Origin of the sequence: Bradyrhizobium sp. SZCCHNS30572 (genome assembly GCF_032484415.1) — a bacterium.
Taxonomy (GTDB): Bacteria; Pseudomonadota; Alphaproteobacteria; order Rhizobiales; family Xanthobacteraceae; genus Bradyrhizobium.
On sequence record NZ_JAUESY010000013.1, the window covers coordinates 114,836 to 171,936 of the forward strand.

Genomic DNA, 57,101 nt, shown 5'->3' on the forward strand with positions numbered 1-57,101 from the left:
CGCGGTGCCGTTCGTGGTGATCCAGTTGATCATGGTGATGCTGGTGATCCTGTTCCCCTCGATGGTCATGCACTACAAGGGCTCGCTCTCCACCGTTGATCCGAACTCGATCAAGATCGAGATCCCGCAGATCGACGCGCCGCCGCTCGATTTCGGCCCGCCTCAGATCGATGTCGGACCGCCGAAGCAGTGATGGCCGCGACGCGCAATCGCTCCGCCCACGAAAAACCCCGGCGCAACGCGCCGGGGTTTTGTTTTGTCGCTGGCTCCTGACGCGATACGGCGCCGGTCTCAGCTCAGCGGATTGCGCGCCATGAAGGCGTCGTAGCCGATCTCGGCGACCTGGAACCAGGAGTAGCCATTGCCGGCGAAGGCCGACAGCGACTCATAGGTCTTCTTGAAGTCGGGGTTGGTGGCCGCGACCTCGTTGTGCAGCTCGCGGGCAGCCTTCAGGCAGGCCTGCATGATCTCCGGCGAGAACGCATGCAGCTTGGCACCGGCGGCGAGCAGCCGGCGCAGCGCCGCCGGATTGCTCTGGTCGTACTTCGCCATCATCCAGTTGTTGGCATAATGGCCGGCATGCTCGAGGATCTTCTGATAGTTCTTGGGCAGCGCATTCCAACGATCCTGGTTGACGAAGGAAAGCAGTATCGGTCCGCCCTCCCACCAACCCGGATAGTAGTAGTGGGGCGCGACCTTGACGAAGCCGAGCTTCTCGTCGTCGTACGGTCCGACCCACTCGGCCGCATCGATCGTGCCCTTCTCCAGCGCCGGATAGATGTCGCCGCCGGCGATCTGCTGCGGCACCGCGCCGAGCTTCTGCAGCACGCGGCCGGCAAAGCCACCGACGCGGAATTTCAGCCCCTTGAGATCGTTGACGCCGGTGAGCTCCTTGCGGAACCAGCCGCCCATCTGGCAACCGGTGTTGCCGGCAAGCAGCGAGACGACATTGTACTTCGCGTAGAACTCGTTGAGGATCTCACGTCCTCCGCCGAGCATGTACCAGGCCTGGTTGATGCGCATGTTCGGCCCGAACGGGACCGACGAGCCGAAGGTGAACGTCGGGTCCTTGCCGAAATAGTAGTACGACGCAGTGTGGCCGATTTCGACGGTGCCGTTCTGCACGGCGTCGAGGACCTGCAGGCCGGGCACGATTTCGCCGGCGGCGAAGGGCTGGATCTGGAATTTGTTGTCGGTGGCCTCACCGACCACCTTGGCCATGATCTCGGCGCCGCCATACAAGGTGTCGAGCGATTTCGGCCAGCTCGTCGGCATGCGCCATTTCAGCTCCGGCATCGATTGTGCGATGGCCGGCGCTGCGATCGCGGCCGCGCCAGCGGCGCCAAGCCCGGTCACCTTGATGAAGTCTCTCCGCTTCATAGTTCTTCCCTCCCTGGGGGTCATTGTGTTCGTTTCCTGAGCAGCCTTCTTTGTGAGGCTTCAGTTCCAGTGTGGATCAAAGTGCGTCGGAGTGCCATTGCGAAACGTTGTCGCAACGCAAAAGCCCGGCCTCTCGCGAGGCCGGGCTGACGTCGATCCGCCGATCTGAAGTTTGCGATCAGCCGCGGGTACGCGAGCGGATCATGAAGCTGTCGTAGGTATACTCGGCAACCTGCCACCACAGATATTCATCCGAGCGGTAGGCCTGCATCGCGTCGATGACCTTCTTGAAGTCGGCGTTCTTGGCCGAGATCTCGCCCCACAGCTCGTTGGTCGCCTTGAGGCAGGCCTCGAGCACCTCGTTGGTGAACGGCCGCAGCTGCGTGCCGCCGGCGACCAGGCGCTTCAGCGCCGCCGGGTTCACCTGGTCGTAGCGCGCGGCCATCCAGGTGTTGGCATTGACCGTCGCGTTGGCGAGGATCGACTGATAGTGCTTCGGCAGCTCGTTCCACTTGTCGAGATTGGCGAAGGCGTGGACGGTCGGACCGCCCTCCCAGAAGCCCGGGTAGTAGTAGTACTTCGCCACCTTCTGGAAGCCGAGCTTCTCGTCGTCATACGGACCGACCCACTCGGCGGCGTCGATGGTGCCCTTCTCGAGCGACGGGTAGATGTCGCCGCCCGCGAGCTGCTGCGGCACAACGCCGAGCTTCTGCAGCACCTGGCCGGCGATGCCGCCGATGCGGAACTTCAAGCCCGAAAGGTCGGCGACGGTCTTGATCTCCTTGCGGAACCAGCCGCCCATCTGGGTGCCGGTGTTGCCGCAGGGGAAGCCGATGACATTGGCGGCCTTCTTGAAGAACTCGTTGGCGAGCTCGTTGCCGCCGCCCTGATATAGCCAGGAGTTCTGCTGCCGGGCGTTCAGGCCGAACGGCACCGAGGCGAAGATCGCGAAGGTCGGGTCCTTGCCGACGTAATAATACGACACCGTATGGGACATCTCGACGGTGTTCTTGGAGGTCGCGTCGAGCGCCTGCAGGCCCGGCACCAGCTCACCAGCCTGGAAGACCTGGATCTGGAACTTGTTGTCCGTCATCTCGGCAACCTGCTTCGCCATATATTCGGCGCCGCCATAGATCGTGTCGAGCGACTTCGGGAAGCTGGAGGTCAACCGCCATTTGATCTCGGGCATCGACTGCGCGATCGCAGGCGAGGCCACCGCTGCCGACGCGGCGGCACCGGCGGCCGAGACCTTCAGAAAATCACGACGCTTCATATTAAGGCATCTCCTTGTTGGGGGCGTTTTCCCGTTGAAAAAGCATTTATCCGCCGATGCGATTGGCCGCACACGGTCGAAGGCGATCCGGGCCGGGCTTTAGCACGGAACCGGTTAAGCGAAAACGCGACGTTGGAATGACAAACGGTCCAATAGTCGCACACGCTTCGCTGCAGTGCATCAAGCAGCGGCGATCGCATCCTTGAGCTGATCCCGCACCGACGCGGCGATGGCCCGGTAGATCGCGGCATGTGGACCCTTCGGCTCGCTCTCGACCACCGGGTTGCCGGCGTCCGACGTCGAGCGGATGTCCATGTGCAGCGGGATTTCGCCGAGGAACGGCACGCCGAGCCGCTCGGCCTCGTGGCGCGCGCCGCCATGACCGAAGATGTCGGAGCGGGTGCCGCATTGCGGGCACTGGAAGTAGCTCATGTTCTCGATGATGCCGAGCACGGGCACGTTGACCTTGCGGAACATCGCAAGCCCGCGGCGGGCGTCGATCAGCGACAGGTCCTGCGGCGTCGACACGATCACGGCGCCCTTCAGCGGCACGTTCTGCGCCAAGGTCAGCTGGGCGTCGCCGGTGCCCGGCGGCATGTCGACGACGAGCACGTCGAGCGTGCCCCACGCGACGTCGCGCAGCATCTGGTTGATCGCCGACATCACCATCGGGCCGCGCCAGATCATCGGGCTGTCCTCGTCGACGAGAAAGCCGATGGACATGATCGATAGGCCGAACCGCGACAGCGGAATCATCTTCTTGTCGTCGGTGAGCTTGGGCTTTTCCTGCAGCCCGGTCAGCCGCGGCACCGACGGGCCGTAGATGTCGGCGTCGAGCAGCCCGACCTTGAGGCCGAGATCGCGCAAGCCCAGCGCGAGATTGATCGCGGTGGTCGACTTGCCGACACCGCCCTTGCCCGAGGCCACCGCGATGACGGCCGCGATACCCGGGATCGCGGCCTGCCGGGACATCGGCGAGTCCGCCGGATGCTGGTGCTGATGCGGACGATGCGCCGCGACCGGCTGCACGCCGCCCTGTCGCGGCGGCGGGGCGGCAGCGCCCGCCTTGCGCTCCGCGGTCAGCGCGATCATCGCCATGGTCACGCCGGGTATGGCGCGCACGGCGGCTTCGGCTTTCGCGCGGGTGTCTTCCCAGGCGCGGGCCTCGCTGGCCTCGACATTGATCGAGAAGAACACCTTGCCGTCATTGGCCGTGATCGGCGACAGCACGCCGGCGTCCGGCAGCGCCACGCCACGTGGCGAGCGGACCCGCTTGAGTGCCTCGATAACCTGCTGCTGCGTCACGCTCACGGCGCGTCTCCTGAAGAAGTTCAGAACGCGCCACATCGTCGCGCCCTATCCCGTTGGCCGGACATGATCTTCCGTCGTCTGCGACGGCACCGCTCCGGCCCTGCGTTGCGCTGCTTCATAAGGCCGACCGGCTCAAAACGCCACCATGGTTCCGATGTCGGAGGCGGTCTCGACCGGCGCATCCTCGGCCCGCTCCTTCGCTGCCTCGTAATTGAGCTCGATCATCACGCCGTTGGGGTCGCGCACGAAGATCTGCCACAGCTCCCCGCCCGGCACCTGCCGCGCCTCGAACGGCATGCCCTTGGCGGCGAGCCGCGCCTTCATGCCGGCGAAGCCGCGGCTGACGAAGGCGACGTGGTGGACGACGCCGGAGTCCGGCTTCTGTGCCTCTGAGGTCGGCGAGATGTCGACGAGGTGCACCACCGGGCGCCCCTCGCTGTACATCCAGGCGCCAGGAAAGGCGAAGTTCGGCCGGGCGCCGTTCTCCAGCCCGAGCACGTCTTCATAGAAGCGGACCGTCTCGGCGAGGTTGCGGGTCCGGATGTTGAAATGATCGAGCACGCCGACGCTGACGCCCATGCGAGACACTCCCCTGGCTGGTTCGTTGGTTGACTGGATTTCGTTGCGCAATGACGGCTTTGCAAGCCGTCATGATGATGCCTCTTTAGCACGCGGCGCCGCTTTCGCATCCGTCACGAAGCCGTTGCCCCCGCCTCTCAAGCCGTTATGGTGCGGCGTCCAGCACCGCCGCGACCCGCGCCGGATGCTGATGTGTTCCTTTCAAGAACAGCCCGGCCCTCTCAAGGCTGTCGGCAGAACCCCAAGGTCAAGGTAGCTCATATGGCTAAAGTCGCTTTCATCGGTCTCGGCGTCATGGGTTTCCCCATGGCAGGACATCTCGTGAAGAAGGGCGGTCACGAGGTCACGGTCTACAACCGTACCGCGGCCAAGGCGAAGGAATGGGCCGACAAGTTCGGCGGCAAGGCAGCCCCCACGCCGAAGCAGGCCGCGGAAGGCCAGGACTTCGTGATGTGCTGCGTCGGCAACGACAACGACCTGCGCGCGGTCACGATCGGCCCGGACGGCGCATTTGCCGGCATGGCGAAGGGCGCGACCTTCGTCGACCACACCACCGCCTCGGCTGAAGTGGCACGTGAGCTCGACGCCGCAGCCACCAAGGCCGGCTTCAAATTCATCGACGCGCCAGTGTCCGGCGGCCAGGCCGGCGCCGAGAACGGCGTGCTGACGGTGATGTGCGGCGGCACCGCCGACGCCTATGCCGGCGCCGAGCCGGTGATCGCGGCCTATGCCCGGATGTGCAAGCTGCTGGGACCGGCCGGCAGCGGCCAGCTGACCAAGATGGTCAACCAGATCTGCATCGCCGGCCTCGTGCAGGGCCTGTCCGAGGGTATCCATTTCGCGAAGAAGTCCGGCCTCGACGTTCCCGCTGTCATCGAGACCATCTCCAAGGGCGCCGCCCAGTCCTGGCAGATGGAGAACCGCTACAAGACCATGAACGACGGCAAATACGACTTTGGTTTTGCGGTGGAATGGATGCGCAAGGACCTGTCGATCTGCCTCAGCGAAGCGCGCCGCAACGGCGCCCATCTGCCGGTGACCGCGCTGGTCGACCAGTTCTATTCCGAGGTCGAGAAGCTCGGCGGCAAGCGCTGGGACACGTCGAGCCTGCTGGCCCGGCTGGAGAAGTGATTCCGCCGCTCTCCGACTGATCGATCTGCCGCTGCGCGTGTGCTGCGGCGGCAGATTTCCGATCCGGGACCTTGGCAGGCCCCGGCTCATCTGCCTTCCCCCATGTATTGCCGCAGACACGCGGCGGGATACGTCCGCCGCGGACGGGCGCCATTGCGCCATCTGCGACTCGCTGATACCCCTTGCAATCGCTAATCGTTCGCATGTGTTGCCCGATCGTCGAGACACCCACTCAGAGAAAAATGGATATGTAATGTTATAACATTACATATCCGTTGGGCTGAGCTAACTCTCGTCGTGGTGATCATGAACGTTGGCTGGGGGCGCAGATGGCCGGAAAGCCGGCTGCTGCGATGGGGAGCGGAATGAGCGTGCGCGACGTCTGGGGTTCGATATCGCTTGCGGGGCTGCTGGTGGCAGGCTGGTCGGCGGTGCCGGCGGCTTATGCCCAACAGACCTCCCCTCCGGACGGGAGGCAGGCCGCCGCAGACACCCTGCTGCCGGACGTGACGGTCGATGCGCCGCGGCAGCGCCCGGCGGCCGGCCGCGCGCCCTCCTCGACCCAAGCCGCCCGTCGGACCACACCTCCGGCGTCCCGGCGCATGGCCGCGCCCACGCCCGCAGCAGCGCCGACGCGGCCTTCGTCCAACACGGCGGCCACCACGCCGCTCAACGGCAATGCGACGCCCGCGAGCGGCAGCCGGCTCGGCCTCACCGTACGCGAGCTGCCGGCCTCGATCGAGGTGGTCGGCGCCGAGACGCTGCGTGAGCAGGGCTACCACACGACCGTCGACGCGGTGAAAGGCGCCGCCGGCGTCAGCGCGGGTGATGCCCCGAACGATGTCGGCTTCGCGATGCGCGGCTTCCAGGGCAATCAGGTCAACGTGCTCTACAACGGCATCAACATCGGCCCGACCGGCTTCACCGCGCTGACGATGGAGACGTTCAACCTCGACCGGGTCGAGTTTCTCAAGGGCCCCTCCTCGCTGATCTCGGGCCAGGGCGCGGTCGGCGGCACCGTCAATTTCGTGACCAAGACCCCGCACACCGGCCCGATCGAGAGCGAAGCCTTCGTCGGCTTCGACCAGCGCGGCACGTTCCGCAGCGGCTTCGGCTCGGGCGGCAGCACGACCGTCAAGGGCCTGGACTATCGCTTCGACATCAGCCGGACCAGGGAGGTCGGCTTCATCGACGACACCGAGTTCAAGAATATCCATGTCTCAGGCCAGCTCGACTACCGGCTGTCCGACAGCTTCAAGACCTTCTTTGCCGCCGAGTTCAAGGACTACAAGGCCAAGCCCTATGAGGGCACGCCGCTGGTGCCGGTCACCTTCAGCGGCGCCAACGCGACCAGCGGCATCGTCTCAGGCACCAAGGTGTCGGCCTACAACGGCACCGATCTCGGCGCCGTCACGATCGACGGCCGCACGCTGTCGACCAACTACAACGTGGTCGACGGCCACAAGACGATCAAGGAATCGTGGGTCCGCAGCGGGTTCGAATGGGACCTGAGCAACGACGTCAGGCTGCGGAGCCAAGTCTACAACTACAACGCCAGCCGCGACTGGTACAACAACGAGGTCTCGGCGTTCAACGCGACCACCAACACCGTCGATCGCGAGCGGTTCTTCGTCCACCACAACCACAACATGGTCGGCAACACCACCGACCTCACCTGGAACGCCAACCTGTTCGGTCTGGCCAACCGGCTCGTGACAGCGGTGGAAAGCTCGCATACCGACTTCACGCGGCCTGGCGCGGCGATCTTCCCGGGTGACAGCATTCCGCTGACCGGCTTCGACCGAGGCGTCTACGGCCCGCTCGGAACGCAGTTGCAGACCGCCACCATCGACAGCGTGGCACTCAATCTCGAAGACCGGCTGAAGCTCACCAACAATTTCGCGCTGGTCGGCGGCCTGCGCTACAACCCGTTCTCGCTCGACCGCAACTCGATCGACAAGAACGGCGTCGTGAAGAGCAGCTTCCCCTACTCGAAGAGCTGGCAGCCGGTCACGGGCCGCATCGGCTACACCTGGGAAGTGTTCCCGGGCACCACCTTCTACAGCCAATATGCGACCGCCACCGACATCTCCGCCGACAGCATCTTCCTGCTGAGTCCGACCCAGAACCTCACGCTCTCGGACTCCCGCAGCTATGAGACCGGCGTCAAGCAGCTCGCGTGGAACGGCCGTGCGGAGTGGACCTTCTCCGCCTTCGACATCGAACGCAAAAACGTCTACAGCGCCCAGGCCGGCCAGCAGCTCAACCTGGCCGGCAAGGTGAAATCTCAGGGCATCGAGGTCGCAGCCGCCGTGCGGCCGACACCCGAGAGCAGGCTCTGGGGCAACGTCGCCTATGTCCGCGCCCGCTATGCCGATTATGATCTCGCCGGCGGCGGCTCGTTCTCGGGCAACACGCCGCCCAACATTCCCGCCGTCATCGTCAATGGCGGCGGCTCCTACCGCTTCCTCAATCCCGGCTGGTGGCCGGTCGAGCTTGGTTTCTCCGTGCGCCACGTGGGCGATCGCTGGAGCACCGATGCCAACACGGTGAAACTGCTCGCCTACACCACCGCCGATCTGTTCGCGTTCGTCGACCTGCCGAGGGTGCCGCTGTTCGCCACCGCGACCAGCACGCGGCTCGCCTTCCGCGTCCGCAACGTTGCCGACAAACGTTATGCGGCTTGGAGCGATCCGTTCTATCCCGACCAGATCTTCCTCGGCGCGCCCCGCACCTACGAGGTCGAAGCCTCGTTCAAGTTCTGATGGCCGCATGATCCGGGCGCTGATCCTCACGCACCGCTGGCTGAGCATCCCGCTGGGTCCGCTGTTCGTGCTGTGGTTCGCGACCGGGATCGTGATGCACTACGTGCCGTTCCCGGCGCAGACCGAGAGCGAGCGCTTCGCCGCGCTGCCCGTGCTCGACACCGCCCTGTCGCTGCACGGTCCCGCGGAGGCCCTCGTCGCAGGTGGCATCGATCATCCCGACCGCATCCGGCTGATGCAGCGCGTGGATGGTCCGGTCTATGTCATCTCGGCCGCCGGCCGCAGCGCGGCCATTCGTGCAGACACGCTGGCCGCGGCCGATGTGAGCGCCCCCGACCTCGTGCTGTCGATCGCGCGCACGGCAGCCCGGCGGCGCGGGCTCGACGCCGATGGCGCCACCATCGCCTCACTGGAGCACTACGACCAATGGACGGTGCCGAACCGTTTCGACGTGCATCGTCCGCTGCACCGGATCGCGCTCAACGATCCCAATGGCACCGAACTCTACGTGTCCTCGATCACCGGCGAGGTCGTGCTCGACACGACACGGTCCGAACGCGCCTGGAACTACGTCGGCAGCGTCGTCCATTGGATCTATCCGACCGTCCTGCGCAAGGACTGGGCGGCCTGGAACGCCGTCGTGTGGTGGCTGTCGCTCGCGGCGGTCATCGCCGCCGTGAGCGGCGCGCTGCTCGGCCCGATGCGGCTGAGATATCGGAAGGCGCGGCTGTGCTCGCGCTACCACGGCTGGCACCTCTGGCATCATTGGGCCGGCCTGATCTGCATGCAGTTCGTGCTGACCTGGATGGTCAGCGGCTGGCTGTCGATGGACCATGGCAGGCTGTTTGCGACCGGCCATCTGACGCCGTCCGAACAAGCCATTCTCGTCGGCGCACCGGATTGGACCGGCCTGGCGACGGCGGCGCTCGCGGCGGCGCATGGCGAGGTCCGCGAGATCGAGTGGTTCGCCTTCGGCGGCCGCCTCTATCAGCGCATCCGGCGCGCGCCGAGCCAGCAGCAGATTTCGGTGCTGGACGGCGCATCAGCACGCATCGTCGGCCGTTTCCTGCAGCCGGCCGACGTCAATACCGCGGTGTCGCGCCTGCGCGGCGATTGCGCGCGCTCGACCGAAGTCGAGCCGGGCGACGACTATCCGTTCGTCTCCGATGTGCCGGGCGCGCCGGTCCATCGCGTGATCTGCGGCGACACCTGGTATCATGTCGACGCCGCGTCCGGCGCGGTGCTCGAGAAGCTCGATCCGTCCCGACGCGCCTATCGGTGGCTCTATCAGGCGCTGCACACGCTCGACTTTCCGGCCCTGCTCGCCCATGCGGCGCTGCGCACGGTTTTCATCGTCGGCCTCTGCGCGATCGGCCTCGTCTTCAGCGTCACGGGCGTGGTGATCGGCTGGCGCCGCCTGCGAATGCAGCTCCGCTGAGCCTCGCCACAATCGTTAATTTAACGCGCGGTTAACGCAAATTTTTCGTTGTCTATAATCCGTCTTAAGGATTTGGGCCCAGTTATAGACAATGCAGAAAGCAGCCCGTACCTCGCGGGCAGGATTTGTGTTGTTTGATGAGTAAACCCGCTGAAAAGCCTGAGGTCGTCGAGCTTCCGGCAGATCCGCCGGCGCTTGCACCAGCAAGCCAGCGCCGGGCCGCGCAGCAGCGGGTGCGCGAGGCGCGCGACCGGTTAACGTCGACGTCGGGAACACGTCCGGCCTTCGATCGCGAGCTGCTGCGCCAATACGCACAGACCCGCATCTCCGCCTCCTACATCGTCGTGCTGCTGGTGGTCGCAACCGGCCTGATGCTCAGCGTCTGGCTGCATACGATCGCGGCTGGCGCATGGACGCTCGGCGTGCTCTGCATTCATGCCGCGATCGTGCGCAACTGCTCGAACTTCCTCGCCGACCAGCCGTCGCTGGCGGCGACGCGGCGCTGGCGCACGCGCTTCGTGCTGCTCGACTTGCTCTACGGCGTTTGCTGGATGGCGATCCTGATCCATCCGGCGCTCGCGGCGGTGTCGGGCACGCTGATGATGTTCCTGATGCTGCTGGTGATCGCGGTCTCGAGCATGCTCGCCGCCAACCTGCCCGTCGCCGCCGTCGCCGTCACCGCACCGATGACGGTCGCCATCACCCTCAGCCTCGCGCTGTCGGGCACGTTCGACAACTACCTGCTCGCCGGGTTCGCCGTCGCCGCCGAAGGCTACTTCGTGCTGCTCGCCCATCAGCTGCATGCGACGACGCTGGCCACGCTCGAAGCGCGCGCCGAGAAGGACGCCTTGATCGGCGAACTCGAGCAGGCCAAGGCGATCTCCGACGAGGCACGCTACCGCGCGGAGGCCGCCAACGTCGCCAAGTCGCGCTTCCTTGCGCAGATGAGCCATGAGCTGCGGACGCCGCTGAACGCCATCCTCGGCTTTTCCGAGGTGATGAAGAGCGAGATCTTCGGCGTCCATGCGGTGCCGGTCTACAAGGAATATTCGGCCGACATCCACAATTCGGGCGTTCACCTGCTCAACCTCATCAACGAGATCCTCGATCTCTCGCGCATCGAGGCCGGCCGCTACGAGCTGAACGAGGAAGCCGTGGCGCTGGTGCACGTGATCGCCGACTGCCACCATTTGCTGAAGCTGCGCGCAACGAGCCGCGGCATCACCATTCACGAGGTGTTCGAGCAGAAGATGCCGCGGCTGTGGGCCGACGAGCGCGCGATCCGCCAGGTCGTGCTCAACCTGCTCTCCAACGCCATCAAGTTCACGCCGCAGGGTGGCGACATCTGGCTGAAGGCTGGCTGGACGGCCTCGGGCGGACAATATCTCAGCGTCAAGGACACCGGCTCGGGCATCCCCGAGAACGAGATTCCGATCGTGCTCGCGTCGTTCGGCCAGGGCTCCAACTCGATCAAGTCGGCCGAACAGGGCGCGGGATTAGGCTTGCCCATCGCCAAGAATCTGATCGAGATGCATGGTGGCACGTTCACGCTGAAATCGAAGGTCCGCATCGGCACCGAGGTGATCGTCACCTTCCCGCCGGAGCGGGTGATGTCGGCGCTCGCTCCGCTGTCGGACGAGGCACCGCCATTGCAGCCGGAGCATGCGATCGCCCCCGCTCAGGAGAAGCGCCGGGTGCGCAAGCCGATCATGAATGCCGGAACGGGACTGTGAGATGATTGCACTTGCACGACAGTGTCAGAACCTTTCAAACTCGCGCCATGAGCCGGGATACGCCCTGCATCGCCGTCTGCATGATCGACCCCAAGACGAAACTCTGCTTCGGCTGCGGACGCACGCTGCCGGAGATCGCCCGCTGGGGCCGCATGTCGACCGACGAGCGGCTCGCGCTGATGGACGGGCTGCCGTCCCGCATGCACGACGCCGGTCTGCCCGCGCTGGCGCGTCGGCGCGACTGAGCGCCTCCGTGCCGACGGGAGGCGCGGCATGAACAAGGTCGTGCTCGTTTTCGTCACCATGGTGCTCACCGCGGGCGCCGTGATCGTCTACAAGGATCCCGAGCAGGCGGCGCTCGCGAGCGACACAGTGTCGGAGGTTCTGCGCAGCCGCGCGCTCAGGGCCAAGGCGAGTCCTCCGACCAACGCGGTCGAGATCGAGCGCACCAGAGGCGGCGAGTTCGCGTTGCGCGCCAAGATCAACGGCGTCACCGCGCCGATGGTGGTCGACACCGGCGCCACATCGGTGGTTCTGACCTACGAGACCGCCAAGGCCGCAGGCCTGCCGCTCGAACTGCTCGCCTACGACGTCGACGTCGAGACCGCTGGCGGCCACACCAAGGCGGCGCGATTGACCTTGGACCGGCTCGCGATCGGCAAACTGGTGGAACGCTCGGTTCCGGCGCTGGTGGTGCCGCACGGCCAGATGAAGACCAACTTGCTCGGCATGAGCTTCCTCGACCGGCTGGAGCGCTGGGAAGTGCGCTCCGACCGGCTGATGCTGCACGGCTTTCCCGATCGCAGCTGAGGGGCTGAGCCTCGTGGCAGCCTGCAATCCGGTCGCGCGACAGGCCGTTGTCGAACTGCCGCCGCTGGCCTGAGCCGCTCAGGCCAGCGCAGCAACCGCAGGGCGCTCCTCGACCATCGCGACCGCCTCGCGCAGCACCTCGATGCCGGCGCCCGGCTTGACGCCGCGCTCGGCGAGATGGCGGCGGAACGCGCGTGCGCCGGGCACCGCGTGATAGGCGCCGACGAGATGCCGCGTGATCGCGTGCAGCCGCGTGCCCTGCCCGAGCTGGCGCGCGATGTACGGCTCGAACGCCGCCAATGCGCCCTTCATGGTTCGATGCGGCGCGACGTCGCCGAACAGGACGTGATCGACATCGAGCAGCCGCCACGGCTCCTGATAGGCCGCTCGCCCGAGCATCACGCCATCGACATGCGCGAGATGACCTTGCGCAGCTTCGATGCTGCCGATGCCACCATTGATGATGACGGGCACGTGCGGCAGCCTCGCCTTCAGCCGGTACACCCTGTCGTAGTCGAGCGGCGGGACGTCACGGTTCTCCTTCGGCGACAAGCCGTCCAGCCACGCCTTGCGCGCGTGCACGATCAGCGCGTCTGCGCCGCTGTCGACGACCGCGTCCGCCAGCATATCGAGTGCGATTTCCGGATCCTGATCGTCGATGCCGATGCGGCACTTCACCGTGACGGGAATGCGAACGGCGTGCTTCATCGCGGCGACGCAGGCGCCGACGAGCGCAGGCTCGGCCATCAAACAGGCCCCGAAGCGGCCGTCCTTCACCCGGTCCGACGGGCAGCCGACATTGAGGTTGATCTCATCGTAGCCGAACTCCTCGCCGATCTTGGCTGACGTCGCGAGATCGCCGGGATCGGAGCCGCCGAGCTGCAGCGCCACCGGATGCTCGCTTCGATCGAAGCCGAGCAGCCGCTGGCGGTCGCCATGTATCACGGCACCGGTCGTGACCATCTCGGTATAGAGCAGCGCCCGGCGCGACAGCAGCCGATGGAACACCCGGCAATGCCGGTCGGTCCAATCCATCATAGGCGCGACGGAGAAGCGCCAAGACGTTGATTCCACTGTTTTATTCGAGACATCAGCCATTGGAAGTGTACCAGAGCCACCCGATCACCGCGCATTTACACTGGTTTCCACCGATTTCGACCCGTTTTTCGTGCGCAGCACAACAATGCCGGATCGGAGAGGATCGATGGTTTACCGAATTCAACCACAACGTTCCGCAGATCGCGGCTGCGTCTGGTCATCGCTCCCTGACGGGTCTCATGCGATACAACCATCTGCGCCGAGCCGCGTGCTCCCACAGCTTCTGTCAAACCACCGTCACGAAACACGAACACAAGGAAACGATCTCGACCTTGGCGGCCCATGCAGCCGAGCTTGATCCCGTGCCCGGAGCAGTATCCCGCACGGCGCGCTGCATCCGAAGACCGATCACGGGAATTGCAGGTACCAAATCTTGACCGAGGCACGCCACGCAGACCCGCGCGACAATGATCTGGTCGCGGAGAAGCAAGGCGTGCGGTCTTCCGGCGTCGATCTCGTCGCCCGCCAGAGCATGGCTCGGCTGAGAACGCTGAAGCTGCTGATTGCAGCATCCGGCCTCGCCGGGCTGGGCTATGAGATCGTCTGGACGCGCCAGCTCGCCCTCGCCCTGGGCACGGAGATGATGGCCGTGCTCGGCGCCATCGCAGGATTCTTCGCCGGGCTGGCGGTGGGCGCCTTCGTCCTCGATGGCCGGATCCGCCGCGCCGCCAATCCGCACCGGGTGTATGCCGTCCTCGAAACGGTCATCGGCCTGTGGGGGCTATGTGCGGTCTGGCTGCTTCCCGCGTGCGCGCGCGCCCTCGCGCCGCTTCTCGGCACGGCGCCTTCCCCCATCTTGTTGTGGAGCGCGAGCTTCCTGCTGCCGACGCTGATGCTGTTGCCGGCGACGGTGGCGATGGGCGGCACGCTGACCGCGCTGGAACGCATGATGTCCGCGGCGCATGGCACGCGGCCGGTCAGCGCCGGCGTCTATGGCGCGAACACCGCCGGCGCCGTCGCCGGCACGCTGCTGTCCACCTTCGTGCTGATCCCCGCGCTCGGATTGTCGGCGACGCTGCTTTGCCTGGCAGCCGTCAACGCAGCCTGCGCGCTCGCAGCGCTTCGCCTCGACCGAGCCCCAAAGGTCGACGCTCGCGCGCGCGACGATCGCAGGCGCGCTGTCGCCGGCCTCCGCCTGACAGGAACCCTGTTCGTCACCGGCCTGCTCGGCATCGTGTTCGAAGTGCTGGTCGTGCGCCTGGCCGCGCAGATGATGCAGGACACGGTCTATAGCTTCGCCTGTCTGTTGGCCGCCTACCTGCTGGGCACTGCGATGGGCGGCATGATCTGGCAGCGCGTGGGGCACACGGTTGCGCGCGGCAGAACCGCGTTGATCAGCGGCACCGCGCTCGTCTGCCTCGGCACGGCGCTCATGACGCCCTTGCTGGGCGGCCTCGCTGACAGCGCTGCGAGCCTCGGCGTCGTCGGCGAGCTCGGCATTGCGCTGGCGCTGTTCCTGTTGCCTGCGATGGCGATGGGCGCCTTGTTCGGCCAGCTCATGCAGGATGTCCGCAACGTCAGGGGATCGGTCGGCTGGGCCGTCGGCATCAACAGCCTCGGCGCAGCCATTGCGCCGCTGGTCGCGGCACAGCTGCTGATTCCCGCTTTCGGCACTTGGAGAGCATTGGTCCTCGTTGCCGTCGGATATCTTCTGCTGCTGCAGCCCCGACGCGCTGCGCTGCGCTGGGCGGCGGCGCCCGCTCTGCTTGCACTCGCGCTGTTGTGGCTTCCCGCCCCGCTGCTCATCAGGGTCCCGCCGGGCGGCAAGCTTCTGGCCGTGCGCGAGGGACCGATGGCGACCGCGAGCGTCGTCGACGACGCCTCAGGAGCACGCTATCTCGAGGTGAACGGCCACTTTCGCATGGGCGGCACCAGTTCGGTCCGATCCGATTTCCGCCAGGCCATGCTGCCGTTGCTCTTGCATCCAGCGCCGCGCAAGGCCCTCTTCCTCGGTGTCGGCACCGGCGCGACCGTGCTCGGCGCCGCGCAGATGCCGGATCTCGACGTGCGCGCGGTCGAACTCTCTTCCGAAGTCGTCGCGCTGTTGCCCTGGTTCGACAACCCTGCGGCCGAGAAGGAAAGGCCGCCGATCTCCGTTGCCGATGCCCGGCGCTTCGTCATCGCCGATGACGGACGCTACGACGTGATCGTGGCCGACCTGTTCCACCCGGCGCTCGATGGCAGCGGCGCGCTGTACACGGTCGAACATTTCGCGGCCGTCAAGCGGCGACTGGCGGCCGAGGGCGTGTTCTGCCAGTGGCTGCCGCTCTATCAGCTCGATGCGCCGTCGCTGCGCGCGATCATCAGGAGCTTTCTCGCAGTCTTTCCACAAGGGTCCGCCTGGCTGAACCATTACAGCGTGCGCACGCCGATGCTGGCTCTGATCGGATCAGGCGCCCCGAGCCCGATCGCCCCCGAACTCGTCGCCGCACGGTTCTCCGACCGGAAGCTTCACCCGATCATTCAACCTCTCGGCTTCGATCAGACGGTCGACCTTCTGGGCCAGTATGTCGCCGGCGCGAAAGCACTCGCGAGCTTCGCCGGTCCGGGACCGCGCAACACCGACGATTTCCCATTCGTCACGTTCGACGCGCGCAGCAACGTCCACGCTCTCTCGGCGGCCCCATGGCAATTGCTGCTGACGGTCCTGAGCCAGACAAAGACCGACGCGGCCGATTTGCTGGAGGACTCGAAACGCGGAATGTGGGAGCAACGACTCGGCGCCTATTGGCGGGCTCGCAACCAATTCATCCAGGTCGGCGCGGCGCTGACCGGCGAACCGCGCGGGCCGGCGCTCATCGCAGCCGCCGCGCCCGGTCTCCTCGATTCCATTCGCGCCAGCGCCGAGTTCGAGCCGGCCTATGCGCCGCTGATGAGCATGGCAAAAGCGCTGCTTGCATCGGATCGCGCGGCTGCTGAACGCCTGCTTCGGGCAATCGACTCCGCCGCGCCGTCGCGACGCGAAGCGCGCGACCTGCTGTCGCGCGAGTTCGAACGATAGAGCGTCAGGACGCGAAGCTGACGCGGTAGCCCCAGCAATCCAGATGATCAGGAATCGCGTTGAAAGCGATCGTGATACGTTGGTCGCCCTGATTGCGCGGCACCTCGTGGTAGAGATAGCTTGGGAACAGCACGAGATCGCCGGGCTCCGCCTCCGGCAGCACGTATTTGCCGGCATTGAACGGGCCGACCGCGGCGCTGCGCGTGTGATGGCGGAACGAGAAGTCGCTGCCGCCGGGCGGCCGCACGAACACGGTGCGGCTGCCGGGGTGAGACGGCGTCAGATAGAAGATGCCGGAGATGAAGCTGTTGGCGTGGGCGTGCAGGGTCTGGCTGCCGCCGGTCTCCAGCATGTTCGTCCACATCTCCTTGACCGTCCAGCGCAGCTTCTCGCCGAACAGCAGCTCGCCGAAATCGATCAGCTTGGGCACGGCGAGCTCGGCGATGGTCTGAAACAGATTATTGGCGCGGGGATCGGCGACCTCGGTGTGGAACAGTTGTCCGGACCGCAGGTTGTTCTCGATCTTCGAATGGCGGATGGCTGCCACCGCCGCGTCCTTGAGCTCGGCGCTCAAGAGCCCAGGCGAACGCAACAACGGTATCGGAAAAAGAGCTTCGATCTGGTCCATGTCTCAAGGCCTTGCACGCGCCGCAACGGGACCGACAATTTGCCGACTTGCATGACAGCCGGATGACGAGAGTGGAGACGCGGTGCGCGCCCGTCAGCGCGTCGGCATTTCGTCGGCACTGAGAATGTTGAGCCGCTCGCCGGGCCTCAGGCTGTGGGGCCGGTCGCGCACTTCCAGCACGGCCCTCTCGGCCTTCTCGACACAATCATCGAACTCGCCATTGCCGGCCTCGACCAGCGCCTGCTGAATGTCCCGCTCGGCGAAATAACGCGACACGTCGTCCGCCGGCAGGGTCGCCGCCTGTGCGCGGGCCTCCGCCACTGCGGCGTCGCAGACCTCCTGCGTCGGCTCCTCGTCATGCGCCGATGCGACTGCGATCGTGAGGACTAGAACGGCGAGACTCACGGCGGACAAACGCGACATCACCTCGACGAACCCCAGGGAAAAGCAGGTTTCAAAGACGAAGCGCCGGTTCGCAAACTGGCGCTCGGAGTGAGCAGGATCCGACGGGACGATATGTCCCGCCGGATTGGTGCCGATCAATCAGTCGCGGTTGAACGCCCAGCGACCCCAGTGGCCCCAGTGACCCCAGTGGTCCCAATCGTGCCAGTGGTGATGCTCGTGAGCCAGCTTGCGGGCCAGCTCCTGATTCTTTTCGACCAGCAGCTTGGGCGTGCTGTAGGTTCGGACGAAGATCGGGTTCGCGTAGAACCAGACGTTCGACCAGGCCTGCACGTCGTTGGTCACCTTCTTGACGCCGCCGACCGTGCCGAGGTGCGAGGGACATGCCGGATCTGTGCAACTGACGGTGGCGTTGTTGGCATCGAGCAGCGGATTGCCGGCGCTGTCGGACACGTTCGGAGTCGCCGGCGGGATGTTGGTGCCGCGGGCGCGGATGTAGAACGGTGTCTGGCCGGCGATGAAGGTGGTCGTGAAGCTGAGGCGGGTCGAACCGTCGCGCAGCTTGTGGCTCCGCATCTTGGTCGCCGGGATCTGCTTCGCGATCTTGGCCGACGTGTTGTAGACGATGGCCGCACCATCGACACCCTTGGCATTGGCCACCGCATAGCCAGGGGCGCCCGGCGCGATCGGACCGGTGATGTCGCCGGTAATCAGATCGACGTGGTCGAGATAGGGCTTGTTCAACGGCTGCTTGATGCCGACCGGCAGCAGCAGCGGGTTGTTGAAGCCGTACGGGCTGTTGTTGGAGGCCGGAACGGTCATCTCCATCTCGAGCGTGACCTTCTCGCCCGGGCGCACGACGAGCGTCTCGCCCATCGTCTTCCAGTCGTCGTCCCACTCACCCTTCGCACGGAACTCCATGTCGGAGCCGATGATGTCGGCGTTGACCGAGTAGGAATTACCCGAGCGCATGCCGTCGATGATCGACTGCTGGGAGAAGCGCCGCTCGTTCGGCACGTACAGCCTGGTGTACTCGCCGGGGATGAAGTCCGCCGTCGTGCCGGGATCGCGCGCGCCATAGACGCCGCGGCTGTGCCAGTCCGAACTCTGGAACAGGAAGAAGTTGCGGCCTTCGCCGAGCAGACCGTCCCACAGCCCGCCAACCTTGGCGGTGTAGACGCCCTGCATGCCGTAGGTGCCGCCGCCGACTGCACCCGAGCCATAGGAGCCCGAGCCGCCGTTCACGCCGCCCTCGGCCATATGACCCGGGGCTTCGATGCCGAACGCGACCGTCGGGCCGGCGTTGTTGAAGTCACGGAAGTGCTCGATGTTGTAGCCGGCCGAGCCGTTCGGATTGAACGGTCCCTGCCGCTCGGTATGGGTCGGCACAGCATAGGATTGCAGCGGGTGGTTCGCCTGCAGCCAGGCGATGCCGGCGACGGCCTTCTGGTGACCGGCCGTGCCGGAATTGTTGACATTGTCCTTGCCGGCCCAGACCGGGTTGTTGCTGGCATCGACCGGACCGATGGCGTCGGTGTCGGCGCGGTCGAAGCGATATTCGAACTCGGCCATCTTGTCGGCATTGCCGTAACCGCGCGGGTTCTGGCCGGCGATCACGGCGACGTCGCCATGCTCGTGACCGGGCAGGATCCACTCCAGGCCCTCGACCAGCACCTTGTTGTAGGTCGCGGTGCGATTGACGATGGTTGGGTACTCGATCTCTTTGATCGACTGCCAGCGCCACATCTTGGCGCCGGTATCGGTGCCGTTCGGCGTGCCCTTCAGGCTGGTGATCGTAATGCCGTCGATGGTCTTCCCGAGCGTCTGGCTCCAATACGTCGTCGTATTGTCGCCCGGGATGTTGGCGCTCGCATCGCTGAAGCGGCAATCGCGGTTGCCCGAACCGCCGTGGTTGCCGAGCGTGAACCAGTCGAGATCGAAATTGTTGCCGCCAGCCGCCGCGGTGCCCTTGCCGACCGAGCGGTCGATCGCATAGCCGGCAGCAACCGAACCGTCGGTGCAGGTGTTGTGGTTGTGCATGTCGCCCGCGACATACGGATTGTTCTTGGTCGTTTCCCCCCAACGCTCCCCAGCGTCGGCGCTCTGTGACAGGGCCAGCGAGACCGAGGCCGCTGTCAGCAGGATTGTCTTGGTAGATGGAACCATTATCGTCGCCCCTAAAGAATTCGATCGATCTCCAAACCGAGATGACAACGCGACCGATGCGCCGTCGTCATTCGCGGCGCGACCAAACCAAAACTCGGAGACAGTTTGTTGAAGGATTTATTTTTGCTGGCGTCTTCCCCACGAACATCGCGGTCGGCCGTCGTTGCGAAATTTTTGTGACACTGACGTTTGCCCGGTGACAACGGCAAGTGTGCCGTTGCATATACGCGCCGCGCAACGAGCGCGGTCCGAGTTGTAAAGAACGTATGTCAGCCCCTGCCATGTCGAATGCGGCGCAGACCTTCGAGAGCGCCTCTGCACGCTCCAATCAGCAAGATGGCAACAGCTCTTCCCCTGCGCGATCATCATCCGTGACCGCCCTGCGCCGGCTCAGCAGGGAGCCACTCCTGCACTTCCTCGTTCTCGGTGGCCTGATCTTCGCGGCCGATGCCATCATCCACCCGCCGGCGAAGGACGAGAAGGTCATCACCGTGACCAAGGCCCTGCGCCAGTCCTTCATCGACACGTTCGACGAGGACAAGCAGCGGACCCCGAGCGAGGCCGAGCTGCAGAAGATGGTCGAGGCCTGGGTCGCCAGCGAAATCCTCTATCGGGAAGGCAAGACGCTCGGCGTCGACCGCGGCGACGAGATGATCCGCGACCGTGTCGCGTTCAAGCTGCAATATCTGATCTTCGATCAGGTGCGCGTGCCACAGCCGAGCGAGGAGCAGTTGCGCGCCTGGTTCGCCGACAATCATGCCCGGTTCGACGAGCCCGAGCGTGTCAGCTTCTTCATGACGCCACCCAGCGACGAGGCGACGGCGCGGCGCTATCTGGACGACATTCGCGAGCAGCGCGAATCCGAGGAGCTGCGCGATCAGACGCGCGCGATTCTCGACCGACCGGTGCCGAGCCTGGCCGCCGGCTTCGGCGACGGCTTCAGCGACGGCCTGCTCAAGGCGCCCCTCCAGGAATGGACCCTGCTGCAGTCGAAGGACGGGTGGCACGTGGTTCGTCTCGACGCCCGGAAGCCGGGCGCTCCGGCGAAGCTCGAGGACATCCGCGCCGAGGCGGCCAAGATCTGGCACACCGAAGAGACACGGAAACGGGCCTGGGAGGCGGTGAGCCGGCTCAAGGCCAACTACACGATCAGGTACGAGCCGTGACCGGCGCGCGCGCCCTGATCGCCATCGTGCTCGCGCTCGCAGCGCTGCTGCCCGGGCGGCCGGCGGCTGCGCATCAGGCGACGATCGCCGTGCTCGAGTTTCGCGAGATGCGCCCCGGCGCGTATATCGGGCGATGGACGACCTTGCCGAAGGATGGCGTCAACCGCATCGATCTCAAGATGCCTCCGCATTGCTACCTGCGCCTGCCGGAGCTCAATTGCGGCGACAAGGGCCTCGTCGGACAGATGACGATCGCCAATCTCGGCGAGGACATGTCGGCCGCCATCATCCGCGTGACGTCGCTCGCTGGAGAGACGCGCAGCTACACGATCTCTGCGGCCAATCCGGTCGTGACCGTGCTGGGCACCGATGCGCCGACGCTCGACACCTGGCTCGAGCTCGCCAAGACATACGTCAATCTCGGCATTGACCACATCCTGCTCGGCGCCGATCATCTGCTGTTCGTGCTCGGGCTGATCTGGATCGTCCAGGGCGGCTGGCGCCTGCTCAAGACGATCACGGCTTTCACGATCGGCCATAGCGCCTCGCTGGCCGCAACGGCGTTCGGATGGATCGGCGTCGCCGAAGGGCCGCTCAACGCCTGCATCGCGCTCAGCATCGTGTTTGTCGGCGTCGAGATCGTCAAACAGCAGCGCGGCGAGACCGGGCTGACCGCCCGCTACCCATGGGCTGTCGCTTTCAGCTTCGGTCTGGTGCACGGCATCGGCTTCGCCAGTGCGCTCGCAGGCCTCGGGCTCGAACGACGGATCCTGCCTGCGGCATTGCTCTTCTTCAATGTCGGCGTCGAGATCGGACAGGTCCTGTTCGTGCTGCTGGTGCTGGCGCTGATCTGGGCACATCGCCGCCTCGGCGCGGCGCTGCCGCGCTGGGGCGCCGAGCTGCCGGCCTATGCAATCGGCTCGGTATCGATGTTCTGGTTCCTGGGCCGCCTGGTGCGGGTTCTGGCGGCCGCATGATGACGAATGGGACGAACATGATCGCGCGCAAACTCCTGCACGCCGTGTTGGGTGCGGCGCTGCTCTCGCTGCTGACAGCGAATCCGAGCCTTGCCCACGAGCAGACGGGCGTCGGCGGCGGGCTGGCCAGCGGCCTGCTGCATCCCTTGACGGGGCTGGATCATCTGGTCGCGATGGTTGCAGTCGGCATCTGGGGCGCGCAGCTCGGCGGCGCGGCGATCTGGATCCTGCCGGTCGTCTTCCCGCTGGTGATGGCGTTCGGGGCCATCCTGGGAATCCTCAAGGTCGGATTGCCCGTCCCGGAGCTCATCATCGCGCTGTCGGCGCTGGTGCTCGGGCTCGCGGTCGCGATCCGCATCCGTGTCCCGTTTGCAGTTGCGGCCATCATCGTTGCGATCTTCGCCATCTTTCACGGCCACGCGCACGGCGTCGAGCTTCCGACGGCGGCAAATCCCCTGGCCTATGGCTGCGGCTTCGTGGTCGCGACCGGTCTTCTCCACGCCTGCGGCATCACCATCGGCGCGCTCGCGCGCTGGCCCGGCGGCGAGCGCATCATCCAAGGCGTCGGAGCAGCCATCGCCGCGCTCGGCGGCTACTTCCTGGTCGCGAGCCTCGGAGTCGCGGCATGAGCACGTACCGCCGGACCGCCCTGCTCGCATCGGCGCTGCTGCTGACGCAAGCGCAGCTCGCTGATGCCCATATCGTGTCGGCCCGGCTCGGCGACTTCTACGCCGGCGCCCTGCACCCGCTGCTCGCGCTGCAGGACGTCGTGGTCTGGGTCGCCCTCGGGTTGCTGGCCGGCTCGCTCGGTACGGCGAGCGGACGCTGGCTCGTCGTGGTGTTCCCGCTCGGCTTGTGCACGGGGCTTGCACTCGCCGCCGGCTCTGGCGCAACGGCGGTGTCTCCACTCGGCGATGCCGCGACCATTCTGATTCTCGGGCTGCTGCTGGCGGCGGCCTTGCGCATTCCCGTGGTCCTGCTGAGCATGATTGCATTCGTGCTCGGCGTGATGCGCGGCGCCGCCAATGCCGGCGAGCTCGTGCCGCAGACCGACCGCCTCCTCTATGCCGCCGGTCTCGCCAGTGCGGGCTACGTCACCATCACCCTCGTGATGGCGCTGGCGGTCACCTTCAGGCGCCCCGAGACCGAGCCGGCATCGAGCTGGCGCGGGATCGCGGTGCGCGCAGTCGGTGGCTGGGTCGCCGCAATCGGCCTGATGATGGCGGGACTATCGCTCGCAGCCTGAGCTGGCCTATGCTCGGGCGATCCGACCCCGCGAATTCCAGGGCTGCGTGACCGACGCCATCAACATCGTTACGATCGTCGTGCTGCTCCTGACCTGCGCCGGACTGATCTGGACAGATCTGCGCAGCGGGCTGCTGCCGGACTGGATGAATGCACTGGTCGCCGCCAGCGGCTTCGCAAGACTGGCGACGCTTGTCGATCTCCCCGAGGCACTGTGGAATTGCGCCGCAGCCCTCGCCCTCGGCTCGGCGCTGCTGCTGCTGCGGCTGCTCTACGCAATGGCCCGCGGCCGCCAAGGATTGGGCCTCGGCGACGTCAAGTTTCTGATGGCTGCGACGCTTTGGGCCGGCCTGCCAAATATGCCGATCCTGCTGCTCATCGCCGCGACGACGGCACTCGCCGCAGCGCTCGTCCTCTTCATCATGGGCCGCCGGCTGACAGGCCAAACGGCGCTGCCGTTCGGCCCGTTCCTCGTCCTCGGCCTGCTTGCCGTACTCGCTCTGCAGGCCACCGGGAGCGAATTGCTCGTGACCTTCTGAATGCGGTAAGCCGTGACCTCAACGCGCCCGCCGCGCCATCCGCTCGCGTCCGCCCGGCGGCGCAGGCGGGGTCATCGGTCCCGCCTGCACGTCGCCGCTGCCGGCTGTGCCGAGCTGCGGCATTTGCAGAGTGACGGTCTCCGGCGCCTTCAGCAGCGAGGCCTCACGCGGTCGCAGCGACTGCAGCACCCATCCCTCATGCGAGGCGCCGACCCGCAAGCGCAGCGACGCCTGCGATGAGGCATCGACGAAGATGCCGAAGCTCTCCTCGTCGCCGATCACCGTGCCGACGAGCTGCAGGTTTGGTCGTTCCGGCTCTTGCTGCGGCGGAGGCGGCGGCGCTCGCATGACCATGACGGGTGCGGCAACCGGTGGCGGCCGGCGCGAGGCCGAGAAGATCGGACGGTCGCGCGTCGCCGAGAGAGCACTGATCGGAACATCCCACAGCGGGTTGGCACTCCTGCGCCCCGGGACTTGCGCGCTGGGCGCCTCGGAAACGGCCGGCGGGTCGGAGGCGCCGGGCGCGGCCTGCGCGGGCGCAGCGGGCTCGAGACCATCCGCCGTCTCACCCCAGGCACGGCCGAGCGAAGCTGCAAGCACGCATACGGTAGCAACGGTGACGAGACCTGAACCGACGAACGATCGCATCACATTTTTCCCTGCCATTGGCCCGACACGGTGACCAGCACCGTCAGCCGCCCCACACCGCCGGCCGCGGCCGCCAGCGGTTGCTGCACGTGCAGCTGATCGACGAAGAGAAACGGCAATCCCGCTTCGAGATCATAGAGCAACTGCTGCAGCGCCGGCTGTTCGAGCTCGCAGCTGGCGACGACGCTGATCAGGTTCTCGTTGCCGCGCGCCGCCGGTAGCTCGACCTGGGTCGACAGCACGCTGCCGCCGGCCTTGCTGATCGCCTCCGTGAGGCGCTGCACCAGCGCCGCGCCCGCGATGGTGACCGTTCGTCCCTCGACGAACACCGATCCGCCCGGAGCCGTCACGCTGTCCGAGGAGGAACTGCTGTCCGGCCGTTTGCGTCCCGAAAACTGCGCCAGTTGCGCGTTGGTGTCATTGAGTTGGTCGCGCTTGGCGACGAGATCGGCGACCGCTGCAGCACCAAGCCAGAGCAGTGCGACGATGGTCGCCGCATAGAGGATCGCAGAAGCGGCCGGCGAGTTCACGAAGATCCGGCGCAGCGATGTCGACCAGTTCATGCCCGGTCCCCGAAATAGGCGTTGATGCGCACCTCGATATGGAAACGCTCGCCCGCTTCCCCGGCGGTGCGCGTCGTCGGCGCATAGAAGGTGGCGCGGCTGAACTGCGGCGACTGCTCGATCAGCCGGATCAGCGCGGGGGCGTCCTGGGTCAGGCCGGAGATCTGCAGCCGATCGTTCTCGACATGCATCTCGACGACATACGTCCCGTCGGGCAGAATCTTCGACAGCGTGTCGAGCACGATGACGCTGGCGGGACTGGTCTGCTTGCGCTTGGCGAGCAGCCCGTCGGCGGCGGTGGCGCCCATCGCGGGCCGCAGCGCCGCGCGCAGCCGCGTGACCTGCGCCTGCGCATCTTCGAGCTCGCCATCGAGATATCCGCCGATCAATGTCGTCGCGATCAGCAGCACGGCCGTGGTCGCAGCAACCGACAGCCAGCCGAGCTTGAGCACGCGCCCGAGATCGCGCCCGCCGGCAAGCGACGAGCGCAGCGACGTCTTGAAGATCTGGATCTGGCCGCCATCGGCTGAGCCGACATCGGCGGTGATGACGAGCCTGGCGGCGCCGACCTGATCGGCCAAGGCAAGCAAGGGCTGGACCAGAGCACGCGGCGTCGCCGCGAGCGTCAGCGCGATCCGATCCCCGGCTGCGCGCGGGGCGCTGCAACCGTAGAGGACCTGATCGAGATTCCACGGCGTCAACCTGCCGATCTGAGTCCGGATCATGCCATCGAGAAACGGCTCGGCCTGCCTCGGAAAGTCGAGCGGGCGGACCAGGACGCTCTCGGCGGCCAGATGGATTTCCAGCGCGGCGCCGCGCAACGTTCGCAGCCACTCCGGCGAGAGCCCGGCCTGCGCAGCGCCGGCCGCCGGATTCACCCTTGCCGGCGCCGGCATCGGCTTCACCTTCGCCTTCGGTTGCGCCTGAATCGTCAAGACGACGCTTTCTGTTCGGTCATGGCGGACCAGGACCTGCGGACGTCTGAGCAGCCGATCGGCCACGGCTTCGATCGCCGTCGCGACGCTCGCCGTCCACACCGTCAGTCCGCGCTCGATCGCTTCGGTCAGCTTCATGGCATTCCCCGCGCCTGAAGCGCTCCCCTCGGTTGCGGCCCCTCGTCCTGGCGCGCCAGCAGCCGATAAGGCTCCTCGCCTTCGCCGGGAACGATCACCGCCGTCGCCGCATGACGAAGCCCGCCCGCCGGACCGACGACGATGCGCAGCCGATAGGCCTTGCTCTTGCCCTTGGCGGCATCCTTCGCAACAGGACCGAGCGTCTTGGCCAGCGTATCGGCATCCTGTGACAGCGACGCCCTTGCGTTGAGGAAATCCTTCAAGATCAGCGGCGTCATTCCCGGCAACGCTGCAACGACCTCCGGCGCAGCGATCGTCGGATCGATTCCGGGAGAGCCGTTGAAGACGGTCACCAGCGGAAGGACCCGATCGACGAGCGATGCGGGAATGCCGAGGACGAGCGACAGCTCGCCGACATGCGCGAACGGCGCCAGGCGCGGGACACGCTTGAGACCGGCCGCCGCATAGCGCGCCTCCTCCGCCTGGGCCTTGGCTGCATCGGATGGCTTGGAGCGCCACGCGACCACCCGCTCAGCATGATCCTTGGCGGCATCCCGGTCGACGCCCAGCGTGACGAAGAGGTTTTCGAGCATGTCCTTCGAGGCCGTGTTGAGATCGATCCGCGCCGCTTCGTTGACGAACGAGACCGCGATGTCGTTGCCTGCAAGCGCCAGGCGGAAACCGCCCTGCCGCGGCCGTTCCTCCTCCTTGGACAGCAGCAGGCGATAGGCCGACAGTTCGATGGCCGCCGAGATCAGCGCATCGGCCTCGACCGCCTCGTCTTCGAGCCGCAGCAACCGCGCCGAGCTGCCCAGCTGCTGCGAGACGACCACGACGAGGGCCGCCAGCGCCGCGAGCATCCACAGCGCCGCGATCAGGATGAAGCCATCCTGCGCGCCGCGCCGGTCGGCAGAGCCATTGCTGAAGAAGCGAACGGGCATCAGTCGACCGGCTCGCTCTTGTTCGGTTGGGCCGGCTCGGCCACGGCTGGCTGGTTCGCGGTGCCGCCCGCTCCCGTATCGGCAAAACCGCCCCCCGGCGCATCGACCTGAATACGGACTGCGCTGACGAGTACGGCCGCGCCGCCACGGCTGTCGTCGTAGATCGTCATGCGGACGGCGGACGGCAGCTTGGTCGCATCGCGCCATTCCGTCGTCCAGGCCATCGTCCTGTCGGCATAGGCGAACGACATCCGGAACGGCGCCGACAGCAGCACCACGGGATCGACGAATTTGAAATGCTCGGTCACGGGCTGGCCGACCGACACGGGCTCGAACGCGGCACGCGATCGCCGCAGAGCGCGCTCGCCCCTGCCCCCTTCCTCGCCGATGCGCACGATATCGAGGCCATGTCCCGCATTCGGACCAAACTCGGCGCGCACGAACATCGCCGAGACCTCGTCGCCCACGAACAGCGGTCCCTTCTGCTCGCGATTGGCCGAAACAAACTGCACGGCAGCGAAATCATCGCCGACCCGCCGCAGCGCGGCGGCCACCATCTCGGCGCGCTGCACGCGATCCAGTCCGCGCTTCCATGCCGGCAGCCATTGCGACGTCACCGCAGCCAGCGCCGACAACACGATTCCGGCAATCGCGAGCGCGCCCAGCGCCTCGATCAGCGCAAAGCCCTGCTGTTTCGGTCGATCGGGTGGGACGCGCATCAGCGCGCTCCTCGCGCGAGGCGAACCGTCTGCACATCGGCGACGGCGCCCGAGCCGGTCTTCACACGCAAGGTCACTGCCTCCGGAATCCACCCGGTCTGCCCGGCCGGCTCATTCCAATCACCACCGAGCGGCCTGACTTGCAGCACCACCGCCCCAGAGCCGGAGCGCTGATCGATCCTGCCCGGCTGCAGCCGGCTGCGATCAGCCAGCACCGTTGCCAATGCCAGCCTCATGTCGGTGACCAGGGTGACATGCTGTTCGAGCTTGCGAACACTGGCCGCGTTGCGCGACACCACGGCGCCGATGGCGATGATCGACACGCTGACGATGGCAAGCGCGACGAGCACCTCGATCAGCGTGAAGCCTGCGTCACTCCGGTCGCCTATATCAACCATTGGCAAGCGCGCGCGAGACAATGTCGATCCTCCCCGTCAGCCAGTTCACCCTGATCTCCAGGCTCAGATCGGCGCGCGACAAGGTAATCGCGCCGCCGCAGGACAGGCCATCAGGAAAGAAGCTGATCGTCGCCAGCACCGGCCGATGCTGGCAGCTGCGCGGCAACGTCGCCAGGAACGCGACGTCGTCGGGCAGCTTCAACGCAGCCGCGCCGCTACCGGAGCGGATCAAGCGGCGCGACGTGTCGATCTCAGTGTCGACGCGCGTACCTGTCCGCATCGACGAGGCACGATCGGACTTCAGGAGTACCGCAGCTTGCAGCGCATAGGCCTGCAGCCGAGGCCGCGACGTCTGTCGCGGCAGATAAGGCAGCGCGACGGACGCCAGCAGCGCGACGATCGCGAGCACGCAGACCATCTCGAGCAGCGTGAAGCCGCGCTGGCCGTCGTCACTCACTGCGCGCGCTCGTCTGCGTCGGCGTTCCCAGGACGATGTCCGCCGCCGTTCCGCTGCCGCCCTCCTGGCCATCGGCACCGTAGGACAGGATGTCATACGGGCCGTGGTCGCCCGGCGCGCGGTAGACATAGGCCGTATTCCACGGATCCTTCGGCACGGCACCGCCCTTGAGATAGGGGCCGTTCCAGGCGCTCAGTCCGGCCGGCCGTTGCGCCAACGCCGCGAGACCTTCCGAGGTCGAGGGGTAGCGGCCGGCATCGAGATAGAACAGATCGAGCGCCGCCGAGAAGCTCTGCAGTTGGATCCGCGCCGCCTTGGTCTTGGATTCGCTGAGATAGTTCAGAACGCGCGGACCGATCAGCCCCATGATCAGTCCGATGATCGTGATCACGACCAGCATCTCGACCAGCGTGAAGCCGCGCTCCTGCTCGCGCCCGGCCCTCGTGGCCGGCTCGATCTGGGTATCTGATCTCATGTCGTTCTCCTTGATGGCGGTCAGCCGACCAGTTGCGTCACCGAAAGCAGGGCCGTCATGATCGAGACGATCAGGCCACCGACGACCACGCTGATCAGCAGAATGGCGGCGGGACCGACGATGCCGACGACACGGTCGAGTCCCCGCTGCAGCTTGGCTTCGTAGAATTCGGCGATCCGGGTCGACAGCGTCGGCAACTGGCCGGTCTCCTCGCCGAGCCGCAGCATGCGCAGCGCCATCGGCGGCAGCATGTTGTCGGCCGACAGCGCCTGGGACAGCTTGCCGCCGTGACGGACGCGATCCGCCGCCGCCGACCATGGCGCGCGCGACGACGTCACCGCCATCACGTCAACGAGGATGCGCAGGGCGGCGCTCAGATTGACGCCGCAGCCGAGCAGCAGGCCGAGATTGCGGCAGAACAGGCTGGTCCGATAGAACAGCAGGAGGCTGCCGATGCCGGGCGTCACCGCCAACACACTGGTCAGGCCGGCGCGAACCGCGGGCTGACGCAACAGCCACCAGCCTGCCGCAAGCAGCGCCGCACAGCCGAGCGTGATCGCAACTGCATTGGCGCGCAGCAGATCCGACATCGTCATGAAGAAGCCGAGCGCGGTATCGGCACGGCCGCCGAAGTCGCGCAGCACGGCAGAGAAGTTCGGCAGCACGGCCACGAGAAAGAACAGCATCACGCCGATCGCCGCGAGGAAGACGAAGGCGGGATATTGCATCGCGTCGGTCAGTTTGCGTCGCGTCGCCTCGGAACGCTCGCGTTCGCCGGCCAGCGCAGTCAGCACGTGATCGAGCGTTCCCGACGCTTCGCCGACGCGCATCAGCGCGACATACATCGGCGAGAACAGCTGCGGCTGGGCGGCCGCCGCGTCGGCGAAGCTTTCGCCGGCCATGATCGCCGCGCGCAGCCGCGCCACCACGGGACGGAGGCGGCCGATGTCGGAGTCGCCGGACAGCAGGTCGAGCGCGTCGTCGAGCCGCGCGCCGGCCTTGAGCAGCAGGGCCAGGTCGCGCGTGAAAGTGGTCACTTCAGCCGCGGACGGAGCGCCGAACGAGAACCCGGACGCAGCCCCCGTCCGCTCCTTCTTTTCCTCCACGGTTTCGATCGGCAGCAGTTGCAGATACGAGATGCGCCGTTCGACCTCGCTGCGCGACGGCGCGACGAGAGATCCGACGACGATTTCACCAGACTGCGTCAGAGCGCGATAGCGGTAGCTCGGCACGATCCACCTCACCGCGCAACGAGGACACGAAGCAGCTCGGAGGCCGAGGTGACGCCGGCGCGGCACTTGGCAACGCCGTCGTCCAGCATCGTCGTCATGCCTTCCCGGATCGCCAGCCGATCGATCGCGAGGCCGTCGGCACGATCCGCGATCAGCTCGCGCAGACCGCTGCTCAGCTCGAGCAGTTCGAACACACCAACCCGGCCTCGATAGCCGCTCTGGCCGCATCGCTCGCATCCCCTCGGGTGCCAGGTGATGTCGCCGGGGACGAGGCCAAGATGACCGAGGCGTGGGTCCTGGCGACACGTGTCCTCATCGAGCGGCTTCGGCGTCTTGCAGTGATCGCAGAGCTGGCGCACCAACCGCTGCGCGATCACCGCGCGCAGGGTCGACCGCAACAAGAAGCCTTCGACGCCGAGGTCGAGCAGGCGCGGCACCGCCGCCGCGGCGGTTTCCGTGTGCAGCGTCGTCAGCACCAGATGGCCGGTCAGCGCAGCATGGACAGCGACATGCGCCGTCTCGCTGTCTCGGACTTCGCCGACCATGATGACGTCGGGATCCTGACGCACGAAGGAGCGCAGCGCGCTCGCAAATGTCAGCCCGATCGCCGGCTTGATCTGAGACTGATTGATGCCGGGGATCTCATATTCCACCGGATCCTCGACAGTGAGTATCTTGCGCTCCGGCGTGTTGAGCATGGACAGGATCGTCGCCAGGGTCGTGGTCTTGCCGCTGCCGGTGGGCCCCGTGATCACGATCATGCCGTGCGGCAGCGTGATCAGGCGCCGGAGTGCAGCGTCGTCGCGGGTCGCGAGGCCGAGGCGGCTCGCAACCAGCTGCGAGCGATCCTTCGGCAGGATGCGCAGCACCGCCGATTCCCCGTGCTGGGTCGGCATGACCGCGACGCGGACGTCGATTTCGGCCCGGCCAGCGCGAATGCGCGCCGCGCCGTCCTGCGGCAGGCGCCGCTCGGCGATGTTCAGACCGGCGACGATCTTGATGCGCGAGATCACTGCCTGCGGCAGCACGCCTGAGGGCGCTGCGATCGGACGCAACAGGCCGTCGACACGCAGCCTGACCACGAGGCCGGTCGAGAACGGCTCGATGTGGATGTCGCTGGCGCGCATCTCCACCGCCTTCTCGATCAGATCGTTCACCGCGCGGACGACCGGCGCGCCGCTGGCGAGATCGCGCAGACTTTCGATGTCGTCGTCACGGATCTCCTGTGCCGGCGAGATCTCGGCGTCGTCGGAATCGCCAAGCCGCTGGTCGAGGACGACGGCGATATCCTCATGCGAGGCGACCTTGAAGAGAGTCTGCGGGCCGAGCACCAGTTCGGCGGCCCGGCGCACGGCCTGATCGGTCGGATCGGCCATCGCGAACACGGCGGCGCCGTCAGAATCTTTGTATGGATAGCCGAGCACCTCGCGGAGGAAGCGGTCGGAGAACTCGCTCACCGCGGGGAGTGCCGCCATCAGTTCGCGCAGCGCGACGCGCTGCAGTCCGGTGAAGCCGGCGACCTCCTCCGCGAAAACGTCGGCGGTCAGGCCGAACCTGTCCCAGAGCGCGATCTGCGTTTCGCCCGCAGCTCCGCCTTCGCCCGCCGCCTGGGGATGGCGCTCGCGAAGATAGGCATGAAATTGGGTCGACAGTGTACCGCTCATGGCGTGATCCGGGTGGCGCCCGTGCCGGCCCCAACGTCTCGGCACGCCGCTACTGGTGACCCACGTTATTGATCGCGAACATGACGGCTGTACGAATGCCGGAGGCGCCGACATTTCCGACACACATGCGGCGCAAAGGTCGGGCGGCAGCCGCCAATTATACATAAGTGTCATATTGGACCGCTATGCAGGCTGCGCGGTCTAAACGAGGCGCTGCTGCGTTTCGGCCGGTCAACACGAGTAGATCGGTAAGTCCATGTTTCGTATCGGCAATCGAAGCCAGTCCGCTGCGGTTGTCAGACCTGCCTCGCTGCTGGCGATTGCGGTGCTGCTCGCCTCCTGCAACATGGCAACGCTCAATTCCCAGGCCAGCGCGCCGGCCGATGTCGACGTCATCGACAAGGTGCGCTCGCTCGATATCCTGCCGCGCGACAGTGGACCGGTCGCATCGATCCAGGGACGCCCCGAGGTCGAGCGCGCGAGCGCGCGGACATATCAGGGGACCACGGTTCAGGAGGTCGCCGAGGTCAGGCCGCTTCCGGCGGCCGATGGCAAGGGCTATGACCTCAATTTCGAGAACACGCCGATCGCAGTGGTTGCGAAGGTCGTGATCGGCGACATCCTCGGCGCGGGCTACGCGATCGATCCCCGCGTGCAGGGCAGCGTCAGCCTGGTGTCGGCGCGGCCGGTGCCGAAATCCGACATCCTGTTCGTGCTGGAGAGCGCGCTGCGCCTGTCCGGCGTCGTGCTGGTCCGCGAAGGCGGCGGCTACAAGCTGACCCCGCTCGGCGACGCCATCGGCGCCGGACGCGTCGACGGCGAGGCCGGCCGCGCCGAGCCCGGCTACGGCGTCTCCGTCGTGCCGCTGCAATATGTCGGTGCGCAGACGATCCTCAAGCTGATGGACAGCTTCGCGACTCGCGCCGGCAGCGTGCGCGCCGACACTACCCGGAACTTGCTTCTGATCCAGGGCACAGGAGCCGAGCGACGCTCCGCGATCGAAACGGTGATGAGCTTCGACGTCGACTGGATGCGCGGCCAGTCCGTCGGCATCTTCCCGGTCAGCAATTCGGCGCCAGAGCCTTTGATGGCGGAGCTGGAGAAGATCATGGACTCCGGTGAGAACGGATTGAGCCAGAATCTCGTCAAGCTGCAGGTCGTCAATCGCCTGAACGCGATCATGGTCGTGACGCGCAAGCCAGCGCTGCTGCAGAGCGCGGCAACCTGGATCCGCCGGCTCGATCAGGCCGACTCCGGGCGCACCAGCGTCCACGTCTACCGGGTCCGCTACGGCGACGCGCGCCAGCTCGCCAAGGTGCTCACCGACATGTTCGGCGGCGCCGGCTCGTCCTCCACCGACGGCGCCGACGGCCAGACCGCGCCGGGGTCCGACGGCACGACGACATCGGTCGCCGATCGGCTCTCCTTCAACACAAATGCAGCGGGATCATCGGGTTCGAGCGCCAATCCGACGAGCCGGTCCCAAGCCGGTGGTCTCTCGAGCATGTCATCTTCGAGCACATCGTCCTCCAGCAGTACGCCGTCCTCGACCGGGCTGGAGCCACGCAGCAGTGGTGCTGGCGGAGGCCAGGCCATCATGCCGAATGTCCGGATCACCCCGGACACCGTGAACAACTCGCTGCTCATCTATGCCGACCGCGAGAACTACCGCATCATCTCCAACACGCTGCAGCAGCTCGACCAGCCGGTGCTGCAGGTCGGGATCGACGCCACGATTGCCGAAGTGACGCTCACCAACGAGCTGTCCTACGGCGTGCAGGCCTATCTTTCGAGCAAGGTGCTCGGCCTCGGGACCGACAAAGGATCGATCACCAATACGCAAGCCACGTCGGTCGCCACAGCGACGACATCCGCGGCGACGACGGCCTTGATCAACCGCGCTCTGCCCGGCTTCAACTTCCTGATCGGACACGACGCCTCGCCCAACATGATCCTCGACGCACTCCATACCGTCACCAGCGTCAAGGTGCTCTCCAATCCCTCGCTGGTCGTGATCAACAACCAGACCGCCACCCTGCAGGTCGGCGACGTCGTGCCGGTATCGACCGGCAGCGCGACCGTACTGTCGTCGAGCAATACTGTCGTCAACACCATCGACTATCGCAACACCGGCATCATCCTGCGCGTCGTGCCGCGCATCGCCGCCAACGGCAATGTGCGGCTCGAGGTCGAGCAGGAGATCAGCAACGTCGCGGCCCAGACCGCCGCGAGTCTCACGCCGACGGTGTCGCAGCGCAAGGTCAAGAGCGCCATCTCGGTCGCCAACGGCCAGACCGTGCTGCTGGCGGGCCTGATCAGCGAGCAGCAGACCGGCAATCGCAACGGCATTCCGGCCTTCGACGAGATTCCGGTTCTTGGCGACGCGTTCTCGCATCAGGGCAAGAAGGGTACGCGCACCGAGCTCATCATCTTCATCCGGCCGCAGATCATCCGCGACGGCAGCGATGCGCATCAGGTGGCAGAAGAACTCCGTTCCAAGCTCCGCGGATCAGTCGGAGCGAGCATCACGGATGATTTGCGTGTCCGCACCACCCGTTGACCCCAGCCAAGTGATCCGGCCGACGATGGGGCGCCTCACCATCGCCTGCACCGCAGCCATCCTGCTGCTCGGAGCACTCGCCTCGCCCGTTCGCGCCGATTCGGTCAGCACCGCACGCATCGCCTATGCGCGCGGCGACTTCGTCCGCGCCGTGCGCATGCTGACCCCGCCTGCCCTGCGCGGCGATCCACGCGCTCAGGCGATGCTCGGCTTCATGTATGAAAACGGCTTTGGAACCCCGCAGGCCTACGAGGTCGCGAGCGATCTCTATTGTCAGGCCGCCGCAGCCGGCAATCCGTTCGGCCAAGCGATGCTCGGCCTGATGTACGACAAGGGTCATGGCGTTCCACAGGACGTCGTGCTCGCCTACAAATGGCTGAACCTTGCTGCCGGACATGCCAAGTCGACCCAGCGCAGCTACTTCCTGCGGCTTCGCAACGCCGTCGCATCCAAAATGTCGGCCAGCCAGATCGCGCAAGGCCAAGCCCTCGCGCTGAGCTGGGTGCCCGGCCAGCTCTGACCAGTATCACCGGTCCATAGCCCGGCGAGCGCTGGCTCCCGACAGCAATGGAGTCAAGCTCCTGGCGGCACACGCGCTGCCAAGCTGGTGCTGTGACGTGCGTGTCCAGTATCCGCGCTGCTCGGCGCATTTCACAAAACCGAAGCAAGACCGACACCACGTTGCAATTTGTTGCCGCGATAGATCGTCGCAGGCAAGCGGCCATCAGCATGCGCGCGCCACCACCCTCCTCCGTCCGGAGATCTCATGACCAGAACAGTCACACGGTCCAAGGCGCTCGCCCTTGCGACCACCGCCGTCTTCACCGCGACCAGCGTCGCGCCGGCCTTCGCCGAACCGGCGACGAGTACGCCGATCGAGCACGTCATCATCATCGTCGGCGAGAACCACACCTTCGACAATCTGTTCGGCACCTACAAGCCGAAGGCGGGTCAGACGATCGACAATCTGCTCAGCAAGGGCATCGTCAACGAAGACGGCACGCCGGGCCGGCATTTCAAGAAGGCGGAGCAGCGGATCGGCCGCGACGAGGTTCGCTACACTGCCGAGACCGCGTCCACCGGCGCCTATGCGACACTGCCGCAGCCCTACACCACCTACGGGATCGGCCTGCCGCAGAACGTCCTCGACACCCGCTTCCCGGCCAATCTTCCCAACGGCCCGTACCAGATTTCGAAATACGTCTCCTATGCGGCCTACACCGGAGATCCAGTGCACCGCTTCTTCCAGATGTGGCAGGACATCGACGGCGGCAAGCACGACAAATTCGTGTGGGTCGAGCAGACCATCGGCACCGGCTCGAACGGTCAGCCCTATCCGGCCGGCGGGTTCAACCCGATGGAAGGCGCCATCTCGATGGGCTTCTACAATATGAACCCGTTCACCGACGCCGCCGGCAAGGCCCAGCCCGGTGACGCAGCGTTCTTCAAGCAGCTCGCCGACGAGTATGCGATCAGCGACAACTATCATCAGGCGATCATGGGCGGCACCGGAGCCAACTTCCAGGCGCTCGTGACCGGCCACGCCGCGTTCTTCACCAATCCCGAGACGCTGAACGGCGCCCCCGCCGTGCCCTACGCCAACCAGATCGAGAATCCGGATCCGGTTCCCGGCACCAACAACTACTACAAGCAGGACGGTTACAGCGGCGGCTCCTACGTCAATTGCTCGGACCCCAGCGCGCCCGGCGTCGCCGCCGTCAACGAGCAGCTTTTCAAGAACGGCGTCTATAGCAACAACTGCGCGCCGAACCACTATTATCTCGTCAACAACTACAGCATGTTCTGGAACCAGACCAGCGCCAAGCCGAATGCCCTCGGCTCGGACAAATTCGTGCTGCCGCCGCAGAGCGCGCCGACCATCGCCGACGTGATGACCGCAAAAGGCGTGTCCTGGAAATACTACAGCGCCGACCGCGGTGACGATGCCACCACCTTCGCCAAGAGCGTCGACGGTGTGCCGCTGCTGTTCCACTCCTATTGCGGCATCTGCGACCCGCTCACCGGCTTCAACAACATCATGAAGAACCCCGCCGAGGAAGCCAAGCTGCAGAACTACGGCGCCTTCGTGAAGGACGTGCAGAACAACACGCTGCCCGCAGTGTCATTCGTGCGTCCGTTCGAGGCGCTCGCCGGGCATCCCGCCGATTCGACCACCGACCTCTACGAAAAATTCCTCGAGGCCCTGATCAATCGCGTCAAGGCCAACCCGCAGCTCTGGGCCAAGACCGCGATCTTCATCACGACGGACGAGGGCGGTGGCTACTATGACTCCGGCTATGTCCAGCCGGTGGACTTCCTCGGCGACGGCACCCGCATTCCCTTCATCCTGGTCTCGCCGCTGGCCAAGAAGGGTCATGTCGACCACACCTATTACGATCACGTCTCGCTGCTGAAATTCATCGAGCGCAACTGGCGGCTGCCCACGATCTCCGCCGTCAGCCGCGACCGACTCCCCAATCCGATCCATGACCGGGACGACAACCGCTATGTGCCGAAGAACCGTCCTGCGATCGGCGACCTGATGAATCTGTTCGCCTTCGGCGATAACGATGGCGATCACGATCACGACGGCGGCTGGCATCATCACGACCACGGTGAGCACGGATACGGCGACGACCGCTGATCGACCGGGAGTCTGCCGCTGTCAAGAACAGCCCGCCGCACACGTTGCGGCGGGCCATCTGCGCATTGTGCGCGGCGACGACATTGATGGTGCACCGAATTGCAACATCGTGACGCCGTCAGCGGATTGTCAGCCGATCGTCACGCCCCCGTTATCGAGCCTCCGCATCGTCCCGCCGCCGCTTGAACGAAGCGGCGCGGTGCAACCGAGGTCTTGGGGGATCTTGCAGAATGTCACTTCGATCATCTTTCAAATCTGCCTTTCATGAATTGCTCGCATTGTCCGTCACGGTGTCTTTGCTGGCGTTTTCCGCTGCCGCGCCGAGCCTTGCGCACGACCATGGCTTCGACGACGATGACGACAGCTACGCCATCGGCCTGTGGGGCGACCTGCCCTACTCCACGCTGCAGGCCACCGTCGGCGTCCCCAACCTGATCGCCGACATGAACGCCCATCGACTGAAATTTACGGCGCACGATGGCGACCTGAAGCAGGGCTCCAATTCCGCCTGCGACGCCGGCCTCTACGCCCAGGCGCTCGCTTTCTTCAATAGCCTCGAGGCGCCCGCGATGTTCACCCCGGGCGACAATGACTGGGTCGATTGCGATCGCCCCTCGAATGGCGGCTTCAACTCGCGCGACCGGCTCGATTACGAGCGCAAGGTGTTCTTCTCGACGCCGTTTTCGCTCGGCCAGCGCAAGCTGCGCCAGGAGGTGCAGACCGATCCGCTGTGTCTGAGCGCCAACGGCACCAAGGTCGGCTGCGTCGAGAATCGCCGCTGGACCGTTGGCCGGGTCACCTACGCGACCCTCAACATCCAGGGATCCTGCAACAATCTCTGCGACACAAATCCCGATCCGGACGAATACAACGCGCGCAACGCGGCCGTGATTCTGTGGATGCAACAGACCTTCGCGGAAGCCAAGAGGCGCAACTCCGCCGCGGTGATGTTCATCACCCAGGGCAACCCGGGCTGGGACCAGGCCGATCCGACGCGCGCGCCGCTGCGCGATCCCAGGACGCTCGCCGAAACCGACGGGCAGCCCGATGGCTTCGTCAGCTTTCTGACCGCCTTGCGCACCGAAGTCGAGGCGTTCCGCAAGCCGGTCGCCTACGTCCACGGCGATTCCCATTACTTCCGGATCGACCAGCCCTTCCTCAACAGTGCCGGCCAGCGGCTTGAGAACTTCGTTCGCGTCGAAACGTTCGGCGACAATCAGGGCAACGGCAACAACGACGTGCGCTGGCTCAAGGTGACCGTCGATCCGCGCAGTCGCGACGTGTTCTCCTTCCAGCCCGTCACGGTGCCAGCGAACCGCACCGCCGTGCCGGCGCCGACCCGCAACTGAGCCTCATGATGATCGGGTCGTCCAGCTTGGCTGGGCGACCCTTGTCTTTCGCCTCTTTCGCGGAGTTCTGGAGTCGGACTCAACCGAGCGACCGCAGCCAGGCCAGCCGGGCGATCGCCTGCGACGCCAGCCGCTGCATCAGATCGAGCCGGTCCGGTTCGGTCGCTCGCTCCGCATGCTCCAGATACGCGTCCGCGAGCGCCTCCGCCAGCACGGCTGCATCGGCTTGCGCGAGCCCAGCCGGCAGGCGCAACAGGTCCGCAACCTCCGATGCCATTGCCGCGGCTTCCTGCGCAAGCTCGCGCACGCGATCCGCCGGGCGGCCAGCGGCGCGCACAGCCATCGCGTCGAGCAACTCGGCGAGTCGACGCTCCAGCCGGCCGGCGTCGATCGTGCCGGCGTCCGACGCCACCGACGCCGCGCGCCTGGCGTCGGTCTCAAGATGATAGGCACGGCGCCGCTCCTTGCGCAGCGTCGCGACATGACCGAGTTCCTCTCGCGCCATCGCCTCGGACGCCCTCTTGACCTCGGGATCATCGGCAAATGCCGCAAGATAGGACCAGAACGCAAAGGCCCGCTCCTCGTTGCGCACCGCCATCGACAGCGCGCGGTACGGCGTCATCAGCCGCGAGTCCTGGATTTCGCGTGCCACGCCGGGCTCAAAGGTCTCCGGTGGTTGCCAGCGCACCAGCGACGCATCGGGGGCACGCCCCGTTCGCGCTTGCGACCATTGCGCGACACTGTCGACATGCTCGCGCTCGGCCGCGGCCAGCCTCGCGAAGACAGCGGCCAGATCGAGCCGGCCTTGACGCTGCATCTCTCCGGACAGCTCGTCGTAGCGATCGGCCGCCTCCTGCTCCATCGCATTGGCGAGCGCGAACAGCTCGTCGATCGAATGCAGGTTCCCGGCCGGTTCCGACTTGAGCGAGAGCGTGCGTGTCAACAACATATGATGGTCCGCCTGATTGTCCTGGCTTGTTTGATCCAGCGCAACGTCCGTCGGATTGCGACCCACTAGACAACCGGCACGATAAGGAGTCAATTTAGCCTGGCTCTATTTGCTCAGGGATTGTCAATGGCGACGATCCTTCCTTCCCCGAAACAGTCCTGACTGGAATACGGCCCCTTCGCGGGCCGTCCGTTCCGCTTGAGGTGATCATGGTTGCGAGTGATGTCGCCACCAATCGGTGGCGCATGCCTGCTATCCTGGTAGCAATCCTCATCGGGCTCTGCGCGATCGCGGCCCCGCGCGCAGCACATGCGGCCGGCGATCTCGCAACCTACCTCTCGAAGATCACGCCGGGTGAGCTGTTCCCGGATGCGGATCGTTTCGGCGAGCCGCAAGGCGAGCCGCCGATCATGCCGGTGTATCGCGGCGATCAGCTCAAGGGTTACGTCTATCTCAACTCCGATTTCGCCAATTCCGTCGGCTATTCGGGCAAGCCGATCCACATCCTCGTCGGCATCGATCCCAAGGGCGTCATCTCCGGGCTGAAGCTGGTCGATCACAAAGAGCCGATCGTGCTGATCGGCATTCCCCAGCCACGCATCGTTGCCGCACTCAACGGCCTGCTCGGCAAGGACATGATGCCGATTGCGCAAGGCGCGGAACATGCGCCGCAGGCCGACATCGTCTCAGGTGCCACGGTCACCGTGCTGGTGATGCACGACAGCATCGTGCGCGCCGCCACGCGCCTGATCCGCAGCGGCCGCATCGGCGCCGGCTCAGCGGCGACCGCCGCCGCAGCGCAGCCCGGCGTGACCAAGACGGTCGATCCCGACAAGAGCGAGATCCGCGACTGGAGCAGTCTGCTCGGCGACGGCTCGGTGCGGCGCCTGCATCTCAGCATCGGCGACGTCAACGACGCGTTCGCCAAGTCGGGCAATGCGGCGGCCGCGCAGAATCCGGAGCCCGGCGATGCCGGCGACACCTTCATCGATCTCTATGTGGCCATGGCCAGCGTGCCCACGATCGGCCGCAGCCTGCTCGGCGACGAGGGCTATCAGCGACTCAAGCAGCGATTGCAGCCCGGACAGCAGGCGATCGTCGTCGCCGGCGACGGCGTCTACTCGTTCAAGGGCTCCGCTTATGTCCGAGGCGGCATCTTCGACCGTATCGAGGTGCTGCAGGAGGGCGGAAGCACACGGTTCCGCGACAAGAACCACATGCGACTCGGTGCGCTGACCGCCGCCGGCGCCCCTGCCCTGCGCGAGATCGGACTGTTCATCACGCCGCCCGAATTCACGCTCGACCCGACCGAGCCATGGCAGCTCCAGCTCCTGGTGCAACGAAGCACAGGCAGCCACGACAAGGCGTTCCTGACATTCGATGTCGACTACACGGTGCCCGACGCCTACTTGAAGCAGCAGACGCGCCCCGCTGTGTCGGCAGCGAAGGCGACGTCCGCGCGTCCCGCCCCGACCACGGCGCAACCGGTCGCCGACGACACCGAGGAGCCGTTATGGATGCGCATCTGGCGCTCGCAGACGGTCTCCATCGGCATCACCGCGCTGGCGCTGGCCGCGCTCACAGGGATCTTCTTCTTCCAGAACGTTCTGGTGCGCCGTCCCCGGCTCTACACCTGGGTGCGCCGCGCCTATCTGCTGTTCGTGCTGGTCTGGCTCGGCTGGTACGCCAACGCCCAGCTCTCGGTCGTCAACGTCGTCACCTTCGTCAACGCGCTGCTGACCGGCTTCCATTGGGAGTTCTTCCTCGCGGCGCCCTTGATCTTCATCCTGTGGGCGGCAACGGCGGCTGGACTGCTGTTCTGGGGCCGCGGGCCGTTCTGCGGCTGGCTCTGTCCGTTCGGCGCGCTGCAGGAGCTGACCAACACAGTGGCAAAATGGCTCAAGGTGCCGCAGATCACGGTGCCCTGGGGGCTGCATGAGCGGCTGTGGCCGATCAAATACATCATCTTCCTCGGCCTGTTCGGGCTGTCGCTGTATTCGGTCGCGCTCGCCGAGCAGGTCGCGGAGGTCGAGCCGTTCAAGACCGCGATCATCCTGAAATTCTCGCGCAGCTGGCCGTTCGTGCTGTATGCCGCGGCGCTGCTCGGCATCGGCCTGTTCATCGAACGCTTCTTCTGCCGCTATCTCTGCCCGCTGGGCGCCGCGCTGGCGATTCCCGGACGCATCCGCACCTTCGAATGGCTGCGTCGCTGGAAGGAGTGCGGCTCGCCCTGCCAGCGCTGTGCCAAGGAATGTCCGGTGCAGTCGATCCATCCCGAGGGACACATCAACGTCAATGAATGCATCTACTGCATGCATTGCCAGGAGCTCTACTACGACGATCAGCGCTGTCCGCACATGATCCAGGTCCGGCTCAAGCGCGAGAAGTTCGAGGCGATGTCATCGCCGTCGATGCGCGCCGGCAAGGCCGGTCCGAAGACCGTGATCACCCATGCCGGTCGGCCGACAACGGCGCCGGCTCAATCCGACGATCTCACTCATCCATCATAAGGAGACGACGATGGCGCACGACGACGACCAGACGAAACTCAGCCGCCGACAAATCGTCGGCACCGCCGCGCTCGGCGCGGCCGGCGTGGCCGGCAGCATCGGCCTCGGCAAGAGCGTCGAGACCACGCCGGCCGCCGCACAATCGCGACCGGCGCAAGGCGCCGGCAAGGCGGAGGTCGCGCCCGGCCAGCTCGACGAGTACTATGTATTCTTCTCCAGCGGCCAGACCGGCGAGTTGCGGATCGTGGGCATGCCCTCGATGCGCGAGCTGATGCGCATTCCGGTCTTCAACCGGTGCAGCGCCACCGGCTGGGGCCAGACCAACGAGAGCCGCAAGATCATGACCGAGGGGCTGCTGCCCGAGACGCGCGAACGGCTCAAGGACCGGCTCGGCATCTGGATGAACGGCGACTGCCACCATCCGCACATGTCGTTCACCAACGGCACATATGACGGCCGCTACATCTTCATCAACGACAAGGCCAACACCCGGCTCGCCCGCATTCGCACCGACGTGATGAAATGCGACAAGATCATCGAGCTGCCGAACCAGTACACCATCCACGGCATGCGTCCGCAGAAGTTCCCGCGCACCGGTTACGTTTTCTGCAACGGCGAATATGAGGTGCCGCTGCCGAACGACGGCAAGGTGCTCGACGACAAGTCGAAATACTGGTCGATGTTCTCGGCCGTCGACGGCGACACCATGAAGGTCGCCTGGCAGGTGATCGTCGACGGCAATCTCGACAACACCGACTGCGACTACCAGGGCAAATATGCGTTCTCGACCTGCTACAACTCTGAGAAGGGCGTCACCCTGGCCGAGATGACGGCAAGCGAACAGGACTGGGTCACGATCTTCAACATCAAGCGCATCGAGGAGGCCGTCAAGAAGGGCGACTTCAAGGAGATGAACGGCGTTCCCGTGATCGACGGCCGCAAAGGATCGCCTTACACGCGCTACGTGCCGGTCTCCAACAGTCCGCATGGCCTCAACACGGCCCCCGATGGCATCCACGTCGTCGCCAATGGCAAGCTGGCGCCGACGGTCACGGTGATCGACGTCCGCCTGATCGACAACCTGTTCGACGACAAGATCAAGCCGCGCGACGTCGTCGTGGCCGAGCCGGAGCTCGGCCTCGGGCCGCTGCACACCGCCTTCGACGGCCGGGGCAACGCCTACACCACGCTGTTCCTTGACAGCCAGGTCTGCAAATGGAGCCTCGATCTCGCCAAGCGCGCCTTCAAGGGCGAGAAGGTCAACCCCATCATCCAGAAGCTCGACGTCCACTATCAGCCGGGCCACAACCACGCCTCGATGGGCGAGACCAAGGAAGCCGACGGCAAATGGCTGCTGTCGCTGAACAAGTTCTCCAAGGATCGCTTCCTGAATGTCGGCCCGCTCAAGCCGGAGAACGACCAGCTGATCGACATCTCCGGCGACAAGATGGAGCTGGTGCATGACGGCCCGAGCTTCGCTGAGCCGCATGACGCCGTGATCGTGCACCGCTCCAAGCTCGAGGGCCGCGTGACCTCGATCTGGAAGCGCGACGACCCGTTCTTTGCCGACGCCCGCAAGCAGGCCGCAGCCGACGGCGTCACGCTGGAGAGCGACGCCAAGGTGATCCGCGACGGCAACAAGGTGCGCGTCTATATGTGGTCCAGCGCGCCCGCCTACGCGCTCGAGAAGTTCGAGGTCAAGCAGGGCGACGAGGTGACGGTCTATGTCACCAACATCGACGACGTCGAGGATCTGGTGCACGGCTTCTGCATCGTCAACTACGGCGTCAACATGGAGATCGATCCGCAGCAGACCTCGTCGGTGACGTTCATCGCCGACAAGCCCGGCGTGTACTGGTATTTCTGCACATGGTTCTGCCACGCCATGCACATGGAAATGCGCGGACGCATGCTGGTCTCGCCGCGGAACGCGTGAGCGATGCGGCGCATGCGCCATATCAAGACTCTGGGGCTGGCGGCGCTTGTCGTCGCCGGCCTGCCCTTCCGCGCCCAGGCGGCGACTCTGCAGGTCGGAGCTGAAACCACCGACCTGCAGGCCCTGCTCGACCGCGCCGCCGACGGCGACGAGATCGCGCTGGCCGCAGGCACCTATCACGGGCCGCTGCGGATCACCCGTCGCCTGACACTGACCGGCGCGCATGGCGCCGTGATCACCGGCGACGGCCGTGGGAGCGTCATCACCGTGGCGGCGCCGGGCACCGTCATTCGCGGCCTCGCTATCAACGGATCCGGCCGCGCGCTGGAGCAGATGGATTCCGGCATCTTCGTCGACCAGGCCGCGCACGACGCAGTGATCGAGAACAACCGGATCGAGGGCAATCTGTTCGGCATCTATCTGCACGGATCAGCCAACGCCATGGTCCGTCACAACAGCATCATCGGCCTGCGCGCGACGCGCGGCGGCGTCACCGGCAACGGCGTCTCCGTCTGGAACGCGCCGGGCGCCAAGGTGATCGACAACCAATTCCGGTACGGCCGCGATGGCGTGTTCGCCATCACCAGCCGCAACAACGTCTTCAGCGGCAATCGCTTCAGCGACCTGCGCTTCGCGGTCCACTTCATGTACACCAACGACAGCGAAATCTCCGGCAACGTCTCGACCCGCAACATCATCGGCTATGCGATGATGTTCTCCAAGGCGCTCGTCGTGAGGGATAACGTCTCGGATCACGACCGCGACCGCGGCTTGCTGTTCAACGCGGCCAACGGCTCGCAGATCGCCGGCAACAGCGTGATCGGTGGGCTGCAGCCGGCAGAGCGCTGGGCCACCGCGGAGAACCGCGGCACCGACGAAGGCGTGCCGCAGGCCGATGCGAGCACGGCCACGCCGACCGCCGGCGCCCGTCCCGGTCCCGAGAAATGCGTGTTCATCTACAACACCAACAACAACCATATCACTGACAACTGGTTCGAAGGGTGCGAGATCGGCGTTCACTTTACCGCCGGCTCCGAGGGCAACGACATCAGGGGCAATGCCTTCGTCAACAATGCCAGCCAGATCAAGTATGTCGGCACCCGCCATCTCGACTGGTCGAAAGACGGCCGCGGCAATTATTGGAGCGACAACCCGGGCTTCGACCTCAACGGCGACGGCGTTGCCGACACCGCCTACCGGCCGAATGATCTGATCGACCGCGTGCTGTGGACCGCGCCGGCCGCCAAGGTCCTGATCAACAGTCCGGCCGTGCAGGTGATCCGCTGGGCACAGGCGCAGTTCCCGGCGATCCTGCCCGGCGGCGTGGTCGACAGCCATCCGCTGATGTCGCCACCGCCGGCGCGCCGCACTGCCGCTAGGAGCAGCGCCCGATGAGCGCGACCGTCCATATCGCCGACGTGATCAAGCACTACGGCAAGGTCGAAGCCGTCAAGGGCGTGTCGTTCGATCTCGCGGCCGGGGAGATGGTGGCCCTGATCGGCCACAACGGCGCCGGCAAGACCACGCTGATGAAGATGATGCTCGGCCTGATCCGACCGACCAAGGGCGCGATCGCGCTGCTCGGCGAAAACCCGGCCGCGGGCGAGTTCTCCTCGCGGCGTCGGCTCGGCTATCTGCCGGAGAACGTCGCCTTCGATGCCGCGCTCACCGGCCGCGAGACGCAGAGCTTCTACGCCCGCCTCAAGCGCGAGCCTGTGAAGGGCGCGCTGGCGCTGCTCGATGTCGTCGGGCTGGGCGACGCTGCCGGACGCCGCGTCAATACCTACTCGAAGGGCATGCGCCAGCGCCTCGGCTTGGCACAGGCGCTGATCGGCCGGCCACGCGTGCTGCTGCTGGACGAGCCGACCACCGGTCTCGATCCCGAGCTGCGCCAGACGTTCTACGAGGTGATCCAGAAGCTCGCCGCCGAGGGCACGACGGTGCTGCTGTCATCGCATGCGCTGACCGAGCTGGAGGAGCGGGCCGGCCGTGTCATCATCATGAACAAGGGACTCAAGGTCGCCGACGGCACGCTCGACGAGTTGCGCCGCCTCGCGCGACTGCCGACCCGGATCCGGGTCAAGGTCGCTGAGCTGCCGCCATCCGGCCGGCCCTCCTGGCTGCCGGAGGCGACCTCCTATCGTCGGGTCAATGGCCACATCGTCGAGATCGACGCAGCGCCGGACGAGAAGATCGCTCTGCTGCGCCGTGCGACGGCCGACGGCACCGCCGTGCAGGATCTCGAGCTCATTCCACCCAGTCTCGACGAGCTCTACGCGCATTTCCTGCGCCACGCGGAGCGTTCGCAATGAATGCCGTGATCACCATCGCCGCGAAGGAAATCCAGCAGGCGATCCGCAACCGCTGGGTGCTGGCGTCGACCCTGCTGCTGGCAGGGCTCGCGCTGTCGCTGACCTTTCTCGGCAGCGCACCGACCGGCACCGTGGGCGCGCGCGCGCTCGACGTCGTCATCGTCAGCCTGTCGAGCCTGACCATCTTCCTGATCCCGCTGATCGCGCTTCTGATCTCGCACGACGCCATCGTCGGAGACATGGAGCGCGGCACCATGCTGCTGCTGCTCAGCTATCCCGTGGCGCGCTGGCAGGTGCTGCTCGGCAAGTTCCTCGGTCATCTCGCGGTGCTCGCCTTCGCGACCTGCCTCGGCTATGGCGCCGCTGCCGTAGCGCTGCTGATCGCCGGCAGTCACTTCGACAGTGACGGGCTCGCGGCCTTCGCCGCGATGATCGGCTCCTCCGTTCTGCTTGGCGCGGTGTTCGTCGCGATCGGCTATCTCGTCAGTGCAGTGGTGCGCGACCGCGGCACCGCAGCGGGGGTCAGCATCGGCCTGTGGCTCGTGCTCGTCCTGATCTACGACATGGCGCTGCTCGGCCTTCTCGTGATCGATCAGGGCCGCAACGTTTCCGGCGGCGTGCTCAGCGCGCTGCTGCTGCTCAACCCGACCGACGCCTACCGGCTGTTCAACCTGACCGGCTTCGCCAATGTCAGCCTGTTCTCCGGCATGGCCGGGCTCGCCGGCAGCAGCACGCTGTCGGTGCAGGTGTTGCTCACAGCGCTGGTGCTTTGGACGTTGGTGCCGCTCGCCGGCGCCGCGCTGGCCTTCTCCCGGAGGGAGCTATGAAACGCCTCGCTTTCGCCGGCTTGCTCATCGCCGCCTTTGCGCTTGCCGCCTGCAACGACAGGCAGGCGGCCGCGCCGCCGCCGCCGATCAAGCTGACGGCGGAGGCGATCGGGCATTATTGCGGCATGAATCTGCTCGAGCATTCTGGCCCCAAGGGACAGATCTTCGCCGCCAGCCTGATCGAACCGGTCTGGTTCTCCTCCGCGCGTGACGCCATCGCCTTCACGATGCTGCCCGACGAGCCCAAGGACATCCAGGCGATCTACGTCTCCGACATGGGCAAAGCCGCGAGCTGGGACAATCCGGGCGCCGACAATTGGGTCGAGGCGCGCAAGGCGGTGTTCGTGATCGGCAGCCGGGTCAGGAGCGGCATGGGCAGCGACGAGGCGGTGCCGTTCTCGGATCGGACCGCGGCCGAGCGGTTCGCTGCCGAGCACGGCGGCCGCATCGTCGGCTTCACCGAGGTGCCCCGCGACTACGTGCTGAGCTCCGCCGACGACAACGCCGGTCTGGCCGAGCCGGGTTCGAAGCAAACCACGGGAGTCCAGCGATGACACTTTACCTCTCGCGCCGGCGCTTCATCCGCATCAGCGCCGCATTGGCGGGTCTCGCGGTTGCTCCTTCCTGGGCGCAGGCGGCCGACAGCACAAGCGGATCGGTCGAATGGCGCGGCACGCTGCTCGGCGCCGTCGCCACGATCAAGCTTCATCACCGCGACCGGCAGGAAGCCGAACGGCTGATCACGGTGTCGATCGGCGAAGCCCGGCGGCTCGAGCGCCTGTTCAGCCTGTATCTGGAGCAATCGGCGCTGGTGACGCTGAACCGCACCGGTGTGCTGGTGGACCCCGCGCCCGAGCTGGTCGACATCCTCACACGCTCGCAGCGCTACGCCGCGATGACCGACGGCCGCTTCGACCCGACGGTGCAACCGCTGTGGACGCTCTATGCCGATCATTTTTCGCGCCCGCATGCCAATCCCGACGGGCCGCCGCAAGCGGCCGTGCAAGAGGCGCTGGCGCGGGTCGGCCATCAGCGGCTCAGCGTCAGCCGCGATCGCATCGTCATGCCGCGCGGCATGGCGCTCACCCTCAATGGCATCGCGCAGGGCTATGTCACGGACCGGATCGTCGAGCTCCTGCGCAGCGAGGGCGTGCAGCACAGCCTGGTCGACATGGGCGAAGCCCGCGCCATCGGCGCACGGCCGGATGCACGGCCCTGGGAGATCGCAATCGCCGATCCGGACATTCCCGACCGGACCGCTGCACTGCTTCCGATCATCGATCGCGCCGTATCGACATCGGGCGCCTATGGCTTCCGCTTCGATCCGCGAGGCCGCTTCAATCATCTGTTCGATCCGCACGACGGCGGCTGTGCGCAGCGCTATCGCAGCGTGACCACGGTCGCCGGCAATGCAACGGCGGCAGACGCGCTCTCGACCGCCTTCAGCCTGATGTCGGAGCCTGAGATTCGTGCCCTGCTGCCCCGCACCGAGGTCGAACGTGTTCACCTGATCGACGCGACCGGAGCGACAGTCGAGCTTGTCGCTTGAATTCGCGGCCGAATCAGTCGAGAGCGCGGCTAGAGGACGACGGTCGCCGGTCGAAGGCCGCACCGCTTGCTGCTAGGACCTGATGCGCGCCGCGCGGCTGCCTCGTCAAAATCGCGCGGCCATCTCGACGAGCCGCCTGTGCGCCCGCTCACGCGCCACGCCGGTGTGCGCCGCCGGCCCGCTGGTCGGCCCGATCGCCACGAAGTGCAGGTCGCGAAGGCCCATGAAGCGCAGCGCCTCGCGCAAATAGGGCGTCGCGAGGTCGGTACGCCCCCGGCTGATGCCGGTGGTGAAGTCGCCGCCGCTGGCGAGGATCACCAGCGTCGGACGATCCTTCAGAAGCGGCAGGTAGCCACGCGACGGATCGAAGCGAAAGGTGAGGCCCGGCTGATTGATGATGTCGAGCCAGTGCTTGAGTTTGTAGGGAATGCCGAAATTCCACATCGGCGTCGAGATCACGACGCGCTCGGCCAGATCGAGCCGCACCGCCATGCGCTCGGCCACAGCGAACGCCCGGCGCTGGCCGTCGGTGAAGGCGCGGCCGCCCATGCGGGCATATTTCGCCTGCAGGATCTCGCCGTCGAACTCGGGCAGACTCTCGCGCCACAGATTCATCTCGTCGACGTCCCAACCCGGCCGCGCCTGCCTGAAGCGGTCCAGGAAGGCGCGCGCCGGCGCTGGATTCCGAATCTGCCCGCGGCGAGGCGACGAGATGCAGCAGCTTTGGCATGCCTCACCCCAGCGCCCTGATCACCGCGTCGGCCGTGGTCACGACAGCAACATTCTGCATGGCGAAGTTGATCGACGCATTGTGCCAGTCCGCGTTCATGGTCGAGCAGCAATCCTCCGGCACCACGATGAAGTAGCCCTTGTCGGCCCCGGTGCGCGCGGTGTGCTCCACCGACATGTTCGTCCAGGCGCCGGTATTGATGAGGACGTCGCGCCCGGTGGCCTTGAGAATCGTCTCGAGCCGCGTGCCTTCCCACGCGCTCATGCGCATCTTCTCGACCACGAAGTCGCCGCTGCGCGGCTCCAGGCCGGCGACAGGCGCCGCGCCCCAGCTGCCGCGCACCATCGCCTTGCTGTCGACCAGCCCCTCGAACAGCGGTGCGTTCAAGGTCACGCCGGGCGCGCCCGGCTCGACCACGAACCAGACATGAATGATGACGACGCCGCGCGCACGCGCGACCTCGGCGAGCCGCCGGACATTGTCGACCACGCGCTGCTGCTTGGCATGACCGGGCGCGCCGGAATCCGCGAAGGCGCCACCGTCCATGATGACGTCGTTCTGCAGATCCTGGATGATCATCGCGCAGCGGCGCGGATCGAGCTGCATGTCGCCAGATGCCAGCTGCGGCGCCGATGGCGCGGACGTCGCGCTGGACATCGCCAGACCTGCCGTTGACGCCCCTCGACTTCGCGCGCTCATATACGGCTCGTGGCGCGGACCGACCTTGGTCGCGATCGCATAGACCGAATGGGTCGCGGTGAGATAGAGCGTGCGAAACTCGGGACCGCCCCAGGCGAGATTGGCGACGAGCTCCGGCGCGCGCACCTTGCCGAGCAGTTCGCCCGTAGGCGCATAGACCCAGACGCCGCCGGGTGCGGTGACCCAGACATTGCCGCGCTGGTCGCATTTCATGCCGTCGGGCACGCCCGGCTCGAGCTCGGAGCGGATGCCGCTGGCAAAGACGCGCCCGTTCGCCAGCGCACCATCGCCGCCGACGTCGAACACGCGGATCACCGCCTGCACCGTATCGTTGACGTAAAGCAGCTTCTCGTCCGGGGAAAAGCACAGCCCGTTGGGCTGGTCGAACAGATGGCGGTCAACCAGCAGCCGCGGCGGACCGCCGCCCGGCGGCACCCGGTACACGCCCTGGAAGCCGAGCTGGCGCGGCCGCTCCACGCCATAGACCGGCATGCGGCCATACCACGGGTCGGAGAAGTAGATCGCCCCGCTGGAGTGGACGCACACGTCGTTGGGGCTGTTCAGCTCCTGGTTCTCGAAATGCGATGCCAGGATCTCGCGGCGGCCGTCGGGACGCTCGCGCACCAGCGACGACGTCGCGTGTTCGCAGACGATCAGATTGAGCTCGGCATCATAGGTCATGCCGTTGCACTTGTTCGACGGCCGCCGCATCTCCACCACGCCATGCTTGGCGTCCCAGCGGCGGCGGACATCAGCCGGCATGTCGGAGAACAGCAGGAACTGCTCGACGGGATGCCAGATCGGCCCCTCGGTGAACTCGAAGCCGGTCGCGACCTGCGCCACCGGCGCATACGGATCGATCAGAGTTTCGAACTCAGTGCGCAACGTCACGTGGGTCATGGGGGCACCTTGTGCTGCTCACGCCGGAAACCAGTGCCGCTGCGGCAGCGACTGCACCAGCGGCCCCGGCACTTGGTCGTGCAGCCGTCCCACCACCACACCGCCTTCGATCTTGGCGGGACGATCGTGCACCGGCAGCAGATAGCGCGAACTCGACAGCAGCTTCTTGATCGCTGCCTTCTCGGCGCGTTTTGTCGTGCCGTGATTGCCGGTGGTGCGCGGCTCGCCATCCTGAATCTCGTTGAACGGCGTCACGATCTGGTCGTTGAAGTCGTAGATGACGTCGCCGCAGATGGTAGCGATGCCATCGGCAGTGTGGACGTGGATGTTCATCGAGCCTTCGGTATGGGCATTCGCAGCGTCGCAATAGACGCCCGGCATCAGCTCGACCGGGCCGGTGAGCTCGAGGTCGAGGAAACGCAGCGCACTCTTGGTGTGCAGCCGGTCGATCAGATGCTTGATGTCGGGCGCCGGATATTGCGGATGCATCAGCCCGGACACCGAGTATTCGAGCTCGCGGCGGTTGAGCACGACCGTCGTGTTCATCGGGAACAGATCGTCCTTCCCGGCGTGATCGATGTGCAGATGGGTGTGGCAGACGTAGCGGACATCGCCCATGCGCACGCCGTGCCGCGCCAATTGGTTCTCGATCATGTTCTCATGGTACTGCAGCCCGCGCATGCCCAGCGTCTCCATGATCTGGTTGGAGCGGTAGCCGGTATCGACCACGACCGGATACGGCCCGCCCAGGATCAGGAAGCCGAGCGTCAGCACCCGGCGGGTGCGGCCGCAATCACGGCCGAGCACAAGGAAGCTCGATTCCAATTCGATGTCACCATAGTCGAGAACCTTGATTTCCAGCGCCATGAGCGTTCCCTGTTGCTTTTGTTGTCGTTGCAGGCGGTATCATCCCAGCCGATAGACGCGCTGCGCCGTCCCTCCCATGACCTGCGCGCGCGCATGCTCGTCGAGGTCCCGGATGGCAGCCTCATAGGCCCCCACCAGTACGCGGTAGTCGGTCCAGAGCTTCTCGATCGGAAAGTTCGAGCCGAACAGGCAGCGCTCGGGGCCGAACATTCCGACCGTCTCCCGCACCACGTCGGCGACATGCGCCGGATCGTTGCGGCGAATGAAGGTGCCGAGGCCCGAGAGCTTGCTGACGACATTGCTGCAGCTCGCCAGCCGCTGCATGCCGGCTCGCCATCGATCGCGACCGCGCGTGGACAGATCCTCCAGCATGCCGGCATGCTGGAGGATGAAGGTCACGGACGGACAGCTCTCGGCGAGCGCTGCGGCGCCCGCCATCTGCGGCCCGAAGACCTGCAGGTCGAAGGACCAGCCGTAGTCGGCGAGCCGCGCGATGTTGGCGCGGATATGGGTATCTCTGCAAAGGTCTGGGGACGAAGCGAAACGATAGAGCGGGTTCTCATGCCAGTGCAGCTGCATCCGGACCCCGCGCAGCAGGGGATAGCGCGCCAGCCGGTTGAACTGCGGCCGCGCATCTTCGACGCTCAGATCGGCATAGGCGACGATCGCGTGCGGAAAGCCGTGCTGCTCAGAAGTTCGCTGCACCCAGGCGGCTTCGTCCTCGAAGCCGTCCTTGGCCCAGTTGGTCTGGACGTAGACCGATTGCGTGACGCCGCTGCCGGCGATGTCGTCGAGATACTCCTCGATCGTGTAGTCGCGCCTGATCGGCTCATAGGGGCCGAAAATCCGCGGCTGCATCGGCCCGACCAGCCAGGGCAGATCGGCCTGACGCCAGATGTGGTGATGCGCATCGACATAACCGGTCATGCCGCCCTCCTCTGTGCCAGCGACAGAACATGCGCGACGATGGTCTCGTCCGACCCGCCGGCTGCGATGTCGTCGACGAATGGCGCGATCGCCTGCAACGCCTCGGTCTGCGGCTTGAAGCCGGGCCCCGTCGCCAGCGGCGTCAGCCAGCTCAGGCGCCAGGCGCGCAGCGACAGCCTCCACACGGCGTCACGGAGCACGTGATGGTCACCACGCTCGAGCCCATCCGAGATGACCAGCACGACGGCGCCCCGCGCGTAGGTCGAGAACCGCGGCACCGCGAGGAAGGCCTGCAGCGCCTCGCCGATACGCGTGCCACCGTCCCAGTCGCTGACGAGATGGGAGGCAGCGAGCAGCGCCTGTTCGCGCCGCTTCAGCCGCAAGGGCCGCGTCACGCGTGTCAGCCGTGTGCCAAGCGTGAACACCTCGGCCTGGGGTACGGCCTGCACCAGCACGTGGGCGAGCCGCATGTTGTCCTCGGTCCGCGCCTGCATCGAGCCGGAGACATCGATCAGCAGCAGCAATCGTCGCAATCGAGGTCGCCGCTTCAACCGCCGCAGCGACAGCACCTCACCGTCGCGCCTTATGCTCTCGCGCAGGGTCCGGCGCAGGTCCACGAAGCTGCCGCGCCGCGCGCGCATGCGCCGGTGGCCACGCCGTTTCGGCAGTTTTGCACGCGCCTGACGCGCGAGGCGCTGCAGGGCATGGCCGCCCGTCGTCGCAGCCAAGCGGCGGGCGACCAGCGCTTCAACGCGCGTCGCAGCCAGACCTGACTCGTTCTGCTCCTCGGCGAGATCGGGATCGACAGCGCCGTCCCCTTCCTCCTGGAGACGCACGACATCGTCCTGCCTGTCGCTCTCGCTGAAGGCCGTTGCCTCGGCGACACCAAAATGGACGTCGAACAGCAGATTGTAGGTCGCGAGCCGCTCGGGAGGCGGCGCGAGGGTCGCCGTCCCGGCACGACGGATATCCTCGATGCTGACAGGCCCCAGCAGTTCGATCGCAGCGAGGAAGGCGGTGGTCTGCTCCGGCGCAATTGCGAAGCCGTTTCGCCGCAACAGCGCAGCGAATGTCACGAAGATCTCGGTCGCCTGCGGCAGGCGGGGCTCGCTCATGTCATCGCCTCCGCGAGCAGCGCGTCGAGCCGCGGCGCGATGAAGGACAGATCCTCCTCATCCTTCAGCGCGACGCCAATCGCGCGCTTGAACGCATCGGGCCAGCGCGCGCCGGTCCGGTTGAGCAGCGTCGCCGCCTCCGCCCAATCGACCGCCTCGGCAATCCCGGGCGCCTTGCTCAGCGGCTCGCGCCGCAGCTTCGCCACTGCAGCCACCACGGCCCGCGCGGTCGCTTCGGCAACACTGGAGGCCCGCATCATCACGATGCGCGCCTCGCGCTCCGCATCGGGATAGTCGATCCAATGATAGACACAGCGGCGGCGCAGCGCTTCGTGAAGGTCACGGGTCCGATTCGAGGTCAGCACCACGATCGGCCGCTCCGCGGCGCGCACCGTGCCGCGCTCGGGGATCGATATCTGGAAATCAGAGAGAAATTCGAGCAGGAACGCCTCGAACTCCTGGTCGGCCCGATCGATCTCGTCGATCAGCAGCACGGTCGCATCGGGCGCGCGCAGGCAGGCCAGCATCGGCCGCTCGATCAGAAAGCTCTCGCCATAGATGTCGATGCTCTCCTCGCCGGCTTGGCGGATCGCGAGCATCTGGCGCGGATAGTTCCACTCGTAGAGCGCCGCAGCAGCGTCGATACCCTCGTAGCATTGCAGGCGGATCAGCTTGCGGCCGAGCACCGCGGCGATTGCCTTCGCCGCCTCGGTCTTGCCGACGCCGGGCGCGCCTTCCAAGAGCAATGGCTTGCCCAGCGCGAGCGCGAGATAGGCCGCGGTGGAGAGCCCGTCATCGGCGAGGTAGTACGCCGCGCGCAGTGCCTTTTCCAGCGCCTGCGGCGAGTCGATGCCGACGATGTTGCTGCGGACCACCATGCTGCGTCACCGCCGCGTCTGCGGCCGGGCGCCGCCCTGGGCCTTGATCGCGCGCAGCACTTTCTCTGGCGTGATCGGCAGTTCGTCGAGGCGCACGCCGACGGCGTTGAAGATCGCATTCGCGATGGCAGGAAGCACGGGATTGGCGCACATCTCGCCAGGGCCCTTGCCGCCGAACGGTCCGTCGGGCGCCGGCCGCTCCAGCACGGCGATGTCGTGCGGACAGATGTCGCCAGGTCCCGGCATCAGGTATTCCACGAAGTCGCGCGGTCCTTGCTTCGGGTCCGGGTAGTACGGCTCCGTCGTCTCGTAGAGCGCGTGGCTCATGCCCATCCAGGCGCCGCCGACCAGCTGCTGCTCGACGAGGCGGGGATTGAGCGCGCGTCCCAGCTCATAGGCGCTGTCCATCCTGACCACGCCGACCTCGCCGGTCTCGTCATCGACCTCGACCTCGGCGACGAGACAGGCATGCGCGTAGCAGGTCGCCGGGGACATTTCGCCAGTCTCGGGATCCACCTCCGACAGCGGCACCAGGAAGATGCCACGGCCGGAGATGGTCTTGCCCTGGCGGAACTGCGCGGCGATGGCGACGTCCTTCACCGAGATCGAGCGATGCGGCGCGCCCTTGACGTGGATGTTGCCGCGACCATCCGTTTCGAGATCGCTGGCGTTGACCTCGAGCTCCTCGGCCGCGGCCTCCATCATGACGCCACGCGCCTCCTTGGCCGCCGCCATCACGGCATTGCCGACGCGATGGGTGCCGCGCGAAGCGAACGAGCCCATGCAATGCGGGCCGGTGTCGGAATCGGCGGTGTCGACATAGACGTCCTCGACCGGCACGCCGAGCGTCTCGGCACAGATCTGCCGCGTCACCGACTTCATGCCCTGCCCGAGATCGATCGACGACAGCGCCACCGTGAACTTGCCGCTGGGGTTGGAATGCACCAGCGCCTGGCTCGGATCGCCGCCGAGATTCATGCCGATGGGATAGTTGATCGCCGCCATGCCGCGGCCGCGGTGCCTCGTCATGTCAGCGCCTCCTCGTGCCGAACACCGACGAGAACCGCGTCGCGCCGTGCCCCGGCGAAGGCGCCGGGCTCGTTGGCGGAGGTGGTGGCGGCTCGGGCTGTGGCGGCGCCGAGAGACCACGATCGTAGCTGGTGCGTTGCTGCGCCGGCGCAGGCCGCGCGCTCACCGGCTCTCGTGGCGTGGAGGGAACAGCCGCCCGCGCCCCGCCGCCATCCTTGCGCGAGGACATGCGCCGGAACTCCTCGCGGATCGGCCATTTGGCCTTCTCGGCCGCGACCTGGACGCATTCGATCAGCGCGGTGTTCTTGGCCTCGCGGCGATGCGCCTTCATGTCGCCGTCGCGATAGGCGTTGAGGATACGAAACTCCATCGGGTCCATGCCGATCAGATGCGCGAGCTTGTCCATCTGGCATTCGAGCGCGAAGTCCATGCCGGTGATGCCGAAGCCGCGCATCGCGGTGGCCGGCGTGCGGTTGGTGAAGATGCAGTAGATGTCGCCATGGACGTTCGGGATCGTGTAGGGCCCCGGCAGGTGCGCGGCGCATTTGACCACCGCGTAGCTCGACAGCCGCGTATAAGCACCAGAGTCGAAATAGCCGCGGATCTGGCGCGCCACGATGCGGCCGTCACGCATGACTCCGTCCTTGATGTAGATGCGCTCGGCACCGCGGGGCGGCCCGAACTGCATCTCCTCCTCTCGTCCGAGCACGTAGCGCACCGGGCGCCCCGTCAACATCGCAGCGAGAATGGCGAGCGGCTCGGTCAGCGTGTCGACCTTGCCGCCGAAGCCGCCGCCGACCGTGCCGCCGATGAAGTGGAATGTGTTCGACGGCAGATCGAGGATCTTGGCGCAGGTGTCGAGCGAGAAGAACAGCGCCTGGGTCGAGGTATAGACCACGTAGCGGCCGTTGGTGTCGGGCGCGGCGATCGAGCCGTTGGTTTCGACCGGCGCGTGCTCGATCGGCGACATCTGGTAGCGCTGTTCCAAGACATGATCGGCGCCGGCAAAGCCGCGCTCGACGTCGCCAAAGCGCAACTTCTGGTGGTCGTAGCGGTCGTGATAGGTGAACGTATTCTTCGGATAGGTCTCGTTGACAACAGGCGCGCCCGGCTTCAGCGCCTCCTCGACGTCGAACCCCGCCGGCAACGTCTCGTAGTCCACGCGCACCTTGGCGGCCGCCTCGTACGCCGCGCGCGGCGTATCCGCGACCACGGCAACGATCGGCTCCCCCTTGTAGCGGACCTTGTCGACGGCAAGCGTCGGCTCATCGTCCTTGCCAAAATTGATCAGGCTGAGCAGCGTATTGAGATTGCGCGGCACGTCGCTGCCGCGGATGATCCGCCGCACGCCCTCGCTCCGTTCGGCCTCGCTGGTCTCGATGCGGCGCAGCCGCGCATGCGGCTGCGTGGATCTGACGACCTTCAGATGCAGCATGCCCTGCAGCTTGTGATCGTTGAAATAGGTCGAGGTCCCCGTGACATGGCCGAGCATGTCCTGGCGTTGGGTG

General features: G+C 66.1%; 50 protein-coding genes and 1 pseudogene (2 of these 51 running past the window's edge). 24 read left to right on the forward strand and 27 right to left on the reverse strand.

From position 1 onward, the window contains the following. Positions 1-193, forward strand: the 3' portion of a protein-coding gene (locus tag QX048_RS32615) for a TRAP transporter large permease subunit (protein ID WP_315752569.1). It extends 1,484 nt beyond the left edge of the window; 193 of the gene's 1,677 nt are visible here — the last part of the coding sequence; the start codon falls outside the window, past its left edge; it ends in the stop codon at positions 191-193. A 98-nt stretch (positions 194-291) separates the two neighbouring features. Here QX048_RS32615 and QX048_RS32620 read toward each other — a convergent pair whose 3' ends face one another. The 4 genes from QX048_RS32620 to QX048_RS32635 form a co-directional block, all read right to left on the reverse strand. After that, positions 292-1,380, reverse strand: coding sequence for a TRAP transporter substrate-binding protein (locus QX048_RS32620; RefSeq protein ID WP_315752568.1), 1,089 nt, complete (start codon positions 1,378-1,380; stop codon positions 292-294). A gap of 178 nt (positions 1,381-1,558) precedes the next feature. Beyond that, positions 1,559-2,653, reverse strand: a complete 1,095-nt coding sequence (locus tag QX048_RS32625) for a TRAP transporter substrate-binding protein (protein WP_315752567.1) — start codon at positions 2,651-2,653, stop codon at positions 1,559-1,561. 180 nt (positions 2,654-2,833) lie between these two features. After that, a complete protein-coding gene (locus tag QX048_RS32630) occupies positions 2,834-3,964 on the reverse strand; it encodes an Mrp/NBP35 family ATP-binding protein (RefSeq protein WP_315752566.1) in 1,131 nt (376 codons plus the stop codon). 132 nt (positions 3,965-4,096) lie between these two features. Continuing rightward, positions 4,097-4,543, reverse strand: coding sequence for a VOC family protein (locus QX048_RS32635; protein WP_315827817.1), 447 nt, complete (start codon positions 4,541-4,543; stop codon positions 4,097-4,099). 261 nt (positions 4,544-4,804) lie between these two features. On the opposite strand from QX048_RS32635, the gene QX048_RS32640 reads away from it, so the two are divergent. The 6 genes from QX048_RS32640 to QX048_RS32665 all read left to right on the forward strand — a co-directional run bounded on the left by QX048_RS32640 (position 4,805) and on the right by QX048_RS32665 (position 12,420). Beyond that, the gene (locus tag QX048_RS32640; protein ID WP_315717630.1) at positions 4,805-5,674 is read left to right on the forward strand and encodes an NAD(P)-dependent oxidoreductase; all 870 of its coding nucleotides are present in this window, start codon (positions 4,805-4,807) and stop codon (positions 5,672-5,674) included. Between the two features lie 365 nt (positions 5,675-6,039). Beyond that, positions 6,040-8,439, forward strand: coding sequence for a TonB-dependent receptor domain-containing protein (locus QX048_RS32645; RefSeq protein WP_315827816.1), 2,400 nt, complete (start codon positions 6,040-6,042; stop codon positions 8,437-8,439). 7 nt (positions 8,440-8,446) lie between these two features. Then, positions 8,447-9,877 carry a PepSY domain-containing protein gene (locus QX048_RS32650; protein WP_315827815.1) on the forward strand — a complete coding sequence of 477 codons (1,431 nt, stop codon included), beginning with the start codon at positions 8,447-8,449 and terminating at the stop codon, positions 9,875-9,877. A gap of 137 nt (positions 9,878-10,014) precedes the next feature. Beyond that, positions 10,015-11,610, forward strand: coding sequence for a HAMP domain-containing sensor histidine kinase (locus tag QX048_RS32655; protein WP_315717627.1), 1,596 nt, complete (start codon positions 10,015-10,017; stop codon positions 11,608-11,610). Positions 11,611-11,657: 47 nt separating this feature from the next. Further along, positions 11,658-11,855, forward strand: a complete 198-nt coding sequence (locus QX048_RS32660; RefSeq protein WP_316192086.1) for a DUF1289 domain-containing protein — start codon at positions 11,658-11,660, stop codon at positions 11,853-11,855. Between the two features lie 28 nt (positions 11,856-11,883). Continuing rightward, on the forward strand, positions 11,884-12,420 hold the full coding sequence (locus tag QX048_RS32665) for a TIGR02281 family clan AA aspartic protease (RefSeq protein ID WP_315717625.1): 537 nt from the start codon (positions 11,884-11,886) through the stop codon (positions 12,418-12,420). Positions 12,421-12,498: 78 nt separating this feature from the next. On the opposite strand, the gene dusA is transcribed toward QX048_RS32665, so the two are convergent. Then, a complete protein-coding gene (dusA, locus tag QX048_RS32670; RefSeq protein ID WP_315827814.1) occupies positions 12,499-13,518 on the reverse strand; it encodes a tRNA dihydrouridine(20/20a) synthase DusA in 1,020 nt (339 codons plus the stop codon). A 373-nt stretch (positions 13,519-13,891) separates the two neighbouring features. Here dusA and QX048_RS32675 point away from each other — a divergent pair, with 373 nt between their 5' ends. Next, positions 13,892-16,519 (forward strand): spermidine synthase, encoded by a 2,628-nt coding sequence (locus QX048_RS32675; RefSeq protein ID WP_315827813.1) that lies wholly within the window; start codon positions 13,892-13,894, stop codon positions 16,517-16,519. A 4-nt stretch (positions 16,520-16,523) separates the two neighbouring features. Here QX048_RS32675 and QX048_RS32680 read toward each other — a convergent pair whose 3' ends face one another. The 3 genes from QX048_RS32680 to QX048_RS32690 form a co-directional block, all read right to left on the reverse strand. Continuing rightward, entirely contained in the window at positions 16,524-17,147 is a 624-nt protein-coding gene (locus QX048_RS32680; RefSeq protein WP_316200846.1) for a 2OG-Fe(II) oxygenase family protein, read from the reverse strand. A 93-nt stretch (positions 17,148-17,240) separates the two neighbouring features. Continuing rightward, the gene (locus tag QX048_RS32685; RefSeq protein WP_315717488.1) at positions 17,241-17,570 is read right to left on the reverse strand and encodes a hypothetical protein; all 330 of its coding nucleotides are present in this window, start codon (positions 17,568-17,570) and stop codon (positions 17,241-17,243) included. Between the two features lie 120 nt (positions 17,571-17,690). Further along, positions 17,691-19,715, reverse strand: a complete 2,025-nt coding sequence (locus QX048_RS32690) for a hypothetical protein (protein WP_315827811.1) — start codon at positions 19,713-19,715, stop codon at positions 17,691-17,693. A 281-nt stretch (positions 19,716-19,996) separates the two neighbouring features. Between QX048_RS32690 and QX048_RS32695 the strand changes: the two genes are divergently transcribed. From QX048_RS32695 to QX048_RS32715, 5 genes are read left to right on the forward strand one after another with little or no spacing between them, the layout of a single operon-like run. Then, positions 19,997-20,881, forward strand: coding sequence for a peptidylprolyl isomerase (locus QX048_RS32695; RefSeq protein ID WP_315827891.1), 885 nt, complete (start codon positions 19,997-19,999; stop codon positions 20,879-20,881). Continuing rightward, positions 20,878-21,858 (forward strand): HupE/UreJ family protein, encoded by a 981-nt coding sequence (locus QX048_RS32700; protein WP_315752558.1) that lies wholly within the window; start codon positions 20,878-20,880, stop codon positions 21,856-21,858. Before QX048_RS32695 ends, QX048_RS32700 begins: the two co-directional genes overlap by 4 nt. 17 nt (positions 21,859-21,875) lie before the next feature. Next, on the forward strand, positions 21,876-22,487 hold the full coding sequence (locus QX048_RS32705) for a HupE/UreJ family protein (RefSeq protein ID WP_315752557.1): 612 nt from the start codon (positions 21,876-21,878) through the stop codon (positions 22,485-22,487). Further along, positions 22,484-23,104: a HupE/UreJ family protein gene (locus QX048_RS32710; RefSeq protein ID WP_315827810.1), complete on the forward strand. Its 621-nt coding sequence runs from the start codon at positions 22,484-22,486 to the stop codon at positions 23,102-23,104. Before QX048_RS32705 ends, QX048_RS32710 begins: the two co-directional genes overlap by 4 nt. Before the next feature lie 46 nt (positions 23,105-23,150). After that, positions 23,151-23,642: a prepilin peptidase gene (locus QX048_RS32715; RefSeq protein WP_315717476.1), complete on the forward strand. Its 492-nt coding sequence runs from the start codon at positions 23,151-23,153 to the stop codon at positions 23,640-23,642. A gap of 18 nt (positions 23,643-23,660) precedes the next feature. Here QX048_RS32715 and QX048_RS32720 read toward each other — a convergent pair whose 3' ends face one another. From QX048_RS32720 to QX048_RS32765, 10 genes are read right to left on the reverse strand one after another with little or no spacing between them, the layout of a single operon-like run. After that, entirely contained in the window at positions 23,661-24,290 is a 630-nt protein-coding gene (locus tag QX048_RS32720; protein WP_315717475.1) for a hypothetical protein, read from the reverse strand. Beyond that, the gene (gene gspM / locus QX048_RS32725; protein WP_315827809.1) at positions 24,290-24,853 is read right to left on the reverse strand and encodes a type II secretion system protein GspM; all 564 of its coding nucleotides are present in this window, start codon (positions 24,851-24,853) and stop codon (positions 24,290-24,292) included. The genes QX048_RS32720 and gspM overlap by 1 nt, the downstream gene beginning before the upstream one ends. Further along, on the reverse strand, positions 24,850-25,926 hold the full coding sequence (locus QX048_RS32730) for a PilN domain-containing protein (protein WP_315827808.1): 1,077 nt from the start codon (positions 25,924-25,926) through the stop codon (positions 24,850-24,852). The genes gspM and QX048_RS32730 overlap by 4 nt, the downstream gene beginning before the upstream one ends. Beyond that, positions 25,923-26,867: a type II secretion system protein GspK gene (locus QX048_RS32735; RefSeq protein WP_315827807.1), complete on the reverse strand. Its 945-nt coding sequence runs from the start codon at positions 26,865-26,867 to the stop codon at positions 25,923-25,925. The genes QX048_RS32730 and QX048_RS32735 overlap by 4 nt, the downstream gene beginning before the upstream one ends. Then, complete coding sequence (locus QX048_RS32740; RefSeq protein WP_315717471.1) at positions 26,867-27,586, reverse strand: type II secretion system protein; 720 nt, start codon at positions 27,584-27,586, stop codon at positions 26,867-26,869. The genes QX048_RS32735 and QX048_RS32740 overlap by 1 nt, the downstream gene beginning before the upstream one ends. Beyond that, on the reverse strand, positions 27,586-27,984 hold the full coding sequence (locus QX048_RS32745) for a type II secretion system protein J (protein ID WP_315717470.1): 399 nt from the start codon (positions 27,982-27,984) through the stop codon (positions 27,586-27,588). The genes QX048_RS32740 and QX048_RS32745 overlap by 1 nt, the downstream gene beginning before the upstream one ends. Continuing rightward, positions 27,977-28,441 (reverse strand): prepilin-type N-terminal cleavage/methylation domain-containing protein, encoded by a 465-nt coding sequence (locus tag QX048_RS32750; protein WP_315827806.1) that lies wholly within the window; start codon positions 28,439-28,441, stop codon positions 27,977-27,979. The genes QX048_RS32745 and QX048_RS32750 overlap by 8 nt, the downstream gene beginning before the upstream one ends. Next, complete coding sequence (gene gspG, locus QX048_RS32755) at positions 28,434-28,916, reverse strand: type II secretion system major pseudopilin GspG (protein WP_315827805.1); 483 nt, start codon at positions 28,914-28,916, stop codon at positions 28,434-28,436. Before gspG ends, QX048_RS32750 begins: the two co-directional genes overlap by 8 nt. 20 nt (positions 28,917-28,936) lie before the next feature. Beyond that, positions 28,937-30,148: a type II secretion system F family protein gene (locus QX048_RS32760; RefSeq protein WP_315827804.1), complete on the reverse strand. Its 1,212-nt coding sequence runs from the start codon at positions 30,146-30,148 to the stop codon at positions 28,937-28,939. Between the two features lie 8 nt (positions 30,149-30,156). Further along, positions 30,157-31,812: a GspE/PulE family protein gene (locus QX048_RS32765; protein WP_315827803.1), complete on the reverse strand. Its 1,656-nt coding sequence runs from the start codon at positions 31,810-31,812 to the stop codon at positions 30,157-30,159. Between the two features lie 256 nt (positions 31,813-32,068). On the opposite strand from QX048_RS32765, the gene gspD reads away from it, so the two are divergent. The 4 genes from gspD (at position 32,069) to QX048_RS32785 (ending at position 38,365) form a co-directional block, all read left to right on the forward strand. Continuing rightward, positions 32,069-34,372 (forward strand): type II secretion system secretin GspD, encoded by a 2,304-nt coding sequence (gene gspD / locus QX048_RS32770; protein WP_315827802.1) that lies wholly within the window; start codon positions 32,069-32,071, stop codon positions 34,370-34,372. Further along, positions 34,344-34,892, forward strand: a complete 549-nt coding sequence (locus QX048_RS32775) for a tetratricopeptide repeat protein (RefSeq protein ID WP_315827801.1) — start codon at positions 34,344-34,346, stop codon at positions 34,890-34,892. Before gspD ends, QX048_RS32775 begins: the two co-directional genes overlap by 29 nt. 246 nt (positions 34,893-35,138) lie before the next feature. Next, positions 35,139-37,016, forward strand: coding sequence for an alkaline phosphatase family protein (locus tag QX048_RS32780; RefSeq protein ID WP_315827800.1), 1,878 nt, complete (start codon positions 35,139-35,141; stop codon positions 37,014-37,016). A 230-nt stretch (positions 37,017-37,246) separates the two neighbouring features. Then, a complete protein-coding gene (locus tag QX048_RS32785; protein ID WP_315827799.1) occupies positions 37,247-38,365 on the forward strand; it encodes a hypothetical protein in 1,119 nt (372 codons plus the stop codon). Positions 38,366-38,444: 79 nt separating this feature from the next. Here the strand turns inward: QX048_RS32785 and QX048_RS32790 are convergent, their stop codons facing one another. Next, positions 38,445-39,314, reverse strand: coding sequence for a ferritin family protein (locus tag QX048_RS32790; protein WP_315717461.1), 870 nt, complete (start codon positions 39,312-39,314; stop codon positions 38,445-38,447). Between the two features lie 209 nt (positions 39,315-39,523). Here QX048_RS32790 and QX048_RS32795 point away from each other — a divergent pair, with 209 nt between their 5' ends. Genes QX048_RS32795 through QX048_RS32825 form a run of 7 tightly spaced genes read left to right on the forward strand, consistent with a single transcriptional unit; the run spans position 39,524 to position 48,448 of the window. Continuing rightward, entirely contained in the window at positions 39,524-41,824 is a 2,301-nt protein-coding gene (locus QX048_RS32795) for a 4Fe-4S binding protein (RefSeq protein ID WP_315827798.1), read from the forward strand. A 10-nt stretch (positions 41,825-41,834) separates the two neighbouring features. Then, positions 41,835-43,760, forward strand: a complete 1,926-nt coding sequence (gene nosZ, locus QX048_RS32800; protein WP_315717460.1) for a TAT-dependent nitrous-oxide reductase — start codon at positions 41,835-41,837, stop codon at positions 43,758-43,760. Positions 43,761-43,763: 3 nt separating this feature from the next. Beyond that, positions 43,764-45,155, forward strand: coding sequence for a nitrous oxide reductase family maturation protein NosD (locus QX048_RS32805; RefSeq protein ID WP_315827797.1), 1,392 nt, complete (start codon positions 43,764-43,766; stop codon positions 45,153-45,155). Further along, entirely contained in the window at positions 45,152-46,072 is a 921-nt protein-coding gene (locus tag QX048_RS32810; protein ID WP_315827796.1) for an ABC transporter ATP-binding protein, read from the forward strand. Before QX048_RS32805 ends, QX048_RS32810 begins: the two co-directional genes overlap by 4 nt. Then, on the forward strand, positions 46,069-46,899 hold the full coding sequence (locus QX048_RS32815) for an ABC transporter permease (protein WP_315717455.1): 831 nt from the start codon (positions 46,069-46,071) through the stop codon (positions 46,897-46,899). Before QX048_RS32810 ends, QX048_RS32815 begins: the two co-directional genes overlap by 4 nt. Then, positions 46,896-47,453: a nitrous oxide reductase accessory protein NosL gene (locus tag QX048_RS32820; RefSeq protein WP_315717454.1), complete on the forward strand. Its 558-nt coding sequence runs from the start codon at positions 46,896-46,898 to the stop codon at positions 47,451-47,453. The genes QX048_RS32815 and QX048_RS32820 overlap by 4 nt, the downstream gene beginning before the upstream one ends. Beyond that, positions 47,450-48,448, forward strand: coding sequence for an FAD:protein FMN transferase (locus QX048_RS32825; RefSeq protein ID WP_315717453.1), 999 nt, complete (start codon positions 47,450-47,452; stop codon positions 48,446-48,448). The genes QX048_RS32820 and QX048_RS32825 overlap by 4 nt, the downstream gene beginning before the upstream one ends. A 105-nt stretch (positions 48,449-48,553) precedes the next feature. On the opposite strand, the pseudogene QX048_RS32830 reads toward QX048_RS32825, so the two are convergent. From QX048_RS32830 to QX048_RS32865, 8 genes and pseudogenes are all read right to left on the reverse strand, one after another. Beyond that, positions 48,554-49,178: pseudogene (locus tag QX048_RS32830) on the reverse strand (FMN-dependent NADH-azoreductase). Between the two features lie 3 nt (positions 49,179-49,181). Next, the gene (locus tag QX048_RS32835; RefSeq protein ID WP_315827795.1) at positions 49,182-50,777 is read right to left on the reverse strand and encodes an isochorismatase family protein; all 1,596 of its coding nucleotides are present in this window, start codon (positions 50,775-50,777) and stop codon (positions 49,182-49,184) included. 18 nt (positions 50,778-50,795) lie between these two features. Next, positions 50,796-51,644 (reverse strand): MBL fold metallo-hydrolase, encoded by an 849-nt coding sequence (locus tag QX048_RS32840; protein ID WP_315717450.1) that lies wholly within the window; start codon positions 51,642-51,644, stop codon positions 50,796-50,798. A 39-nt stretch (positions 51,645-51,683) separates the two neighbouring features. Beyond that, positions 51,684-52,571 carry an amidohydrolase family protein gene (locus QX048_RS32845; RefSeq protein ID WP_315827794.1) on the reverse strand — a complete coding sequence of 296 codons (888 nt, stop codon included), beginning with the start codon at positions 52,569-52,571 and terminating at the stop codon, positions 51,684-51,686. After that, a complete protein-coding gene (locus QX048_RS32850) occupies positions 52,568-53,686 on the reverse strand; it encodes a VWA domain-containing protein (protein WP_315827793.1) in 1,119 nt (372 codons plus the stop codon). Before QX048_RS32850 ends, QX048_RS32845 begins: the two co-directional genes overlap by 4 nt. After that, entirely contained in the window at positions 53,683-54,564 is an 882-nt protein-coding gene (locus tag QX048_RS32855; RefSeq protein WP_315827792.1) for a MoxR family ATPase, read from the reverse strand. Before QX048_RS32855 ends, QX048_RS32850 begins: the two co-directional genes overlap by 4 nt. 6 nt (positions 54,565-54,570) lie before the next feature. Next, on the reverse strand, positions 54,571-55,593 hold the full coding sequence (locus tag QX048_RS32860) for a xanthine dehydrogenase family protein molybdopterin-binding subunit (protein WP_315717446.1): 1,023 nt from the start codon (positions 55,591-55,593) through the stop codon (positions 54,571-54,573). A gap of 1 nt (position 55,594) precedes the next feature. Next, a protein-coding gene (locus tag QX048_RS32865) for a xanthine dehydrogenase family protein molybdopterin-binding subunit (protein ID WP_315827791.1) crosses the window boundary here: on the reverse strand, positions 55,595-57,101 show its 3' portion. Its footprint extends 68 nt past the window's final position; 1,507 of the gene's 1,575 nt are visible here — the last part of the coding sequence; its start codon lies off the right edge, out of view; it ends in the stop codon at positions 55,595-55,597.

Bases quoted from the DNA above. Each gene is read 5' to 3' on its own strand.
- QX048_RS32825 (WP_315717453.1), top strand. From the start codon at position 47,450: ATGACACTTTACCTCTCGCGCCGGCGCTTCATCCGCATCAGCGCCGCA.
- QX048_RS32655 (WP_315717627.1), top strand. From the start codon at position 10,015: ATGAGTAAACCCGCTGAAAAGCCTGAGGTCGTCGAGCTTCCGGCAGAT.
- QX048_RS32640 (WP_315717630.1), top strand. From the start codon at position 4,805: ATGGCTAAAGTCGCTTTCATCGGTCTCGGCGTCATGGGTTTCCCCATG.
- QX048_RS32840 (WP_315717450.1), bottom strand. From the start codon at position 51,644: ATGGCGCTGGAAATCAAGGTTCTCGACTATGGTGACATCGAATTGGAA.
- QX048_RS32835 (WP_315827795.1), bottom strand. From the start codon at position 50,777: ATGACCCACGTGACGTTGCGCACTGAGTTCGAAACTCTGATCGATCCG.
- dusA (WP_315827814.1), bottom strand. From the start codon at position 13,518: ATGGCTGATGTCTCGAATAAAACAGTGGAATCAACGTCTTGGCGCTTC.
- QX048_RS32815 (WP_315717455.1), top strand. From the start codon at position 46,069: ATGAATGCCGTGATCACCATCGCCGCGAAGGAAATCCAGCAGGCGATC.
- QX048_RS32730 (WP_315827808.1), bottom strand. From the start codon at position 25,926: ATGAAGCTGACCGAAGCGATCGAGCGCGGACTGACGGTGTGGACGGCG.
- QX048_RS32775 (WP_315827801.1), top strand. From the start codon at position 34,344: ATGATTTGCGTGTCCGCACCACCCGTTGACCCCAGCCAAGTGATCCGG.
- QX048_RS32645 (WP_315827816.1), top strand. From the start codon at position 6,040: ATGAGCGTGCGCGACGTCTGGGGTTCGATATCGCTTGCGGGGCTGCTG.
- QX048_RS32860 (WP_315717446.1), bottom strand. From the start codon at position 55,593: ATGACGAGGCACCGCGGCCGCGGCATGGCGGCGATCAACTATCCCATC.
- QX048_RS32805 (WP_315827797.1), top strand. From the start codon at position 43,764: ATGCGGCGCATGCGCCATATCAAGACTCTGGGGCTGGCGGCGCTTGTC.
- QX048_RS32765 (WP_315827803.1), bottom strand. From the start codon at position 31,812: ATGAGCGGTACACTGTCGACCCAATTTCATGCCTATCTTCGCGAGCGC.
- QX048_RS32855 (WP_315827792.1), bottom strand. From the start codon at position 54,564: ATGGTGGTCCGCAGCAACATCGTCGGCATCGACTCGCCGCAGGCGCTG.
- QX048_RS32685 (WP_315717488.1), bottom strand. From the start codon at position 17,570: ATGTCGCGTTTGTCCGCCGTGAGTCTCGCCGTTCTAGTCCTCACGATC.
- QX048_RS32635 (WP_315827817.1), bottom strand. From the start codon at position 4,543: ATGGGCGTCAGCGTCGGCGTGCTCGATCATTTCAACATCCGGACCCGC.
- QX048_RS32705 (WP_315752557.1), top strand. From the start codon at position 21,876: ATGATCGCGCGCAAACTCCTGCACGCCGTGTTGGGTGCGGCGCTGCTC.
- QX048_RS32650 (WP_315827815.1), top strand. From the start codon at position 8,447: ATGATCCGGGCGCTGATCCTCACGCACCGCTGGCTGAGCATCCCGCTG.
- QX048_RS32780 (WP_315827800.1), top strand. From the start codon at position 35,139: ATGACCAGAACAGTCACACGGTCCAAGGCGCTCGCCCTTGCGACCACC.
- gspD (WP_315827802.1), top strand. From the start codon at position 32,069: ATGTTTCGTATCGGCAATCGAAGCCAGTCCGCTGCGGTTGTCAGACCT.
- QX048_RS32660 (WP_316192086.1), top strand. From the start codon at position 11,658: ATGAGCCGGGATACGCCCTGCATCGCCGTCTGCATGATCGACCCCAAG.
- QX048_RS32735 (WP_315827807.1), bottom strand. From the start codon at position 26,867: ATGCCCGTTCGCTTCTTCAGCAATGGCTCTGCCGACCGGCGCGGCGCG.
- QX048_RS32625 (WP_315752567.1), bottom strand. From the start codon at position 2,653: ATGAAGCGTCGTGATTTTCTGAAGGTCTCGGCCGCCGGTGCCGCCGCG.
- QX048_RS32680 (WP_316200846.1), bottom strand. From the start codon at position 17,147: ATGGACCAGATCGAAGCTCTTTTTCCGATACCGTTGTTGCGTTCGCCT.
- QX048_RS32790 (WP_315717461.1), bottom strand. From the start codon at position 39,314: ATGTTGTTGACACGCACGCTCTCGCTCAAGTCGGAACCGGCCGGGAAC.
- QX048_RS32695 (WP_315827891.1), top strand. From the start codon at position 19,997: ATGTCGAATGCGGCGCAGACCTTCGAGAGCGCCTCTGCACGCTCCAAT.
- gspG (WP_315827805.1), bottom strand. From the start codon at position 28,916: ATGAGATCAGATACCCAGATCGAGCCGGCCACGAGGGCCGGGCGCGAG.
- QX048_RS32710 (WP_315827810.1), top strand. From the start codon at position 22,484: ATGAGCACGTACCGCCGGACCGCCCTGCTCGCATCGGCGCTGCTGCTG.
- QX048_RS32785 (WP_315827799.1), top strand. From the start codon at position 37,247: ATGTCACTTCGATCATCTTTCAAATCTGCCTTTCATGAATTGCTCGCA.
- nosZ (WP_315717460.1), top strand. From the start codon at position 41,835: ATGGCGCACGACGACGACCAGACGAAACTCAGCCGCCGACAAATCGTC.
- QX048_RS32850 (WP_315827793.1), bottom strand. From the start codon at position 53,686: ATGAGCGAGCCCCGCCTGCCGCAGGCGACCGAGATCTTCGTGACATTC.
- QX048_RS32620 (WP_315752568.1), bottom strand. From the start codon at position 1,380: ATGAAGCGGAGAGACTTCATCAAGGTGACCGGGCTTGGCGCCGCTGGC.
- QX048_RS32845 (WP_315827794.1), bottom strand. From the start codon at position 52,571: ATGACCGGTTATGTCGATGCGCATCACCACATCTGGCGTCAGGCCGAT.
- QX048_RS32740 (WP_315717471.1), bottom strand. From the start codon at position 27,586: ATGCGCGTCCCACCCGATCGACCGAAACAGCAGGGCTTTGCGCTGATC.
- QX048_RS32665 (WP_315717625.1), top strand. From the start codon at position 11,884: ATGAACAAGGTCGTGCTCGTTTTCGTCACCATGGTGCTCACCGCGGGC.
- QX048_RS32720 (WP_315717475.1), bottom strand. From the start codon at position 24,290: ATGCGATCGTTCGTCGGTTCAGGTCTCGTCACCGTTGCTACCGTATGC.
- QX048_RS32795 (WP_315827798.1), top strand. From the start codon at position 39,524: ATGGTTGCGAGTGATGTCGCCACCAATCGGTGGCGCATGCCTGCTATC.
- gspM (WP_315827809.1), bottom strand. From the start codon at position 24,853: ATGAACTGGTCGACATCGCTGCGCCGGATCTTCGTGAACTCGCCGGCC.
- QX048_RS32745 (WP_315717470.1), bottom strand. From the start codon at position 27,984: ATGGTTGATATAGGCGACCGGAGTGACGCAGGCTTCACGCTGATCGAG.
- QX048_RS32810 (WP_315827796.1), top strand. From the start codon at position 45,152: ATGAGCGCGACCGTCCATATCGCCGACGTGATCAAGCACTACGGCAAG.
- QX048_RS32820 (WP_315717454.1), top strand. From the start codon at position 46,896: ATGAAACGCCTCGCTTTCGCCGGCTTGCTCATCGCCGCCTTTGCGCTT.
- QX048_RS32690 (WP_315827811.1), bottom strand. From the start codon at position 19,715: ATGGTTCCATCTACCAAGACAATCCTGCTGACAGCGGCCTCGGTCTCG.